This window comes from Escherichia albertii NBRC 107761 = DSM 17582 (assembly GCF_000759775.1).
In the GTDB taxonomy this organism is placed as follows: domain Bacteria; phylum Pseudomonadota; class Gammaproteobacteria; order Enterobacterales; family Enterobacteriaceae; genus Escherichia; species Escherichia albertii.
The window spans coordinates 1-51,862 of sequence record NZ_BBMY01000020.1 but is presented as its reverse complement, the minus strand read 5'-3'; the positions used below and the strand labels follow the sequence as shown (position 1 = coordinate 51,862).

General features: G+C 45.8%; 37 protein-coding genes and 3 pseudogenes. 23 read left to right on the top strand and 17 right to left on the bottom strand.

What is annotated here, in order from left to right; genetic code table 11:
- A partial coding sequence (locus tag EA14781_RS05910; protein ID WP_000858514.1) for a nucleoside permease occupies positions 1-1,109 on the bottom strand: 1,109 nt, incomplete at its 3' end.
- 255 nt (positions 1,110-1,364) lie between these two features.
- Here EA14781_RS05910 and fbaB point away from each other — a divergent pair.
- Positions 1,365-2,417 (top strand): class I fructose-bisphosphate aldolase, encoded by a 1,053-nt coding sequence (gene fbaB, locus EA14781_RS05905; RefSeq protein WP_000129582.1) that lies wholly within the window; start codon positions 1,365-1,367, stop codon positions 2,415-2,417.
- Positions 2,418-2,507: 90 nt separating this feature from the next.
- Here the strand turns inward: fbaB and yegS are convergent, their stop codons facing one another.
- The 13 genes and pseudogenes from yegS to mdtA all read right to left on the bottom strand — a co-directional run bounded on the left by yegS (position 2,508) and on the right by mdtA (position 20,037).
- The gene (gene yegS / locus EA14781_RS05900) at positions 2,508-3,407 is read right to left on the bottom strand and encodes a lipid kinase YegS (RefSeq protein ID WP_000129169.1); all 900 of its coding nucleotides are present in this window, start codon (positions 3,405-3,407) and stop codon (positions 2,508-2,510) included.
- Between the two features lie 338 nt (positions 3,408-3,745).
- Positions 3,746-4,291: an RICIN domain-containing protein gene (locus tag EA14781_RS05895; protein ID WP_000824786.1), complete on the bottom strand. Its 546-nt coding sequence runs from the start codon at positions 4,289-4,291 to the stop codon at positions 3,746-3,748.
- Between the two features lie 14 nt (positions 4,292-4,305).
- Complete coding sequence (gene cdtB / locus EA14781_RS05890) at positions 4,306-5,115, bottom strand: cytolethal distending toxin type III/V nuclease subunit CdtB (protein WP_000759937.1); 810 nt, start codon at positions 5,113-5,115, stop codon at positions 4,306-4,308.
- On the bottom strand, positions 5,112-5,888 hold the full coding sequence (gene cdtA / locus EA14781_RS22760) for a cytolethal distending toxin type II subunit CdtA (RefSeq protein ID WP_000369180.1): 777 nt from the start codon (positions 5,886-5,888) through the stop codon (positions 5,112-5,114). Before cdtA ends, cdtB begins: the two co-directional genes overlap by 4 nt.
- A 620-nt stretch (positions 5,889-6,508) precedes the next feature.
- A pseudogene (locus EA14781_RS05880) lies at positions 6,509-6,737 on the bottom strand (transposase); the annotation flags it as partial.
- 297 nt (positions 6,738-7,034) lie between these two features.
- The gene (gene trhP / locus EA14781_RS05875; RefSeq protein ID WP_000476034.1) at positions 7,035-8,396 is read right to left on the bottom strand and encodes a prephenate-dependent tRNA uridine(34) hydroxylase TrhP; all 1,362 of its coding nucleotides are present in this window, start codon (positions 8,394-8,396) and stop codon (positions 7,035-7,037) included.
- Positions 8,397-8,543: 147 nt separating this feature from the next.
- Positions 8,544-8,876 (bottom strand): YegP family protein, encoded by a 333-nt coding sequence (locus tag EA14781_RS05870; protein ID WP_002461848.1) that lies wholly within the window; start codon positions 8,874-8,876, stop codon positions 8,544-8,546.
- 187 nt (positions 8,877-9,063) lie between these two features.
- Positions 9,064-9,786 (bottom strand): envelope stress response regulator BaeR, encoded by a 723-nt coding sequence (baeR, locus tag EA14781_RS05865; RefSeq protein WP_000137865.1) that lies wholly within the window; start codon positions 9,784-9,786, stop codon positions 9,064-9,066.
- A complete protein-coding gene (gene baeS, locus EA14781_RS05860; protein ID WP_000675182.1) occupies positions 9,783-11,186 on the bottom strand; it encodes an envelope stress sensor histidine kinase BaeS in 1,404 nt (467 codons plus the stop codon). Before baeS ends, baeR begins: the two co-directional genes overlap by 4 nt.
- The gene (locus tag EA14781_RS05855; protein ID WP_000137835.1) at positions 11,183-12,589 is read right to left on the bottom strand and encodes an MFS transporter; all 1,407 of its coding nucleotides are present in this window, start codon (positions 12,587-12,589) and stop codon (positions 11,183-11,185) included. The genes baeS and EA14781_RS05855 overlap by 4 nt, the downstream gene beginning before the upstream one ends.
- Positions 12,590-15,667: a multidrug efflux RND transporter permease subunit MdtC gene (mdtC, locus tag EA14781_RS05850; RefSeq protein WP_000667522.1), complete on the bottom strand. Its 3,078-nt coding sequence runs from the start codon at positions 15,665-15,667 to the stop codon at positions 12,590-12,592.
- Positions 15,668-18,790 (bottom strand): multidrug efflux RND transporter permease subunit MdtB, encoded by a 3,123-nt coding sequence (gene mdtB, locus EA14781_RS05845; protein ID WP_001197820.1) that lies wholly within the window; start codon positions 18,788-18,790, stop codon positions 15,668-15,670.
- Positions 18,790-20,037 carry a multidrug efflux RND transporter subunit MdtA gene (gene mdtA, locus EA14781_RS05840; RefSeq protein ID WP_024164764.1) on the bottom strand — a complete coding sequence of 416 codons (1,248 nt, stop codon included), beginning with the start codon at positions 20,035-20,037 and terminating at the stop codon, positions 18,790-18,792. Before mdtA ends, mdtB begins: the two co-directional genes overlap by 1 nt.
- A gap of 276 nt (positions 20,038-20,313) precedes the next feature.
- Here mdtA and EA14781_RS24675 point away from each other — a divergent pair, with 276 nt between their 5' ends.
- Entirely contained in the window at positions 20,314-20,370 is a 57-nt protein-coding gene (locus tag EA14781_RS24675) for a type I toxin-antitoxin system Ibs family toxin (RefSeq protein WP_103054298.1), read from the top strand.
- Positions 20,371-20,656: 286 nt separating this feature from the next.
- Here EA14781_RS24675 and yegD read toward each other — a convergent pair whose 3' ends face one another.
- Entirely contained in the window at positions 20,657-22,009 is a 1,353-nt protein-coding gene (gene yegD / locus EA14781_RS05835; RefSeq protein WP_000469750.1) for a molecular chaperone, read from the bottom strand.
- A gap of 133 nt (positions 22,010-22,142) precedes the next feature.
- On the opposite strand from yegD, the gene alkA reads away from it, so the two are divergent.
- The gene (gene alkA, locus EA14781_RS05830) at positions 22,143-22,991 is read left to right on the top strand and encodes a DNA-3-methyladenine glycosylase 2 (RefSeq protein WP_024164765.1); all 849 of its coding nucleotides are present in this window, start codon (positions 22,143-22,145) and stop codon (positions 22,989-22,991) included.
- Between the two features lie 109 nt (positions 22,992-23,100).
- Here alkA and EA14781_RS05825 read toward each other — a convergent pair whose 3' ends face one another.
- Positions 23,101-26,418: a diguanylate cyclase gene (locus tag EA14781_RS05825; RefSeq protein ID WP_000043797.1), complete on the bottom strand. Its 3,318-nt coding sequence runs from the start codon at positions 26,416-26,418 to the stop codon at positions 23,101-23,103.
- A 317-nt stretch (positions 26,419-26,735) separates the two neighbouring features.
- Here EA14781_RS05825 and udk point away from each other — a divergent pair, with 317 nt between their 5' ends.
- From udk to asmA, 3 genes are all read left to right on the top strand, one after another.
- Positions 26,736-27,377: a uridine kinase gene (gene udk / locus EA14781_RS05820; RefSeq protein WP_001295424.1), complete on the top strand. Its 642-nt coding sequence runs from the start codon at positions 26,736-26,738 to the stop codon at positions 27,375-27,377.
- A gap of 91 nt (positions 27,378-27,468) precedes the next feature.
- A complete protein-coding gene (gene dcd, locus EA14781_RS05815) occupies positions 27,469-28,050 on the top strand; it encodes a dCTP deaminase (RefSeq protein ID WP_001234780.1) in 582 nt (193 codons plus the stop codon).
- A gap of 21 nt (positions 28,051-28,071) precedes the next feature.
- The gene (gene asmA / locus EA14781_RS05810) at positions 28,072-29,925 is read left to right on the top strand and encodes an outer membrane assembly protein AsmA (RefSeq protein ID WP_001252283.1); all 1,854 of its coding nucleotides are present in this window, start codon (positions 28,072-28,074) and stop codon (positions 29,923-29,925) included.
- A 449-nt stretch (positions 29,926-30,374) separates the two neighbouring features.
- On the opposite strand, the gene EA14781_RS05805 is transcribed toward asmA, so the two are convergent.
- The gene (locus EA14781_RS05805; protein ID WP_000454704.1) at positions 30,375-31,958 is read right to left on the bottom strand and encodes a TerC family protein; all 1,584 of its coding nucleotides are present in this window, start codon (positions 31,956-31,958) and stop codon (positions 30,375-30,377) included.
- 563 nt (positions 31,959-32,521) lie between these two features.
- On the opposite strand from EA14781_RS05805, the pseudogene wcaM reads away from it, so the two are divergent.
- From wcaM to wzzB, 17 genes and pseudogenes are all read left to right on the top strand, one after another.
- Positions 32,522-33,106: pseudogene (wcaM, locus tag EA14781_RS26235) on the top strand (colanic acid biosynthesis protein WcaM); the annotation flags it as partial.
- Positions 33,107-33,271: 165 nt separating this feature from the next.
- A complete protein-coding gene (locus tag EA14781_RS05795) occupies positions 33,272-34,267 on the top strand; it encodes an N-acetyl-alpha-D-glucosaminyl-diphospho-ditrans,octacis-undecaprenol 4-epimerase (protein ID WP_000999481.1) in 996 nt (331 codons plus the stop codon).
- A gap of 191 nt (positions 34,268-34,458) precedes the next feature.
- Positions 34,459-35,352: a UTP--glucose-1-phosphate uridylyltransferase GalF gene (gene galF, locus EA14781_RS05790; RefSeq protein WP_001284967.1), complete on the top strand. Its 894-nt coding sequence runs from the start codon at positions 34,459-34,461 to the stop codon at positions 35,350-35,352.
- Positions 35,353-35,708: 356 nt separating this feature from the next.
- Positions 35,709-36,329, top strand: a complete 621-nt coding sequence (locus tag EA14781_RS05785; RefSeq protein ID WP_000727832.1) for an acetyltransferase — start codon at positions 35,709-35,711, stop codon at positions 36,327-36,329.
- 2 nt (positions 36,330-36,331) lie between these two features.
- The gene (gene neuB, locus EA14781_RS05780; protein ID WP_000049446.1) at positions 36,332-37,372 is read left to right on the top strand and encodes an N-acetylneuraminate synthase; all 1,041 of its coding nucleotides are present in this window, start codon (positions 36,332-36,334) and stop codon (positions 37,370-37,372) included.
- 2 nt (positions 37,373-37,374) lie between these two features.
- Entirely contained in the window at positions 37,375-38,637 is a 1,263-nt protein-coding gene (locus EA14781_RS05775; RefSeq protein ID WP_000248196.1) for a cytidylyltransferase domain-containing protein, read from the top strand.
- Entirely contained in the window at positions 38,634-39,815 is a 1,182-nt protein-coding gene (gene neuC, locus EA14781_RS05770) for a UDP-N-acetylglucosamine 2-epimerase (protein ID WP_000789920.1), read from the top strand. The genes EA14781_RS05775 and neuC overlap by 4 nt, the downstream gene beginning before the upstream one ends.
- Positions 39,812-41,080, top strand: a complete 1,269-nt coding sequence (locus tag EA14781_RS05765; protein WP_002461853.1) for a lipopolysaccharide biosynthesis protein — start codon at positions 39,812-39,814, stop codon at positions 41,078-41,080. Before neuC ends, EA14781_RS05765 begins: the two co-directional genes overlap by 4 nt.
- A 44-nt stretch (positions 41,081-41,124) precedes the next feature.
- Positions 41,125-42,063, top strand: coding sequence for a glycosyltransferase family 52 (locus EA14781_RS05760; RefSeq protein WP_001048134.1), 939 nt, complete (start codon positions 41,125-41,127; stop codon positions 42,061-42,063).
- A gap of 268 nt (positions 42,064-42,331) precedes the next feature.
- A pseudogene (locus EA14781_RS05750) lies at positions 42,332-43,467 on the top strand (ISAs1 family transposase).
- 52 nt (positions 43,468-43,519) lie between these two features.
- A complete protein-coding gene (locus EA14781_RS05745; RefSeq protein WP_001010142.1) occupies positions 43,520-44,623 on the top strand; it encodes an EpsG family protein in 1,104 nt (367 codons plus the stop codon).
- A 28-nt stretch (positions 44,624-44,651) separates the two neighbouring features.
- Entirely contained in the window at positions 44,652-45,701 is a 1,050-nt protein-coding gene (locus tag EA14781_RS05740) for a glycosyltransferase family 2 protein (protein ID WP_105212613.1), read from the top strand.
- Positions 45,698-46,807 (top strand): UDP-galactopyranose mutase, encoded by a 1,110-nt coding sequence (glf, locus tag EA14781_RS05735; RefSeq protein WP_000872944.1) that lies wholly within the window; start codon positions 45,698-45,700, stop codon positions 46,805-46,807. The genes EA14781_RS05740 and glf overlap by 4 nt, the downstream gene beginning before the upstream one ends.
- A complete protein-coding gene (locus EA14781_RS05730) occupies positions 46,800-47,714 on the top strand; it encodes a glycosyltransferase family 2 protein (protein ID WP_001031647.1) in 915 nt (304 codons plus the stop codon). The genes glf and EA14781_RS05730 overlap by 8 nt, the downstream gene beginning before the upstream one ends.
- A gap of 152 nt (positions 47,715-47,866) precedes the next feature.
- Complete coding sequence (gnd, locus tag EA14781_RS05725) at positions 47,867-49,273, top strand: NADP-dependent phosphogluconate dehydrogenase (protein ID WP_000043473.1); 1,407 nt, start codon at positions 47,867-47,869, stop codon at positions 49,271-49,273.
- A gap of 240 nt (positions 49,274-49,513) precedes the next feature.
- Positions 49,514-50,680, top strand: a complete 1,167-nt coding sequence (gene ugd / locus EA14781_RS05720; protein WP_000704902.1) for a UDP-glucose 6-dehydrogenase — start codon at positions 49,514-49,516, stop codon at positions 50,678-50,680.
- 144 nt (positions 50,681-50,824) lie between these two features.
- A complete protein-coding gene (wzzB, locus tag EA14781_RS05715) occupies positions 50,825-51,805 on the top strand; it encodes an LPS O-antigen chain length determinant protein WzzB (RefSeq protein ID WP_002461856.1) in 981 nt (326 codons plus the stop codon).
- The last annotated feature ends 57 nt before the right edge of the window (positions 51,806-51,862 follow it).

The following is a 51,862-nucleotide window of genomic DNA, read 5'->3' as shown; positions in this document are numbered from 1 at the left end:
CACCCCTGATACGCGAACATTTTCTCCATCATTACGCCGCCAAGACGGTAACCGAGCAAACTGCCGAAGCCCTGGCAGCAAAGCGTAATCAGCCCCTGTGCGGCGGTTCGCATATGCACCGGTGCTTTTTTATCGACATAGATGTAGGCGGTAACGTAGTAAAAATCGTAACTTACGCCGTGCAGCAAAATGCCGAGGAACAATAGCGCGTAAGTGAAATATTCATCCGCACTGCCGTAAATAAAGAATCCATAGCGGATCGCGGCGGTGACCAGACCAAGCAATAATACCTTTTTGATACCAAAACGTTTGGTGAAAAACGGCAATGCCAGCATAAAGAAGATTTCAGAGAACTGACCGAGCGTCATCCAGCCGGTGGCGTTTTTCATACCGACTTCGGTCAGATAACCGTTGGCAAAGATGTAGTAGAACGCCAGCGGCATTGCAAACAGGAATGAACAGAAGAAAAAGACGAGGAAGTTTTTATCACGCAGCAGGATCAACGCATCCAGGCCGAGCATAACTTTTATATCCATTTTACCGGTGCTTTTTGGCGGCGTATCTGGCAAGAACAACGCAAAAACGCCCAGCAGTGCCGAACTTGCGGCGGTGATCAGCAGCGGAATATTGGTTGGTGAGATATCGGCATAACCCAGCATTTGCGGCAAGAAGCCACACGCCAGACCAGAAGCAATCCAGCCGATGGTACCCATCACGCGGATGCGCGGAAAATCACGCTCAACATCTGGCACATTGGCAAAGGCGATACTGTTAGTCAGTGCAATGGTCGGCATATAGGTTAGCGAGTAGGCCAGCAGTAACGGGAAGAACCCGGCAAACGTTGTCTGTTGTGCAGCGAAATACATCAGTACGGCACCAGCAAACATCAACACTGCCAGCACTTTCTGCGCCGAGAAAAAGCGGTCGGTGATAGATCCAACCAGAATCGGCGACAGGATCGCCGCAATGGCGGTACAGGCATACGACCAACCAATTTCTCCGGCACTAAAACCGCTTTTACTTAACCACAGCCACAATGGTACGAACCACGCGCCCCAGATAAACCATTCAACAAACATCATGAACGACAGCTTTGCTGTTGTTTTCATCTTTTAATTCCTTCATGACAGGTAATGTAAGGTACGCGATGACAATACCACTTAATAATACCTTTTAAATACCTTTAAGGTGAAAACTTGACCGCTATAACACTTTTCTGATGAATAGTGCCAATAGTAAACGCTGAAAAAACAGCCGAAAGATGGAAAAAATCGCGTATAGCAGCCAGGATTATGATTGTCCGCGGAAAGCGGGCCAGGACAATCCATAGCCGATATCTAATCGGAATTTACGGGAGCATAGTAATGACAGATATTGCGCAGTTGCTTGGCAAAGACGCCGACAACCTTTTACAGCATCGTTGTATGACTATTCCTTCTGACCAGCTTTATCTCCCTGGACATGACTACGTAGACCGCGTGATGATGGATAATAATCGTCCGCCAGCAGTGCTACGTAATATGCAAACTCTGTACAACACCGGGCGTCTGGCAGGAACTGGATATCTTTCTATTCTGCCCGTGGACCAGGGGGTTGAGCATTCTGCGGGGGCTTCATTTGCCGCTAATCCGCTCTATTTCGACCCGAAGAATATTGTTGAACTGGCGATTGAAGCTGGCTGCAACTGTGTGGCGTCGACCTACGGCGTGCTGGCATCAGTATCGCGGCGTTACGCGCACCGTATTCCTTTCCTCGTCAAACTCAATCACAACGAAACGTTAAGCTACCCGAATACCTATGATCAAACGCTGTATGCCAGCGTAGAACAGGCGTTCAATATGGGCGCGGTGGCGGTTGGCGCGACCATTTATTTTGGCTCGGAAGAGTCACGTCGTCAGATTGAAGAAATTTCTGCGGCCTTTGAACGTGCGCATGAGCTGGGCATGGTCACTGTGCTGTGGGCGTATCTGCGTAACTCTGCATTTAAGAAAGATGGCGTTGATTACCATGTATCCGCCGACCTGACCGGGCAGGCGAATCATCTGGCGGCGACCATTGGTGCCGACATCGTTAAACAGAAAATGGCAGAGAATAACGGCGGCTATAAAGCGATTAACTACGGTTACACCGACGATCGCGTGTACAGCAAGCTGACCAGCGAAAATCCGATTGATCTGGTGCGTTATCAGTTAGCTAACTGCTATATGGGCCGCGCAGGATTGATAAACTCCGGTGGAGCCGCAGGTGGCGAAACTGACCTCAGCGATGCGGTGCGTACTGCGGTCATCAACAAACGCGCAGGTGGCATGGGGCTGATTCTTGGACGTAAAGCGTTCAAGAAATCGATGGCCGACGGCGTGAAACTGATTAACGCCGTGCAGGACGTTTATCTCGATAGCAAAATTACTATCGCCTGATGCGAGCACTACCCCGTAGGCCGGATAAGGCGTTCACGCCGCATCCGGCAAAACTGATGCTCCCTTATTCTGGAGAGAATTAACTTTTAATTAACGCAATAATGGGCAATCTGGTGGTAATCGGCAATGCAACGCCGCCGGAAGCATTTCAATACGAAATTTTCGCCCATTCAATGGCTCGCCATCGAGATTAAAGGTGATGTCGTGCGGTGATTCTATTTCGAACCACGCCGAAGCGCCTTCGATAATATTCGGGTTTTCTTCGTCTGACTTTAATGTCGAAACAAGGGCGGGAATAATGTCGTCACCAGTGAAAATGCGTAGTTGCAATAAGCCGTCGTTAATCAGCGCATTTGGGCATAACTGCTGCCCGCCACCCGCCTGACGCCCATTACCAATGCCAATAATCAGCGCATCTCCTTGCCAGTGAAAATGTTCGCCGCGGATTTCACAATGGTCCGGTTGCAGTGTATCCATGCGCATTAATCCGTGAATGATGTAAGAGACGCCACCCAGTGCGGCTTTTAATTTCTCCGGTGTTTCCGTGGTGATGCGCGTACCAAATCCGCCCGTCGCCATATTGATAAAGCAGGTTTGCTGGTTGACCTGCGCCACATCAATCGCAACAGCATTACCGGCAATTGCCAGTTTCAGCGCCTTATCCAGTGCCTCAGGGATCCCCACGCTGGTGGCAAAATCATTCGCTGTTCCCAATGGCAAAATTCCCAGCGCGGGTATGTCATCCCTCTCACACTGAATCAACGCTGTGGAGACTTCATTAATGGTGCCATCGCCGCCACCGGCAATCACTGTCGCGACGCCCAGTTTCCGGGCTTCTTCTACAAATCGTGCAGCATCGCCTTTCTCCCAGGTGACCCGCACATGGATCGTCATTCCTTCTTCACGCAATAGCATGATAGCTTCGCGCAATGCTGCATTATCAGCGCTTTTGCCGTTAAGAATCAGTAAACTGACGGGGAAATCTGTCATGGTTGCTCGCCTTTAATCGTTGGTCTGAAGAAAGTGTAGAGCAGAAAAGAAAAGGCAGAGTCAGAACAGGATGAAAGTCGCGGTACAAAAAAATAAGCCTGCGTAAGGGGGATATAGGGCGCTACCAGTAGGGGCTTTCAACGGTACAATGCGGGTTTGAGCTAATACACATAAATGACCACTACAAATTGATGAGATCGGAACAATTCCCCTGTCTGAGTTCTCTTTAAGTGATCTACTATTCGGCGCAACTATTTAGAGTATAAGGCAAAGTAGAGGTTTAACTTATTACGATAATGCTTTTTATGTGCCCGGCAAAATGCCGGGCAATGATGAGGTTAAACAACGGGTGATTCAGTATTTAATGGGTTCAACATCCACAAATGGTTCTGTGGTACAACTTCAAATGGTTTTTTTATGTCAGCAATACATTTCCCTGTTTCAAAACTTAGTCCGCTATTTTTACTATCTAAGAAACAAAGTCCAGACAGAACGCTTTTGATTTGTACCGCCCCTGTTGTTGACGGTATGAGAGAAAAAAGCGTTTTCTTATCTGTTGGATTACACGTCATTTTTAGCAGGTTCCTTCCATCAGGAGTCCCTAAACATTGGTCTGTGTTTGGCGTTCGAATCATTATCCACCCGCTTTGATCGGTAACAAGAGCTTCTTCAGGTGTTTTCACAGGAACTATTTCCCATCCAATAGTCTCTCGACCATGCAGATCTAATCCATTATGAATCATCAAGCCACTTTGAATATTGCGGAATGTGAATAGAGAATTATTTTCTTTTCCTAATTCATCTATCTGATTATTGGCGGCTTCCTGTGATGAGGAACATCCTGCTATTAGTAGCATAGTAAAAATAATCGCTAATCTTTTCATTATGATAACCTCTCTTACCGTCTGGATACGCCAACAGGGTAATGATCTGAAGATATTTGAGTCCTTCTGGCTCCATACACAATTCCCGCTTGTAGTGGAAATGGTCTAAAGGCCACTGCGTTTCCTGCCACAGCATAATCTAACGTTCGTCGACTGGTTTGTGTTGCTGCCGCAGGGAAAATAATTTCAGATGCATTTCTTACAGGAACGGTTAGGTTCATCTCTAAATCTGCAGGTTCACGGTTAAAATCGCCAAGAATCATCCAGTTAAGCGCCTGGTGTACTGGGTCTCTGCTGTCGCGGAAGAAGCTATATACTTCTTCAACAAGTTCAGGCGCGTCATTGTTTCGCGCAGCTATAGCATGTGCAGTGAAAAATGCATCATTACCAATTCGTATGCCAAGCAATGGTCGTCCTCCTTGCCTTACCGGGCTAAGAACAAACACCTCATCGGCCTGCCGATTGCTAACCAGAGCAAGATTGACTCTTCCACCAAGGGCATCAACAGCAGAAAAATATATATATACTTGTTGTGGCCTACTATTTGTCGACAAATTCCAGATAAGTTCTCGGACAGGAATTCCTGGGGAAGGAATAACTCTACCTGTATCTACAGCCGTTGATGGTGGGGAACCTGCCTCTTGTACAGCTAAAATGTCTACAGCATTTTCACCAGAAACTAATTGCCGGACATTTATATTCCATTTACTTTCAGTCGTAGCGGATGCTCCTTGAAGGTTCCAGGTCGCAACGCGAAAATCAGTTAAATCTGCTTGAGCGTAAAATGATAAAAACACTATCAGAGATATAATATATTTTTTCATTGTTCTCCTCCAGTTGAATGCTCATCCGGTTCTATTGGCATCGGTGGAAATGGGCGTATTTCTGGCTTAGCAATCGTGGCCAGAGCCGGCCTTAATGGTTCGCTTATGGACCACATGAATTCAAAGTTTCTCTCTCCACTTGATGGGCAACGCTCCATTGTTAATGTTGTTGCGTACGGAGATGATGGTGTTCTTCCTAAAAAATTCGCTCTGATGCATAAACCTGTAGATAACGATTTTAACTGGTAATTACCATTGCGTGTTGCCATTGGCTGGAAATCGAAGCGTTGTGGTCCAAACTGGCAAGGTGCAGTAGAAAGTAGTACACCTCCTTTAAATCCCGGGAAGCTTGTCATACAGGTACCAACGTCTACATTGCGAAACTGTATCGTATTTGGCCTTGTTCCGGGCATAATCTGCCAATTACGTAGTTCCCCAAATGAATTGGAGTCGCTGATATAATACGCCCATAATGATGAACCAGCTCCGCGGCTCCACATTGTGAGAACTGAGCCATCCATATTCATTAAAGATACTGCGGGTGCAGTACCTGGTACAGGGATAGGGATTGGCGCATTTGTGGGCAGTGCCGGTCCTGGCCCGGGCAATGGAAGTCCGGGCTCATCGGGGGAAGGAATGGTTGGTCCTCCTTCCACTTGAGGAGGAAAAACTTTGGGGTCAAGATAAGCTTTATTTTTTCCTGATGAGCAGCCATTTAATAAAATGGGTATCAAGACTCCAGCTATAAAAATAGATGTGCGTTTATTATCCATTATTATGGTCCTGTTTATGATAAAGATAGTAGAAGTTAATGGAGGTATAAGAATTTACATTGGTGAATCTCCTTTGGATTGGGGCCTTAGCTGTTTAGATTTCCTTAGTTGTTTTATGGTGAATACTTAAAAATTGTGTATTAACAGATAGGACTAAATAAAAGTATATAGTTTCAGTGGCAATTGTTCTTTGAAATGAAACTTGATGTTATTGTGCTGTTTTTTATTTGATGTTTTTAATTTTTATTTAATTGTTTTTTGTAACTTATAAAGTCATTTTGAGCTCCAGACTCAATTGACATAAATCATGAATTTACAAATGATGAACTACAGGTCAATTGTTAATTTTTATTTATGTGATCTTGGTTGTGTTTTTGTTAATTATGTTGTTCTTTTGTGTAATATACGTGTTAATTGTTAAGTTTTTATCGCTGCTCTATTGTTGTGACAGTCTGGTGATATGGAGTCGCATGCGCCAGAAAATGCTTTTATTGTTAGTTATCACTAGTGCTGACGCGTTCCTGAAGTGCTCATGCAACGGCATTAAAACAACTCTGCGAAGCGGGTGGGCGAAGTGGGGATTTATTAATAAACATTACATTATGCTATCGGCTTACGAACTCCAGACTCAGGTCGGCAAACATCTGTTTGAGATGGAGGTTCTTGCCCTCAAGCTCCTTGAGCTTTTCTATATCAGAAGCTTCCATACCGTCGTACCTTGACTTCCAGTTGTAGTAGGTGGTTTCAGAGATACCAGGCTACCTGGCAGATATCTTTAACGGTTTATCCGGTTTCAACCGACTTAATCACAGCGATGACCTGATGTTCAGTAAAACGGATTTTACATATAGCGAGCTCCTTCGTTGGCAGATTGATTATGCCGGAGGATCTCTAAACGTGAATGACATGATTATGCGGGATACTTACAGTGGACGCGATCAGAAATAAACCCTATTATTTCATTAAATTACGCGTAAAAAATAAGCCTGCGTAAGGGAGATTACACAGGCTAAGGAGGTGGTTCCTGGTACAGCTAGCATTTTATGGGTTATGTTTTTCAGCGAAACGGATGATAACCATAATAAATGCAGCTGTATGTGATCGGTTTCTAAGAATTTTCCATCCGGGAAAAATAATCGAAATTAATTACTTACCGTGCGGATTACGCGTGGTTTCCCCGGAAAAATTACGCATCAACAGCGCGTAATTCAGCTCAAGATCCTGCGGTACTGGGATCCACACAGTATAACCATCGCCAGGTGCGACCGGCATTGCTTCACCTTTGGCGTTTTCCATGTGCTCAAGGGTAAAGTTAATGTTGCCTTGTGGCGTCATCAGCTCAAGGCTGTCGCCAACGGAGAATTTATTTTTCACCGCTACAGCAGCAAAGTTGCCTTTGCGTTCACCGGTAAACTCACCAACAAACTGTTGGCGATCAGAAACCGAATAACCGTATTCGTAGTTCTGATAATCGTCGTGAGTATGGCGACGCAGGAATCCTTCGGTATAACCACGATGAGCCAGACCTTCCAGCGTTTCCAGCAGGCTGGTATCGAACGGTTTGCCCGCCGCCGCATCATCAATCGCTTTACGATAAACCTGCGCGGTACGAGCACAATAGTAGAAAGATTTGGTACGACCTTCGATTTTCAGCGAATGTACGCCCATTTTAGTCAGGCGCTCAACGTGGGCGATGGCGCGCAGGTCTTTCGAGTTCATGATGTAAGTGCCGTGTTCATCTTCGAACGCGGTCATATATTCGCCCGGACGCTGGGCTTCTTCGATCATAAACACTTTGTCAGTTGGCGCGCCGATCCCCAGCGTCGGCTCAACATTTTGTACCGGAATCGGTTCGTACTTGTGTACGATGTTGCCGACTTCATCTTCTTTGCCTTCCTGTACGTTGTACTCCCAGCGGCAGGCGTTAGTGCAGGTGCCCTGGTTCGGGTCGCGTTTGTTGATATAGCCAGAGAGCAGGCAGCGACCGGAGTAGGCCATGCACAGTGCGCCGTGAACGAAGATCTCAAGCTCCATATCCGGCACCTGATTACGGATCTCTTCAATCTCTTCCAGCGACAGCTCGCGAGAGAGGATCACGCGGGTCAGGCCCATTTGCTGCCAGAATTTCACCGTTGCCCAGTTCACGGCGTTAGCCTGTACTGAGAGGTGGATCGGCATTTCAGGAAAGTGCTCACGCACCAGCATAATCAGCCCCGGATCGGACATAATCAGCGCATCCGGCCCCATTTCCACCACCGGTTTCAGGTCACGGATAAAAGTTTTCAGCTTGGCGTTGTGCGGTGCAATATTGACCACGACATAAAACTTTTTCCCCAGAGCGTGTGCTTCATTGATGCCGAGCTGGAGATTTTCATGGTTGAATTCATTATTGCGCACGCGCAGGGAGTAACGCGGCTGGCCCGCATAAACAGCATCTGCGCCATAAGCGAAAGCGTAACGCATATTTTTCAGCGTTCCCGCCGGGGAAAGGAGTTCCGGTTTAAACATAATTCTCTCGTTCTGATGACAGGTCAGATCCGCTTCACCTGATGAAGCGGTTAGGGGAGTGCCCCCACTTTAAGGGCGGGCATTGTAGCGCTGTAGGGGGGATCTGGTAAAGCGCCGGACGTCAACAACCCACGCCCGGCATAACAATTAGGTATTGTCTTTCACTGTCTGGCTGGCGCCATTGACTTTAACAGAGGCAATTCCGGTTTCACGAGATTGCGCGGTGGCGTACATCTGGCTGGTGCCGATAATCTGATGATTGGCGGCTTTCAGATTGAAATAAAACTTGCCGTTGCTCGCCGTTTTTTTCTCATAGCGTTCGTCCTGTGAGCTATTGCTGCGTACTGAAGCGATCCCCTTTTCCGCAGAGGCTTTTGAGGTATACAGCTCACTGGTGAGAATAATCTCGCCATTGCCTGCTTTTAGTACAAACCGAAACTGATTATCACTGCTTTTACCGAGTTCAAACCAACCAGCCATAATGACTCCTTGATTGAAATTGCGTATCGAAAATAGCATCTAAAGGTACTGTTTACCGATTAAAGTATGAGTGATTTTCAGGCGGTTGCCAGTAAGGAGAAAATGTCAGGTTGTTGGCAATGTGCGAATACTGATGCCGGAGGCGGCGTGAACACCTTCTCCGGCTTACAGGCTAATGACGCAAAAACTAAACGATGCGGCAGGCGTCGGCTTCCCAACGGTAGCCGACGCCATAAACGGCGCGAATAAATGACTGTTCGACGTCGAGGGATTCCAGCTTGCGGCGCAGGTTTTTAATGTGGCTGTCGATGGTACGGTCGGTTACCACGCGGTAGTCGTCATAAAGATGGTTCAGCAATTGCTCGCGGGAGAATACTTTACCCGGTTCATGGGAGAGCGTTTTCAGCAGACGAAATTCTGCAGGCGTCAGGTCAAGCATTTTACCGCGCCATGAAGCCTGAAACCGACCTTCGTCGATAATCAACGGGCTTTCGGCATCTTGTTGCTGCAACTCGCGCTGCGGTTTGCAGCGACGCAAAATGGTTTTAACGCGCGCCACCACTTCCCGCGGACTGTACGGTTTACAGATGTAATCATCAGCACCAATTTCCAGCCCCAACAAACGGTCTATTTCTTCGATTTTTGCCGTTACCATTATGATTGGGACATCGGAAAAACGACGAATTTCCCGGCATAGTGTCAGTCCATCGGTGCCTGGCAGCATCAGATCCAACAGGATCAGATCTGGCGGCGTCTGGCGTATGTACGGCAATACCTGATCGCCGTGACTGATAAGTGTTGGCGCATAGCTCGCGGCGCGCAGATAATCGATGAGCAACTGCCCCAGCTTGGGTTCATCTTCCACGATTAAAATGCGTGGCGTGTTTTCGTCGATGGGTAACTCGGTCATGCTTCTCCCTGTAAATCTCGTTCCAGCGGTAACTCTACTGTAATGCTTACCCCGCCAAAAGGCGAATGGGCGGCAATAATGCGGCCATTATGTGCTTCAACAATGTTCAGGCAAATCGCCAGCCCCAGCCCGGAACCTCCGCTGGCACGGTTGCGGGAACCTTCGGTGCGATAAAAACGTTCAAACAATTTTTGCAGTTGATCGTCACTGACGCCCGGCGCGCTGTCGGCAAAGGTCAGGCGCACCGTTTTATCGTGCTGTTCGGCAGAGATTTGCAGGCTGCCGCCGCTGTCGGTGTAGCGCAGGCTGTTTTCCAGTAAATTATTGAATAACTGCATTAAACGGTCGCGATCGCCAAATACGGTAATGCTGTCTGGCAGCGAAAATTGCAGTTTCAGGCCACGACTGGCGAAGCGTTCGCGAAACGCACCGCCCACGACTTCCAGCAGAGGGATCAAATCTACCGGTGCTTTTTGATAGGCGAGAGCGCCTTCATCAGACATCGACAACTGATGGAGATCGTCAACCAGTTTGGTCAGTGTACCGACCTCCGCCTGTAAAGAAGCCACCGTCTCCGGCGTGAATTTACGCACGCCATCCTGGATAGCTTCCAGTTCGCCGCGCAGTACCGCTAAAGGTGTGCGCAGTTCGTGAGAAATATCGGCCATAAAATCGCGGCGCATTTGCTGGTTTTTCTCCAGTGTGCTGGCGAGCTGGTTGAAGTCCTGCGCCAGCCTGCCCAGTTCATCTTCGCTGGTGGGTGTTACGCGAGTAGTAAAATCGCCTGCCGCCAGTTTGTGCGTACCATCCACCAGTCGTTTCACCGGGGCCAGCAAACCGCGCGCCAGTGGGAATGTCGCCAGCGCCGCCAGTAAGGTAGATAAAGCCACAATCAGCCAACTGGTTTGCCGCTGTTGTCTATCGAAATTGATATCGGTATTGCGGGTAAGTCGTTCAACAGGGGAGGCGATCACCGCGCCAACTTCTACACCATTGACCATAATCGGTCGCCGCGTGCCGTCCGGTGGAACAGGCGCTCGCGGACCAACCAGCACTTTATTGTTTTGATCAACCACCCAGAACTGCGTGCGCCAACCGTGCGGCGGCATGCCGGGGCCGGGTTTATCTTCGTTGTTATCGTGCTCCAGCGAACGTAGGATCTGAAACACAAAGCGATCATTATTACGCAGGAAACGCCAGTTACCATGCTGAGCGTACTGCTCCCCCAGCGCGTCGCCGAGCATTTGCAGCCGTTGTTCGTTACCATACTTGATGTAATCAATAAAACCACGCTCAAAACTGATGCGCACCGCCCAATGCATCGTGATTAGCAAGACAATGCAGGTGGCGAAGATTGCCAGAAACAGTTTGCCGGTAATACCGGGCCGCCAGAACTTCATTGCGCGCTCCTTTTTCGCCGTGAAATAGCCACATTTTGATGCGTATCATTCGGAACCCTGGCAAAGACGAGTGCCGGAAGAGCGATGATAAACGCCATGCTAAGCCAGGTGTACATAAAGACGGTTTGTGTGGCGCCGCTGATATGCTGCGAACCAAAAAATCCCAGTAAAAGCCCGGCAATGGTGACGCCGATACTCATCGATAATTGCATAATCATCGACAGCAGGCTGTTGCCGCTGCTCGCCAGCCTGTCCGGCAGATCCTTCAGCGCCAGGGTATTCATGGATGAGAAACGGGTCGAGTTGACCATCCCTTGTAAAAACAGGACGAACGGCAAAATGTAGTACCAGCCGAGCAGAGCGGTAGTCATAAACAGTAGGGTGACCAGCGACAGGCCCAGCGTGGTTGCCACCAGCACTCGACGGTAACCAAACCGATTCACTACCTGTACTACAATTCGCTTCATCCCCATGCTGCCGAGCACCATCGGGATCATCATCAATCCGGCGTGAAACGGCGAAAAGCCGAGGCCAATCTGTAGGAAAACGGGGGTCATAAAAGGTAGCATGCCGCTGCCGACACGTCCGGCGAAGCTCCCCGCCAGGCCCAGCGAAAAGGTACGAGTGTGGAACAGTTTCAGACTGAACAGCGCGCGGTGATTGTTTCTGGCATGTAGCAGATAAAGCACAATGGCTAGCACGCCCACAGCCACCAGCACGGTGATGGCTAGCAGCGACAGCCCGGTGCCTTTACTGCCATCCAGCGCCAGCGTTAGTACCGCCATGCCGACCGCCAGCAACAGAAAGCCGGAGAGATCGAAGCGCCGTGTCTGCATGGTGTAGTTCGGCATCAACATCAGTGTAGCGATCGCGCCGATAATCCCTACCGGAATGTTGATCAAAAAGATCCAGTGCCACGATGCGTATTCTACCAGCAGGCCGCCGAGTGCCGGGCCGAGCAGCGGACCAATCTGACCGGGCAGCGTGACAAAAGTCATCGCCGCCATATATTGTTCGCGCGGAACAATTTTCATCACCGTTAACCTGCCGACCGGCACCATCATCGCGCCGCCGACGCCCTGTAACGCGCGCGCCAGCAACAGTTCGTTCAGCGTGCCGGAAAGTGCGCAAAACAGTGAACCGAGAGTAAACAGCACGATGGCGGTAAAGAAAATATTGCGTACGCCGACTTTGTCTGCCAGCCAGCCGCTGGCAGGCAGCATCACCGCCACGGTCAGCACATAAGAGACAATGACCATGTGCATATGCAGTGGACTTTCCCCCAGGCTTTGCGCCATTGAAGGAAGCGCGGTGTTAACGATAGTGGTATCCAGCGACTGCATAAAGAAGCCGAAAGCCACAATCCACAGTTGCCAGCGGGTGCTGTCGGGAAGTTCTGTCATTTACTCGGTTACCGTTTCTTTAGGCGTACGCGAAAAACGCAGTCGCAGACGGTCGAAAAAGAGATACACCACCGGCGTGGTATACAGCGTCAGGAGCTGGCTCATCACCAGACCGCCGACAATGGTGATCCCCAACGGTTGGCGCAGCTCTGAGCCGTCGCCACCTGACAAGACCAGCGGCAATGCGCCAAACAGTGCTGCCAGCGTGGTCATCATGATCGGGCGAAAACGCAACAGACAGGCCTGGAAAATAGCTTCCTGCGGCGTCAGATTCCCGTGTCGTTGAGCTTCAAGCGCAAAATCGACCATCATAATGGCATTTTTCTTCACGATGCCGATTAATAGCATGATCCCTATCAGGGCGATTAGGCTGAACGGGGCATTGAACAGTTCCAGCGCCAGTAACGCCCCGACGCCCGCCGAGGGTAGGGTGGAGAGAATGGTCAGTGGATGCACGTAACTCTCGTAAAGTATACCCAGTACGATATATACCGTGGCGATGGCGGCGATAATCAGGATCACCTGTGAGTTCATCGTCTCCTGAAACACCTGCGCCGTTCCGGCAAAACTGCCGCGCACGCTGGAAGGTACGCCAAGTTGCGTCATTGCACGGTCGATTGCCGTGCTGGCCTCAGAAAGCGATTTCCCGGTTGGCAAGTTGAACGAGATGGTTGAGGCTGCCGACAATCCCTGATGATTCACCGACAGTGGGGCGTTCGCCGGCTGCCATTTAGCGAAATACGACAAGGGGATCGCTTTGCCTTCTTTATTGATAACGAACATCTTTTCCAGAGCACTGATGTCCTGGGTATAGCGTGGATCGACTTCCATCACCACCTGATATTGGTTCATCGGCTGGTAAATGGTCGAGATTTGTCGCTGACCGAAGGCGTTATTTAACAGGCTGTTGGCGGCCTGCACGTCAATTCCTAGCCGCGCCATGGTGTCGCGATCGTAAATAAGGTTCATCTCCGCGCCATTATCTTCCTGATCGGAGTTAACATCAGCCAGTTCTGGCAATGTTGCCAGTTTTTTGCGGATTTTCGGCTCCCATTCACGTAGCGCCGCCAGATCGTCGGACAATAATGTGTACTGGTAGCTGGCGTTAGCCTGACGTCCGCCAACGCGAATATCTTGTACTGCCATCAGGAACAGATTCGCTCCTGGTTCTTTCGCCAGTTTTTTACGCAAGCGGTCGATAATCTGTTGGGCCGTTTCGCTCCGCTCGCCGCGTGGTTTAAGAGTGATAAACATCATCCCGCTGTTCACCCGCGAACCGCCGGTAAAGCCAGTGACATTATCCACCGCCGGATCGTCACGGATAATTTTCATGAAGTCCTGCAACTTGCCGCGCATCGCCTGAAACGAAATACTCTGATCCGCCTGTATCCCGCCCATCAGCACCCCTGTGTCTTGTTCCGGGAAAAAGGTTTTCGGGATCGAGATATACAGCCAGATATTCAGCGCAATGGTGCCAAGCAGCACCACGCCCACCAGACGGGTATGATTGAGCACCCATTTCAGCGACTTACCGTAGCCTTGTTGCAGGGCAACCAGCATCCGACCAAAACCACGCAGTCGCGTTTGTTCGCGCGGTTTACTGGCTTTCAGCATCCAGCCGCACATCATCGGCGTCAGCGTCAGGGAAACCAGCAACGAAATACCAATGGCGACAGAAAGTGTCACGGCAAACTCGCGTAACAGGCGCCCCGGCAATCCGCCCATTAACAGTAACGGCAGGAACACGGCAACCAGCGACAGGCTCATTGACAGCACTGTAAAGCCGACTTCACGAGAGCCCTGTAGCGCGGCTTGTAGCGGTTTCATCCCCGCTTCCAGATGACGGGCAATATTTTCCAGCACCACGATGGCGTCATCCACCACGAAACCAGTAGCAATGGTCAGCGCCATTAACGAAAGGTTATTGAGACTAAATCCGCACAGGTACATCGCGGCAAACGTACCAATCAGCGAAACCGGCACCGCAACGGCGGGAATAATAGTGGCGCGACCCGAACGCAGGAACAAAAATACCACCAGAATCACCAGCGCCACCGAGATAATCAGCGTTTGCTCGACTTCTTCCAGCGAGGCGCGAATGGTGGGGGAGCGATCCTGAGCAATTTGCAGATCAATCGCCGCCGGAATGGTCTCCTGCAACTCCGGTAATTTTGCCCGGATGCTGTCAACCGTCTGGATAATATTGGCTTCCGGCAGCTTGCGGATCATCAGCAAAATAGCCGGTTTGGCGTTGGTCATCCCGGCGTTGCGCACATCCTGCACTGAGTCGGTCACCGTCGCCACATCGCCCAGACGAACCGCGCCGCCGTTGTTGTAGTGAATAATCAGCGGCTGATATTCGGCGGCGGTTTTCAGTTCGTCATTGGTCTGGATTTGCCAGCGGTGAGTGCCATCTTCCAGCGCCCCCTGCGGCTTACGCACGTTGGCATTACTGATGGCAGTGCGTACGTCGTCCAGCGACACGCCCTGATTAAACAGCGCCTGCGGGTTCAGCCCGACGCGCACCGCAGGAAGTGAGCTACCGCCGACATCGACATCACCGACACCGTCGATTTGCGAAATCGTCGGGGCCAGTTGTGTTGAGGCGAAATCGTACAGCTCCCCCTGTGAATAAGTATCGGACGTCAGCGTCAGGATCATAATCGGCGCATCCGACGGGTTTGCTTTGCGATAGGTCGGACGGCTGGGCATCCCGCTGGGCAACAGACTTTGTGCGGCGTTGATTGCCGCCTGCACATCACGCGCCGCACCGTTGATATCCCGGTCAAAATCAAACTGCAAAATAATACGCGTGCTGCCAAGTGAACTGCTGGAGGTCATTTCACTGACCCCGGCAATGCGCCCCAGCGAGCGTTCCAGCGGTGTGGCTACGGAAGATGCCATTGTCTCCGGCGATGCACCGGGCAGCGAGGCGCTGACCATAATCACCGGAAAATCGACCTGCGGCAGCGGAGCCACCGGCAGCATACGGAAACCCAGTATGCCGCACAGGGTAATGGCGACCGACAATAAAATCGTGGCCACCGGGCGGTAAATGAAGAGGGCAAAAAACTTCACTTACGCCTCCTCTTCATGACGGGCAAAGCGGCTTTTGGTCCACAATGCCAGACGGTCGAACAGTAGATAAATCACCGGCGTGGTAAACAGCGTCAACACCTGGCTGACAACCAGACCACCGACCATGCCAATGCCTAACGGACGACGCAGTTCTGCGCCGACCCCGGTACTTAACATCAGCGGCAACGCGCCAAGCAGTGCCGCCAGAGTGGTCATCAGGATTGGACGAAAACGGAGCAGACAAGCCTGGTAGATAGCATCACGCGGCGACATGCCTTGCTCACGCTCGGCAGCCAGCGCGAAGTCGATCATCATGATGGCGTTTTTCTTCACAATACCGATCAGCAAAATAATGCCGATAATGGCGATCACATCCAGTTCGCTACCGGCAATCAGTAACGCCAGCAGTGCGCCAACACCTGCCGTGGGCAGCGTTGAGAGAATGGTGATCGGGTGAATAAAGCTCTCGTACAGAATGCCGAGCACGATATACATCGCCACCACCGCCGCGACAATCAGCCAGACCGTGCTGCCCAGCGCCGACTGGAAGGCGAGGGTGCTGCCCTGGAACTGCGTGGTGATATCTACCGGTAGATTCAGCGTTTTCTCAGTGTCAATAATTGCCTGTACAGCATCGCCCAGTGAATAGTCATCCGGCACGTTAAAGGAGATGGTCGTTACCGGAAACTGATCCAGATGGTTGATGGAGAGCGGCGCAAAACGCTGCTCAATTTTGGCTATTGAGCTTAGCGGCACCACGCCGCCGTCGCTGCTGGTCAGGCGAATGGTATCCAGCGCCGCCAGCCCTGGCGTATTTTCCGTGTTGTGCTCCAGCACCACGCGATACTGGTTGGCCTGAGTATAAATCGTGGAAATCAGTCGCTGACCAAACGCGTTGTACAGAGCGTTATCGACGTCCGCCATGCTGATCCCCAGACGGCTGGCGCTGTCCCTGTCGACATTGACATACGCCACCAGACCTTTGTCCTGCCAGTCGCTGGAAACATCAGAGAGCTGCGGCAGTTGCTGGAGTTTTTCCATGAGCTGCGGCACCCAGGTGCTGAGCGCATCCAGTGATGTAGCCTGCAAGGTAAACTGGTACTGCGTGCGGCTGACCTGAGTATCAATAGTCAGATCCTGCGTTGGTTGCAGGAAGAGATCGACGCCCGGTACTTTATCAACCGCTGTTTGTAGTCGGGCAATCACTTTTTGTACCCGATCATCACGTTCATCCAGTGGTTTGAGGTTGATCTGCAAACGTGCACTGTTCAGCGATGGGTTAGTACCATCAACACCCACAAATGAGGTCAGGCTTTGTACCGCTGGATCCTGCAATATTATGTCCGCGACCTGACGTTGGCGCTGGGCCATATTGGCAAAGGAACTGGATTGCGGCGCCTGCAACGTACCCTGAATAATGCCGTTGTCCTGTACCGGGAAGAAGCCTTTCGGAATGAACAGCCATAACAGTACGCTAAGCAGCAGCGTGCTGAGCGCCACGCTTAAGGTCAGCCACGGATGATTCAGCACCTTTGCCAGTCCGCGACCATAGGCGGCGATAATCCTGTCGAACATTTTTTCCGAGGCGCGGGAGAAGCGGTTTTGTTTACGCAATGACTCTTGGCTGAGCATCCGTGCGCACATCATCGGTGTCAGGGTGAGTGACACTACGGCTGAGATCAAAATCGCTACCGCCAGAGTAATGGCAAATTCGCGGAACAGTCGCCCGACGATATCGCCCATAAACAGCAGCGGGATCAGTACCGCAATCAGCGAGAAGGTCAGCGAGATAATGGTAAAGCCGATTTCACCTGCCCCCTTGAGTGCTGCCGCCAGCGGTTTTTCGCCTTTTTCGATATAGCGGGAAATATTCTCGATCACCACGATGGCGTCATCGACCACAAATCCGGTGGCGATGGTTAGCGCCATCAGCGTCAGGTTATTGATTGAAAAATCGAGAAACACCATGACCGCGAAGGTGCCGATTAACGACAAAGGCACTGCAACGCCAGGAATGATGGTGGCCGGAATATTGCGTAAAAACAGGTAGATAATCATTACCACCAGCGCGATAGCCAGCATCAGTTCAAACTGGGTATCGTCAACTGAAGCGCGGATATTGGTGGTTCGGTCAGAAAGTACCGTCACCTTCACCGATTTCGGCAGACTCTCGGTAAGCTGTGGCAGCATCTGGCGAATACTGTCGGCGGTGGAGATAATGTTAGCACCTGGCTGGCGCTGAACATTCATCACGATGGCCTGTTCTTTGTTAGCCCATGCGCCGAGCCAGCTATTTTCTGCTCCTTGCTCTACAGTGGCGACATCGCCCAGACGAATCGGCGCGCCGTTCTGGTAGGCGATGATTAGCTGGCGGTACTCTTCTGCCGATTGCATCTGGTCGTTAGCGGAAAGCGTGACCGCGCGGGAAGGGCCGTCAAGACTCCCTTTCGCTGAGTTAACGTTCGCACCGGTAATGGCGGTGCGCACGGTTTCGCTGGTCAGTCCGAGGGCGGCAATCGCCTGAGCATTAAGTTTGACGCGTACCGCCGGACGCTGCCCGCCGGAAAGTGTGACCAGCCCGACGCCGGAAATCTGCGAGATTTTCTGCGCGACGCGGGTTTCCACCATATCTTCTACTTGCGTCATCGGCATGGAGGTAGAGGTGACAGCGAGCGTCATGATCGGTGGATCTGCCGGGTTCACTTTGCTGTAAACCGGCGGGTTAGGCAGATCGCTCGGCAACAGGTTAGTGGCGGCGTTAATCGCGGCCTGCACTTCTTGCTCGGCGACATCCAGCGGTAATGTTAGCTGGAACTGCAAAGTGATAACCGATGCGCCACCGGAACTTTGCGACGACATCTGTTTCAGGCCGGACATCTGCCCGAACTGGCGCTCAAGGGGGGCGGTAACGGCAGAGGTCATGACATCCGGGCTGGCGCCAGGGTAGAGCGTGACCACCTGAATGGTCGGGTAGTCCACTTCCGGCAGTGCTGAAACGGGCAGGACGCGGTAGCCGATGAGACCTGCGAGTAAGATCGCCACCATCAGCAGCGTGGTGGCGACAGGACGCATAATAAACAGGCGCGACGGACCACCTGTGCGGCTCGGAGGTAACACCTGCATCAGGAGCGCGCTCCTTTTTTCGTGTCTTCGCGGCTGGCGGCTTTTTCTTCCGGCGTGGTCGCTTTCTGGCCTTCGACTACTTCCACTTTGGCGCCTTCGGTCAGACGATCAATGCCGTCTGTCACCACGCGATCGCCCGCAGAAATACCTGCGCGGATCACCACATTCTGGCTGTCCTGAATCCCCGGTGTTACCAGATGCTTGCTGACTTTGTTTTCGCTATTCAGTACCCAGACAAAGTGACCTTCGTTGCCCATTTGCAGGGCGGCGGTGGGGATCACCACGGCGTTTTGTTCGGTGTCGACTAACATACGCGCGTTAACAAACTGATTGGGAAACAGCGCATCATCCTGATTATTAAAGCGAGCTTTCACTTTAATCGTACCTGTCGTGGCATCGATTTGGTTATCGAGACTTAACAGTGTGCCTTCACTTAATTTTTTCGAGTTGGTGCGATCCCAGGCTTCAACCACCAACGGTTTACCGGCTTTTTGTGCCTGCACGACGGTGGCGATATCGCTTTCCGGCAGAGTAAAGACCAGATCGATAGGATGTGTCTGGGTTATCACCACAATCCCGGTGGTATCGCCACTGGAAATTTGGTTACCAACATCCACCTGCTTGAGACCAACACGACCATCGACTGGCGCAGTAATCCGGCTCCAGTCGAGTTGCAGTTGTGCGCTGGCAACGCTGGCTTCATCGGCCTTAATGGTGCCTTCGGTTTCACTGGCCAGCGCCTGTTGCGCATCCAGCTCTTGTCGGGAGACGAGATTGGTTTTTGCCAGTTGCTGATAACGCGCCAGATCACGGCGGGCGTTAGCAAGCGTGGCTTTATCTTTTGCCAGTTGTCCCTGGGCTTGAGCTAATGCAACTTTGAACTGGCTGGGGTCAATTTCTGCCAGTAAATCACCTGCTTTGACCTGCTGACCTTCCTGGAAATGCAACGCCATCAGTTGACCGTCCACGCGGCTGCGCACCGTAACAGTATTAGCGGCGGTAATAGTGCCAAGCCCGGTGAGATAACGCGGCACTGCCTGTTCAACGGCAGTTGCAGCCTGAACCGGGGCTAATGGGCCGGAACGCATCCCACGACGACCACCTGCGGGTGGCTGCTGTGCTTGTTTTGCCGCACCTGGCGCTGCACTCTGGGGTTCATTGCGGCCTTGCCAGAACCAGAATGCGGCGATGGCGGCGATAACCACCACGATTACGATTACCCAACGGGATTTATAACTGCCTTTCATCGTTAAGAGTTTCTCTTCCTGAACGTTTCGCGCAATGTTACTAGTGTAGCCAGCTAATAAGGGAGAAAAATGGAGGAATTATGAAACACTGTCGGGAATCGTCTGAATGGCGGCACACTTTGCGAGCACGTATCCAGAAATGACACAGGAAATTATTTTATCCGCAAGTCAGCGGTAGACTGCATACATGGCGACAGGAGGTAAGCCGACGATTTCAGCGGGACGCTGAAACGGGAAAGCCCCTACCGGAGCAGGGGCCAGAAGAAGGAAAGGGTCATGATGAAGCTACTCATCATCGTGGTGCTCTTAGTGATTAGCTTACCGGCTTACTAAGACTACCAGGGCGGGGGAAACCCCGCTCAACCCTCACTCCTGAAATTATGTCACTCTCCCCTTACTGTCAATCTGCAATTCCTCGTTCTTGCGAGGCGAATAGAAAAATTATCTATGCTGCGGGGGATAATTCTGAAAGTTTCTTCGTTTGCCACCAGAGATTTTGCCAGTAACCCGGAGCCTCGTTGCCTTTGTATTGATATGGTTGATGGCGCTGTTACGACAGTCGGTCGAGAAAACGGCCCAGGTGCAGTCAGATTTAAGCTGCTGTTGAGCCACGTCTCCTTTAGCGAAAGACCACATCCGCCCAACGCGCCAGACCGGCAGTAACGGAGCCAAAATCGTCGCCGCCTTCAACCGGAATGCCCGGCAGTTGTTCTGCCAGTGCTTTTTTTATCAGCGGCGAACGGGCGCTACCGCCGGTCAGATAGATAACATCCGGTTTTTCCTGGGCGTTATCCAGCGCTAGTTGCACCTGTTCCAGAATGCGCGCCAGCGGTTGGTTGAGCGCGTTGTCCAGATCTTGTTGGCTAATATGTGTTGTCAGTTCGTCGCTGATAAATGGCAGTGATGCACAGGTTTTTGTTTCGCTGGAAAGGGCGATTTTGCACTCTTCCGCGCTGCGCACCAGTCGATAACTTAACCGCTGGCGCCAGACTTTTTGCAACAGAGCGACTTTTTCCGGCTCGCGGGCGTCGCGCACCAGATCGTTAAGCAGGCGACCATTAGCACTACTGTAGAAATCACTCTGGGCGGGCACATCGTTAATCGCCACCGCGTTCCACCACGGCAGAATCGGCAGGGCGATGCCTTTCTCGGTTTCGCCACCCATACCCAGCAGCGGCATCAGGTTTTTAAACGCCAGCGCGATATCCAGATCGTTACCGCCGATACGGCAACCACTGTGCCCAAGCAGACTGGCTTCACGATCGAGACGCGAACGCCACTGCGGCCCCATCAGCAGCAATGAACAGTCGGTGGTACCACCGCCGATATCCACCACCAGCACGCGTTTTTCTTCCTGCAACGTTGCTTCGTAATCCAGTCCAGCCGCCACCGGTTCATACTGGAAAACAACGTCGCGGAATCCGGCGCGTTTCGCTGCACGCTCCAGAATTCCCTGCGCCTGGGCGTTTGCTTCATCGCCGCCCAGTCCCTGGAAGTTGATCGGACGACCAATTACTGCCTGGGTAATCGCTTCCGGTAGTTGCGACTGCGCCTGCTGGCGAATATGCAACATCATTGCGCAGACTAAATCTTCAAATAGCGCCACTTGCTGTGGTTTTAATCCGCTGGCTCCGAGGAATGATTTCGGTGATTTTACAAACCATACTTCTTCTGGATCATCAATATATTGCGCCAGTGAAGCGAGACCAAACTGCACGCTTTTCGCCGTGATATCGATATCTTCTTCGCGATTATAACGAATCGCCCGACGCAAGAGCGCCTGCGTTTCATCGTCGTTTGCCGGAACCTCATGATGGCGGTACAACCACTCGCTGACCGCTTCACGTGTTGGCGCACAAAGCATTGAAGGCAGCAGCGTGCTGTCGTTTTCCATTTTCAGCAACTGTGGTTTGCCATCGCGCATTACCGCCACTGAACAGTTTGCTGTACCGTAATCAAAACCAATAAACACGAAATAATCCCCATGCCGGTGAAGAAGGGGCGTGACTTTAGCGAAATGTTGCTGTCGCGACAACCGGAATATGAAAGCAAAGCGTAGCGTCTGGATAACGTTTATGCTGAAAGCGGATGAACAAGGAGATGCGATGTATACCCTGAACTGGCAACCGCCTTATGACTGGTCGTGGATGTTGGGATTTCTCGCTGCTCGTGCAGTGAGTGGTGTGGAAACGGTTGCTGACAATTATTATGCCCGCAGCCTGGCGGTGGGAGAACATCGAGGCGTGGTGACGGTTGTGCCAGATATCGACAACCATTCACTACAGTTGAACTTGAGTACGGGATTAGAACCGGTTGCAACCGAGTGTCTGGTGAGAATCAGTCGTTTGTTTGACTTGCAATGTAATCCGCAGATGGTTAACGGCGCGTTGGACGCGTTAGGTGCGGCGCGACCTGGTTTGCGTTTACCCGGAAGCGTTGATGCTTTTGAACAGGGCGTGCGCGCCATTTTAGGCCAACTGGTGAGTGTGGCGATGGCGGCAAAACTGACCGCCAAAGTGGCGCAGTTATATGGTGAACGGCTGGATGATTTTCCTGATTATGTCTGCTTTCCGACACCACAACGGCTGGCGGCAGCCGATCCGCTGGCGCTGAAAGCGCTAGGGATGCCGTTGAAACGGGCAGAAGCTCTGATTCATTTAGCCAGTGCGGTGCTGGAGGGCTCCTTACCGATAACGACGCCTGACGATATTGAGCAAGCGATGAAAAGGTTACAAACTTTTCCAGGTATCGGACGCTGGACGGCAAATTATTTCGCCTTACGCGGCTGGCAGGCGAAAGACGTTTTTTTGCCAGATGATTATTTGATTAAACAGCGATTTCCGGGAATGACGTCTGCACAAATCCGCCGTTATGCCGAACGCTGGAGACCCTGGCGTTCTTATGCGCTATTGCATATCTGGTATACGGAGGGCTGGCAACCAGACGAAGCATGACGCTGGTCGCCGGATGCGGCTCGAGCGCCTTATCCGTTCTGGGGAATGAGCAATTTGTAGGCCTGATAAGACGCGCAGCGTCGCATCCGGCAATGAGTATTGGCAATATTCAGTTAATTGCAAAATAACGGCTATCCACCAGTAAATCCAACGGTTGAATGTTGGCAATCACATCGCCGTAAATCAGATCGACACCAATAGCGGAAAGGGTATCCATCACCAGCGGCAACGCCACAGGCCCAGCGATGGTTTTTACGCCCAACCGCTGGGCGTGGCCCTGAATAATCGAAATCAACATTTCATCCATTAAATTCCCCTGTACGCTGGCGGACAACTCGCTGTCGAGTAACAGATAATCCGCCATGTTTGCTTTCAGCGTATTGAAAATTTGTAGATCACGTCCCACCTGACTGAGCACAATACGGCAGTCCGCCAGTCGCAGTTTTTGAATGGCCTGTGCGTGATCGATGATGGCTTCAGCAGGAATAATCAAATGCAACAACCGCGGCGGTAGCGGGCTTTTTTCCAGTTGCTCAAGCAATTCGTCTACCAATGTAACGCTGCTTAAGCCGGCAACGGAAAAGGGGAGGGCGATGCTTAATCCTTTATCGGCAGCCGATTTTGCCGTTTGCTGGAAAAATTCATGCAATATCCTGCGGTCAAGGGCGTGACTGAGCGCCGGATCGCTGAAGCCGTGACGAAAAACGTGTTCATCAATAACATTGCCTTCGTCGTTCTGGAGCTGAAGTGAAATCAGCCACAAATTACATGTTTCCGGGATCCGTGGCGAAGCAACGCCGTGAGCGAACATCATGAGCTGATTTTCTTTAATCATCAGCCATTGTTCATCAGGCGGCATGACTGTCCGCTCGCTATGTGCCGTGGCTTGCTGTGGCTCGTAAACGGTTACCCGACCCCGGCCGCCATTTTTTGAGGCGTAACAGGCGATATCTGCCTGCGACATCACTTCTGCGGCCTGATGATTACAGCCATCAATCAGCGTAATTCCGGCACTGGCGCCGACCCGGTGTACATGCCCTTCCCATATAAAGTGGTAGTCATTTACCGCACCAATAATGCGTGTGGCGATAAAACGGGCGCTTTCGATGTTGCTGTCTGGCAACAGTAAGCCAAATTCATCGCCGCCGAGTCGTGCCAGTAAGTCACTGGAGCGCAGCATGCTTAACATTAGCGATGCCAGTTCGCGCAGCAGGGCATCGCCTGCCGCGTGCCCGGCGCTGTCATTCACCGCTTTAAAGTGATCAAGGTCGATAAACACCAGTGCGTGCCGCTGATGAGTACTGTTTACCGTTTGCAGCAACGTTCGCAGTTGTTTCTCGAAACTGGTGCGGTTAGCCAGGTGAGTCAGAGCATCATGGGAGGCGCTATAACTCAGCTGGCGCAGCATTTTGCGTGATTCGGTCACATCCTGAATCACCAGTACCGAACCAATATTACTGCCATCAAGAGTGCTTAACGGCGTAATGCTGTAATGTACGTCATAGCTGCCGCCATTACGGCAGTGAAGCACGACATCTTGTTCAATTGCTGAACGCGAGGTATCTGCACTGTAGATATTCTCCATCAGTGGACCATTGTCGCCAAAGGTAATATGTAACACTGTCAGCAACGGAACCCCCAGCGCCTCTTCTTGCGCCCACCCACTCATCTTCTCGGCGATCGGATTCATAAAGGTGATCTTCATTGCCAGATCAATACAGACAACTGCTTCACCGATGGAATCCAGCGTAATGTGTAGGCGCTCTTTTTCCTGGAACAGTGCTTCATTCAGTTGTTTAACTTCGGTCATATCCATATTAATGCCGAGCAGACGTTCAACTTCGCCTTCTTTATTCAGTACCCGATTAGCGAGGGAGCGGATATGACGAATACCGTCTTTCACGGCGATGCGAAATTCCAGCTTAAAGGGCAAGCGCGCCTGCAATGAATCGCGAATCACTTTTTCGGCGTGTTCGCGATCTTCCGGCAACACGCAGTCGTACCACACCTGCCAGTTTGGTTTGATATGTGGCGGAATTTCATACAGTTCGAACATCCGTTTATCCCAACTAAATATATTGGGCTTGAGTTCCCACTCCCAAATCCCAATTCCGCCCGCCTCGTTAGCCAGCGTGATGCGCTCCATGAGTTGTTTATTGACCTGCTCGGTGCGTTTGAGATCGTTAATATCTTCAATCTGGGCGATAAAGTAGAGTGGCGTGCCATCGGCGTGGCGCACTAATGAGACCGCAAGCAGCGCCCAGACAACGTCGCCATTTCGGGTGTAATAGCGTTTCTCCATCGAGTAGGTGTTAATTTCACCATTAACCAACTTTTCAACGTGTTGTAGATCTTTATTCAGATCTTCCGACCAGGTCAGTTGCTGAAAAGTGAGGGCGCGTAGCTCTTCCTGGCTGTAACCGAGAAACTGGCATAACGCTTTATTAGCTTGCAGCCATTGACCCTCGGTGCCGACTAACGCCATGCCAATGGCGGAATATTCCATGGCGTTGCGAAAACGTGTTTCGCTTTCTGAAATATGTTTGCGTTCAGCGCGAAAGGCGTACATCACCATAGTCATGATGTTGGCGGGTAAGAGGATCAGCAAAAATGGCAACCACGGCATATTGTTCATTACGTCGTTTCGCGGCGTGGTGAGCAGTAAAGGGTCTGCAGCCAGCATCAGCGATACCATCATCACCGTGGTGAGGAATATCAAAAAAGCCTCCATCCGCGGCAAACGTACAGCGCTCCACATCAGCAAGACAATGATGAAAGTAAAAGGCCACGGCAGGTACAGCATCGAAAGCCAGCTTAATGTCAGCGTGATGGCTAGCGTCAATAGCGTTTCAAACAACAGCCGGGGATTGCGATGGCGTAACAGGTAATGTGGTTTAAACAGCAGGCCCAGCGGCACTAACGCCAGTGCGCCGATGGATTCTGAAAGTACCCAGATTAAAAACGCTTTAAGCGGAGCATCGCCAGGCGTCAGTAAAACGACCAGCACACCGCCTAATACAGGCGGCACAACGGCGCTACCCAATGCGAGACGCAGCCAGTCAGCCAGATTTTGCAATGGGTTATGCCACGGTAACAATTTCCGCAGCAGCATCGCGCCAACCACGGCTTCAACAATGTTGATTACCGTCCAGGTCATGTTCAGTGAGCTGGTGGAAAAAAGCAGTACGGAGGCGGCGATGTTCCCCAGCGAGCAGCTCAGCGCGATCCCCGGCCACATGCGTCCGGCATGACGATAAAACGCCACCATCATAATGGACGTGGGAAACCACAATGGCGCAAGTTGCGTACCAAACTGCGACAGTTCGAGCGAGAAGAGAGTAAAAATAAACGAGACTAAACCTAAACTGACGAGGTGAAGCAGAGGATGGGGCAGGGCAATTAATACATGCTGTGATTGTTTGCTCATTACTGCTCTATCCGCATGGCCAGGTCATCAGTATTGTTCTCTGAGTTTATGCTAGTACAAAAGCTTTACATTTAATATGTTAATTGTTCATAAAGTGAGTGTGTAACGGATAATTTGCGCAATACTGCATAACATTTTTTACTTTGCGTTAAAGGCAAACAATTAAATTTGCGTCAGGGAATGGATTGCCAGCAATTGGGGGAAAATGGCGTCAGCGCTATTCGACTGGTATCACGCGGATGAAATCCCTATAATTGTCGCGTTTGGCGCTTAGGCGCCCCCTTCCTAACATCCAGGTTAATCAGGTCGCTAAATATATGACTGATCAGTCTCATCAGTGCGTCATTATCGGTATCGCTGGCGCATCGGCTTCCGGCAAGAGTCTTATTGCCAGTACCCTTTATCGTGAATTACGTGAACAAGTGGGCGATGAACACATCGGCGTAATTCCCGAAGACTGTTATTACAAAGATCAAAGCCATCTGTCGATGGAAGAACGTGTTAAGACTAACTACGACCATCCCAGCGCGATGGATCACAGCCTGCTGCTTGAGCATTTGCAGGCGCTGAAACGCGGCTCGGCTATTGACCTGCCGGTATACAGCTATGTTGAACATACGCGTATGAAAGAAACGGTGACGGTTGAACCGAAGAAAGTCATTATTCTCGAAGGCATTTTGTTGCTGACGGATGCGCGTTTGCGTGACGAACTGAACTTCTCAATTTTTGTTGATACGCCGCTGGATATCTGCCTGATGCGTCGTATTAAACGTGATGTTAACGAGCGCGGTCGTTCGATGGATTCCGTAATGGCGCAATATCAAAAAACCGTGCGTCCGATGTTCCTGCAATTCATTGAACCTTCCAAACAATATGCGGACATTATCGTACCGCGCGGTGGTAAAAACCGTATCGCCATCGATATATTGAAAGCGAAAATTAGTCAGTTCTTTGAATAAGTTTTGTGAATTATGTACCGTTCAGTGATAACCTGGTACGCCCTTGACGTAACTGGCGTTGAGGGCGTGATGCGCGAAAGGAGAAAATGCCATGCGTCTGTGTGACCGAGATATTGAAGCCTGGCTTGATGAAGGCCGTTTGTCGATCAACCCACGTCCACCTGTGGAGCGTATTAATGGCGCAACGGTGGATGTCCGGTTGGGCAATAAATTTCGTACCTTCCGTGGCCATACGGCGGCATTTATTGATCTGAGCGGTCCAAAGGACGAAGTGAGCGCTGCGCTTGATCGCGTGATGAGCGATGAAATCGTGCTCAATGAGGATGAGGCATTTTTCCTGCATCCAGGTGAACTGGCATTGGCGGTTACGCTGGAGTCGGTAACATTGCCAGCCGATCTGGTTGGCTGGCTGGACGGGCGTTCTTCACTGGCGCGTCTGGGACTAATGGTTCACGTGACAGCGCACCGTATCGATCCCGGCTGGTCTGGCTGCATTGTGCTGGAGTTTTATAACTCCGGTAAATTGCCGCTGGCGCTACGCCCTGGCATGTTAATTGGCGCGCTGAGCTTTGAGCCGCTTTCCGGCCCGGCTGCGCGTCCTTACAACCGTCGTGAAGATGCGAAATATCGCAACCAGCAGGGCGCGGTCGCCAGTCGAATCGATAAAGACTAATTCAGGTCCACTGAGGATGCCATGAGACGATTTCTGACGACGCTGATGATACTCCTGGTCGTACTGGTTGCCGGGTTATCTGCGCTGGTGTTGCTGGTGAATCCGAATGATTTCCGCGACTATATGGTGAAGCAGGTCGCTGCACGTAGCGGTTATCAATTGCAGTTGGACGGGCCGCTGCGTTGGCACGTCTGGCCGCAACTGAGTATCCTCTCTGGGCGAATGTCCCTCACTGCCCCTGGCGCCAGCCAGCCGCTGGTTCGTGCTGATAATATGCGCCTTGATGTGGCGCTTATGCCGCTGCTGAGTCATCAACTGAACGTTCAGCAGGTCATGCTGAAAGGGGCGGTGATCCAACTGACGCCGCAGACGAAAGAGGTGCGCGATGAAAACGCGCCCATTGCGCCGCGGGACAATACTTTGCCGGATCTGTCTGAAGATCGCGGTTGGTCATTTGATATTTCCAGCCTGAAGGTTGCCGACAGCGTGCTGGTATTCCAGCATGAGGATGACGAACAGGTTACGATTCGTAATATCCATCTGCAAATGGAGCAGGATCCACAACATCGTGGTTCGTTTGAGTTCTCCGGGCGCGTTAATCGCGATCAGCGCGATCTTAGCCTGTCGCTTAAAGGTACGGTGGATGCTTCTGATTATCCGCATGATTTAACGGCGGTAGTGGAGCAAATCACCTGGCAAGTGCAGGGTGCGGACTTACCGAAACAGGGCATTCAGGGGCAGGGAAGTTTCCAGGCGCAATGGCTGGAAGCCTCTAAGCGCCTGTCGTTTAATCAGATTAATTTGACCGCCAACGACAGTACGTTTGGTGGGCAAGCACAGGTGACTCTGACAGAGCAACCGGAATGGCAGCTAAAACTGCAATTTCCGCAGTTGAATCTTGATAACCTCATTGCGCTTAATGAAACTGCGAACAATAACAATGGCGCTGTTCAGCAAGGGCAAAATCAGTCAATGTTGCCGCGTCCGGTCATTTCTTCGCGCATTCATGAACCGCCTTATCAGGGGTTAAAAGGGTTTAGCGCAGATATTTTGTTGCAGGCCGATAACGTGCGTTGGCGTGGGATGAATTTTGCCAATGTCGCCACGCAAATGACCAACAAATCGGGCTTGCTGGAAATTACCCAACTGCAAGGCAAACTCAACGGTGGATTCGTTTCGTTGCCGGGAACACTGGATGCGACGTCTGCCAATCCGCAAATAACCTTTCAGCCGCGACTGGAAAACGTTGAGATTGGCACTATCCTGAAGGCGTTCAACTATCCTATTCCGCTGACCGGAAAAATGTCGCTGGCGGGTGATTTCTCTGGCGCAGACATTGATGCCGAAGCGTTCCGCCATAAGTGGCAAGGGCAGGCGCGTATTGAAATGGCCGATACACGCATGGAAGGGATGAACTTCCAGCAAATGATCCAGCAGGCGGTAGAACGCAACGGCGGTGATGTGAAAGCGGCTGAAAACTTCGATAACGTGACACGCCTTGAGCGTTTTACTACCGATCTGACGCTTAATAACGGCATTGTGACGTTAAACGACATGCAGGGCCAATCGCCAATGCTGGCGCTGACAGGGGCGGGAACGTTGAATCTGACAGAGCAGACTTGCGATACCCAGTTTGATATTCGCGTCATTGGCGGCTGGAATGGCGAAAGTAAGCTGATTGATTTCCTGAAAGCCACGCCGGTTCCACTGCGGGTATACGGCAAATGGCAGCAACTTAACTACAGTCTGCAAGTGGATCAGCTGTTGCGCAAACACTTACAGGATGAGGCCAAACGCCGCCTGAATGATTGGGCTGAACGGAATAAAGATTCGCGCAATGGCAAAGATGTGAAGAAGTTGCTGGAAAAGCTGTAAGTTTCCAGGTGGCCTGTCCTGTAGGCCTGATAAGACGCGAAAAGCGTTGCATCAGGCGTTCGTGGCGGCACCATTATATTTTGAATATGTAAGATCGAAGGCTGTTCCGTTCACTTTATGTTCCTCGCCACTATGAAACGCTCAAGCCGGTGAACGTGCCAGGGGGGCTCAATCGCCACCACCCTGGCAACCCGGGCTCCCGGCGGTAAATCGCCGCTGGCGCGGTCCCCTCATCTTATTCCTTTCGGCTATTGGGTACGGGCGCGAGGTAACGTCCCTGTAAAACGCGCCCTCAGCCACATCCATGTGGGCTGCCCCGACCTACAGGAAACGATTCGGCGATTTACAGCCGGACCAACACCCCGCTGTGATGTCCGTTTACCACAGACAGTGCTTCATTGCTGAAGTTATAAGGCGTTACGCAGCATCGGGTAATATGACCGATACCATCACACCTCGTACTCCATCTCGCCATCCTTGCGCAGCGGAATAATCTGCACCTTCTGCACGCGATGACTTTCAACCTGCAATGTTTTGAGCAAATAATCCCCCACCTGAACTTCTTCTCCCGGTTGCGGAATACGCTGTAAATACTCCATCAATAGCCCGGCAATGGTGTGATATTCCCGTTTTTCATCCAACGGCAGCGGTACATATTGCACCAGATCTTCCAGCGGCATATGACCATTCACGGTCCAGGAACCGTCCGCGTTTTTCTGTATATCATGCCGCGCGTCAATTTCTTCTGCTTCGTTTGGTAAGTTCCCGGCGATGGTTTCGGTGACGTCACTGAGTGTCACAATCCCCTCCACCGAACCAAACTCATCCACCACAAAAGCAAAGTGGGTACGGGCATTACGGAACTGCTCCAGGGCAGGTAACAACGGCAATGTTTCCGGGAACACCAGCGGTTGGCGAATCAGTACCCGCAGATTGAGCGGTTCGCCGCGCAGCGACTGTTGCAGCAGGTCGATAACGTGAACAACACCCAGCAAATCTTCCGCATCGTCACCGTCTGTAACTACCAGACGGGTGTGCTGGTTTCGCTCCAGCAACTCGCGGATCTCTTTTTCCGGCGCATTGAGATCAATATGCTCAATATCGTGGCGCGACGTCATAATGCTGCTGACGGTACGCTGGTTCAGATTGAGCACGCGCTCGATCATCCGCCGTTCCTGTGGATTAAAAATTTGTTGGTTGTCATGATCTACCAGCATTGAGGCGGTCTCTGCATCCAGTTCCGCATCCTCTTTTTGCCCGCTTAACAGACGCATCACCGCTTCAGTGGTTCGCTGGCGCAGGGTCTGGTTAGCAGAGAGAAAACGGCGTCGGTTAAAGATAGCTAACTGGTTGAGTGCTTCGATCATCACCGAGAAACCAATTGCGGCATACAGATAACCTTTTGGAATGACGAAACCGAAACCTTCCGCTACCAGGCTAAAGCCGATCATCAACAGGAAGCTCAGGCAGAGAATAACGATGGTCGGATGGCTGTTAACAAATTGTGTTAACGGTTTGCTTGCCATCAGCATCAGGCTGATGGCGATAACAACGGCAGCCATCATTACTAATAAATGATCGACCATCCCGACAGCGGTAATCACCGAGTCGAGTGAGAAAATGGCGTCCAGCACCACTATCTGCGTTACCACCCCCCAGAATTTCGCACCGCGTCGCTGAGTGGGGTTATTGCTGTCTTTTCCCTCCAGCCGTTCGTTTAGTTCCATAGTGGCTTTGAACAGCAGGAAGAAACCACCGAACAGCATAATCAAGTCGCGGGCGCTAAAGGTAAACGAGCGGAAACTAAACAGCGGCTGGGTCAGGGTGACCAGCCAGGAAATTGACGCCAGCAATAACAGGCGCATTAACATCGCCAGCAGTAACCCGGTTACTCGTGCGCGGTCGCGCTGTTTCGGCGGGAGTTTTTCGGCGAGGATGGCAATAAAAACCAGGTTATCAATGCCGAGGACCAGTTCGAGCACAATCAGCGTGATTAACCCAGCCCAGATAGACGGATCGGCAATCCATTCCATAGTAATTACAATACCTATTCGTTGGTTACTCTAAATAATTCGAGTGGCAGGAAGGCGGTAAGAGAGTGAATTCCCTGGTGCTTATTGAAGTCAGTGACCGGGGAAAACGAACACAACCGCAGCACCTGCAACTTGAATTATGATGAGTAATGATAAATGTCACCCTTCGATCATGGATAAATCAGGGCCAAAATGCAATGTTACAGCACCATTTATCCGACATTATCCTGGAGCTTATCGGCACAATATCCATCATTTGTTGTACGTGAGAGAATTATAATTCTGGTTAACAAATATTGTACAAGGGGATGTTGTATTAAAAGTCACCAGCCTAAAGAATGTACTAAAAAGCGTCGTGAAATACGCTTCATATAATTCCTGAAAATTGCTAATGGTTTTACCTGATAATCCATTAGTTGTAACACTGCCTCCTGCATTACTGGAGAGTCAATATTCAAATACCTTAATCACCACCCAGCGTTTCTTGCGGAATGGATAACGGGATACATTCTGGCAGGATAAAACGTTGTTGTGACGAATATCACAAATCTGGCTGCTGACCGCTACGCCATGTTGAGGATGACTGGCATTCCACCATTTGCAATATCACGCCAGATTCCAGTAGGAAAATGGGGATTGATAATACAACAGCTTGTATTTGCAATAGTGATAATTTCGTGGTTGATAATATTGATGTAATGAAAAGTGTGGAGATGTTAATCGGCTACGGTGCGATTAAAGGCAAATATCTCTCCATACTGCAAAACTTCGGACCAGATAATATTCATCTTGATAATGCTAACCGTGCTTGGAAATTACGCAGAATCTAAATCTTCGCAGGAAATCCCTCTTTGATCGTGCTGACCCGCATTGAAATGAAGTGTGCTTTGTTGGAACAATACGACAGGTTTTGACTTATTTTTTATTAAATATCAATAATATATTTGTATTCGTCGCTCGTCAGTATTGACCATGAGATTAGCCCTGCGCGAAGACGTCTGTGACTGGTTTATGGCAAAGGCCGAAACACGCTCGTTGCTGGAAAATGTTCATGCTGTGAATGAAAAGAACAAAGCTCCGTCGATATCGACAGAGGTAATCACCGTATTATTAATGTGGAAAAGATTAACTTTCGACAGCCAGAAGAGGGGAGGAGATTTGCGACCATTCATAAACTTACTGGATATAATGTTCTAAAAGATTATAATCCCCATACTAACTGTTAAAGCTGGGACTGGGCAGCATTGACTACTCAGGGAAGGTACTCATCTTTATCTTGTGTTTCTTACGTAACAACCAGACTAAAGTGATTTATGAACGATAACGTTTTGCTCATAGGGGGTTCCGGATTCGTAGGAACCCGACTAATTGAAACGGCAATTGCTGACTTTAATATCAAGAATCTGGACAAACAGCAAAGCCACTTTTACCCTGAAATTACGCAGATTGGCGATGTTCGCGATCAACAGGTCCTTGACCAGGCTCTGGCTGGATTTGATACCGTTGTGCTGCTGGCAGCGGAACACCGCGATGATGTTAGTCCTACTTCTCTCTATTATGATGTGAACGTTCAGGGAACCCGCAATGTGCTCGCGGCTATGGAAAAAAATGGTGTCAAAAACATCATTTTCACCAGTTCTGTTGCCGTTTATGGCCTGAACAAGCACAATCCTGACGAAAACCATCCACACGATCCTTTCAACCACTACGGCAAGAGCAAGTGGCAGGCAGAGGAAGTTCTGCGCGAATGGTACAACAAATCGCCAACAGAGCGTTCTTTAACCATCATCCGTCCTACTGTTATCTTCGGTGAGCGTAACCGTGGTAACGTCTATAACCTGCTGAAACAGATTACTGGCGGCAAGTTTATGATGGTTGGCGCGGGAACCAATTATAAATCTATGGCTTATATTGGAAACATTATCGAGTTTATCAAGTACAAGCTGAAGAATGTTGCCGCAGGATCTGAGGTTTATAACTACGTTGATAAACCAGATCTGAATATGAATCAACTGGTTGCTGAAGTCGAGCAAAGTCTGAACAAAAAAATCCCATCCGTGCACTTGCCATACCCGTTAGGGATGTTGGGCGGATATTGTTTTGATATCCTGAGCAAAATTACAGGCAAAAAATACGCAATCAGCTCTGTACGAGTCAAAAAATTCTGCGCAACAACACAGTTTGATGCAACGAAAGTACACTCTTCAGGTTTTGTAGCACCATATACACTGTCGCAAGGTTTGGATCGTACTCTACAGTATGAATTCGTTCATGCCAAAAAAGACGATATAACGTTTGTTTCTGAGTAATGTAGGCGAGTCAGAGAAAAAAGAACCTGGTTGGGCTACGATTATTCGGAAAGAGGTACTGATTAAATTATCAGTAGATGGATTTCCGAGTAATCTAAATAACCCAGATGCTGATGGTGTGTAGTGTTGTTGTCCGGTCTAACCTATGCCTATAAATTATGCACTATCAGCCACTTAGAGGTAGGAAAATAATGGCGAATTTAAAAGCAGTTATACCGGTAGCGGGACTTGGAATGCATATGTTGCCTGCCACTAAGGCGATTCCCAAAGAGATGCTACCGATCGTCGACAAACCCATGATTCAGTATATTGTTGACGAAATTGTGGCTGCTGGGATCAAAGAAATCCTCCTGGTGACTCATGCGTCCAAGAACGCAGTCGAAAACCACTTCGATACTTCTTATGAATTAGAATCGCTCCTTGAGCAGCGTGTTAAACGTCAGTTGTTGGCAGAAGTACAGTCTATCTGCCCGCCGGGCGTAACCATTATGAACGTGCGTCAGGGTGAACCTTTAGGTTTGGGTCACTCCATTCTGTGCGCCAGACCCGCCATTGGCGACAACCCGTTTGTCGTGGTGCTGCCTGATGTTGTTATTGATGACGCCAGCGCAGATCCGCTGCGTTACAACCTTGCCGCCATGATTGCGCGATTCAACGAAACGGGTCGCAGTCAGGTCTTGGCAAAACGTATGCCGGGTGACATTTCTGAATACTCCGTCATCCAGACTAAAGAGCCGCTGGATCGTGAAGGCAAAGTCAGTCGCATTGTTGAATTTATCGAAAAACCCGATCAGCCGCAGACTTTGGATTCAGACATCATGGCGGTTGGTCGTTATGTGCTTTCTGCAGACATTTGGCCTGAACTGGAACGGACTCAACCCGGTGCGTGGGGGCGTATTCAGCTAACTGACGCAATTGCTGAACTGGCGAAAAAACAGTCCGTTGACGCAATGTTAATGACGGGTGACAGCTACGACTGCGGTAAAAAAATGGGCTACATGCAGGCATTTGTGAAGTACGGACTACGCAACCTGAAAGAAGGAGCGAAGTTCCGCAAAGGGATTGAGAAGCTGTTAAGCGAATAAAGAACTGACCGAATGTAACGGTTGATAAGAAAATTATAACGACAGTGAAGATTCGCGGTGAGAATGAATCGCAACGAAGACTCTTGTCGTTGTTGTTTTATAAAACACCATAATAATAATGAGTTATTAATAGGCTTTTAGTTAAATTTTCCAGGATTTTCCTTGTTTCCAGAACGAATTGGTAAGACAATTAGAATAGTATCTTTTCATTATATCAAGTAATTGAGAAGGTTTTTTGATTCTAAAATATATTCCTGCAGTACGCTGGTAGCTGTTAAGCCAGGGGCGGTAGCGTGTCTTATGGATCCTTCTGTGGAAGATAAATTCAAATACTGAACCACACTTATGGTGCGTAAATGAAGAAAAAATTAATCATTATCGGAGCTGGTGGGTTTGCTAAAGCGGTAATAGATAGTTTGGATCATGATGAGTACGTTCTTGAAGGATTTATTGACTCTCTTAAATCAGGAATGCATCAAGGATATCCGATAGTTGGTCATTCATTAAGTGATATTCGTTTGCCAACTGATTATTATTATTTTATTGCCATTGGTGATCCTGACGATAGAGCATTGTGGTTAAGACAAATACGAGATCTAAAGCTTGACACCATAAATGTCATTGATAAAACGGCAATTGTTTCAATGAGATCATCTATCGGAACATGTATTTACATTGGTAAAATGGCTATAGTAAATTGCGATTCACAATTAGAAGATGGCGTTATTATTAATACTAGGGCTTTGATAGAGCATGGGAATTATATTTCATATTGTACAAATGTTTCAACTAATGTAGTCCTCAATGGTGATGTATATATCGGGGAGAAAAGTTTTATAGGTAGTTGTAGTGTAGTGAATGGTCAAATAAAAATAGGCAGGTCAACTATTGTAGGCTCAGGGTCAGTAGTTATTCGTGATATTCCTGATAATGTGGTTGTTGCAGGCACACCAACAAGATTAATAAGAGAAAGGTGAAAATGAGTAAAGTATATATTGTGGCGGAGATTGGTTGTAATCATAATGGTGATTATTTTCTTGCCAAGAAAATGATTAAAGAGGCAAAAGCCGCAGGTGTTGATGCAGTTAAATTCCAGACATTCAAAGCGGATCAATTAATTTCGAAGTATGCGCCTAAAGCTGAATATCAGAAAAAAGTTACAGGGAATGAGGAATCCCAGTTAGAAATGACAAGAAGGCTTGAATTACCTTATGAAGAGTTTATAAAGCTTGAAGAGTATGCAAAAGAGTTAGGTCTTGATGTCTTTTCAACTCCATTTGATCTTGAGTCGATTGATTTTTTGGCATCGCGGAATCAAAAAATGTGGAAAATTCCTTCAGGAGAAATCCTTAATTTACCGTATCTAGAAAAGATTTGTCGATTACCAATAAAGGATAAAAAAATTGTTCTTTCGACAGGAATGGCGACGCTTGATGAAATAAGAGAGTGTTTAAATGTTTTTAATAAAAATGGAATGTCTCCAGAAAATATAACGATATTACATTGCAATACTGAATATCCTACACCATTTGAGGATGTGAATCTAAACTCAATTCATGGGTTAAAGAAAGAGTTTAAAGAATATAATATAGGATTCTCAGATCATTCTCCTGGATTTTTCGCTGGAATAGCGGCAGTGCCCTATGGGATTACTTTTATTGAAAAACATTTTACTCTGGATAAAAATTTCGAAGGGCCAGATCATAAAGCATCTGTAACTCCTGAAGAATTACGTCTCCTGTGTCAGGGGATTCGTGAAGTTGAGAAATCTCTTGGTAGTTATATTAAATTAGTTACTAAATCTGAGCGGAAGAATAAAATTGTAGCGAGAAAATCTATCGTAGCCAAGCGTAATATAAAAAAAGGAGAAGTTTTTACAATTGATAATATTACGATAAAGCGACCTGGGAATGGAATAAGTCCTATGTATTGGTATGAGCTATTGGGTAAAAAAGCAGAGAGGGATTTCGATGAAGATCAACTGATCATTCAGTCTGGTTTTGTTGCTCAAGAGGTATAATAATGGTAAATAGATTGGCTATTATACCAGCACGTTCTGGTTCGAAAGGGTTAGCTAATAAAAATATACTGATGTTGATCGGGAAACCATTGATTGTTTATACAATAGATGCTGCCATAAGTTCTAAATGTTTCTCTAAGGTAATTGTTTCAACAGATTCTATAGAATATAAATATATTGCCGAGAAGTATGGCGCTGAAGTTGTGATGCGTGATGAGAGACTTGCAAGTGATACTGCAACATCTTTTATGGTAATAGAAGATATTTTAAAAAAATATAGAGGTTTTGATTATTTCGTTTTGTTGCAACCTACGTCACCATTTCGAAATGCCAAACATATACAAGAGTCTATTGATTTATTTGAGTCCAAGAAAGGAATAAATTTTTTAGTATCGGTAACAGAGAGTAATAAGAATTCAGAATTAATTAAGCCATTAGATGAGTCACATAGATTAACAAATTTTGGAGGTGATTTCAGTAACTATCGACGACAAAATGTTAAAGAATATTCACCTAATGGAGCGATCTTTATTGGTCGCAATGATAGTTATTTAAAGAAAAAACATTTTTTTGGTTCTGACAGTGTTGCTTATATAATGAATAAGGAAGATTCTGTTGATATTGATGATCGAGTTGATTTTGAAATAGCGATTTCGTTAGCAACCAAAAAAATGAAGCAGAAATTGCTAATAAAACAAATTAAACATCGCATTGCTGAAAAGTTTAATGAGATAAATCCTAGTGCACCTATTACATTAATCGGTCATTCTCTATTTGATTATTGGGGAATTGATACTTTAGCAGGGAAAAAAGTTAATAATTATGGTATCGCTGGAATAAATAGCGAGCAATATTATCAGTTTGTTTTAAAAAAAAGGCTTATCTCAAATCTCGGAGATATTGTTTTTTTATACTCAGGTACAAATGATATCGTGCTTGAGAATTGGACTGCAAAGTACACTATTTATTGGACAACCAAAATAATTGAGGAGTTAAAGAAGATAAATTCGAATGTTAAGATTTATCTCTTAGCTGTGCCTCCCGTAAATGGAAGGGTTGATCGCAACAATTATATTATTAATGAGTTGAATCATTTGTTATTTCATCATGTTAAATGCTTAAATAACGTATATTGGGTTCCGCTTTCAGAGTCATTTTATGATGAATTTGGTAACCTTAAACATTCATTTACTAGTGATGGATTGCATTTTACAAAAAAAGCTTATGAGCAACTTGAGCGAGATTTGGAAGAGGTAATGAAATGAAGAATATATTATATGTTACAGGCTCACGTGCTGAATACGGTATAATGAAGAGATTATTACTACAATTAGATAAAGAAGATGATATTAAACTAACAATTATTGCTACGGGAATGCATTGTGATGAAAAATATGGATTGACGTATAAATTTATTGAAAATGATGGTTTAAAGATAGAAAAGTTAATTAATATTGATATAGATAATAGTTCTAATGCTGGTATTCTTAAAACAATGGCAAAATGTCAAACAGAATTTGGTGATTACTTTGAAAGTAATAAGTTTGATGCTATAATTATATTAGGTGATCGATATGAGATATTATCAGTAGCTATTGCCGCCGCAATTCATAATTTACCAATTATACATTTGCATGGAGGTGAGCAAACATTAGGAAATTACGATGAATTTATACGCCATGCTATAACAAAAATGAGTAATCTTCATCTGGTATCAACCGATGAATACCGTGATAGGGTTATCCAAATGGGAGAACATCCTGACTTGGTCCATAATATAGGAGCCCTTGGAGCTGAAAACGTTATTAAGATGACATTGCCAACTATAATGGAGCTCGAAAATAAATTCGGTTCTCTTGCTCGTCCCTATTTTATGGTGGTTTTTCATCCTGAAACATTAAATGAAGTATCACCAATTACACAAATAGAGGAACTACTTGGAGCATTGGATTTATTAAAAGCTTGCTTTGATTTCATTTTTATTGGTTCAAACTCTGATACAAAAGCCGACGAGATTGCTATTAGGTTAAAAAAGTATTGCCAACAGAATAAGAATCGGTTTATTCCATCAACTGAACCTGAAGAATATATTGCATTATGTAAATATTCTCAAGGTTTAATTGGAAATTCGTCATCTGGACTAATAGAGATACCATCTTTGAAAATCCCGACTATAAATATAGGCAATAGACAAAAAGGGCGAGTCCGTGGAAATTCTGTAATTGATACTGATTGTAAGACATATGATATCTATCATTCCATACTTTTAAGCCAAACGCATGATTTTAAGAATAAAACTTCTTTGTCTGGAAATCCTTATTATCGTGATAACGCTTTAAGTCATGCCTTAAATATAATTAAGAGTTTTATAATAAATAATAAGAAAGATGTAAAAAAATTCTATGATATAAAGATAAATGCGGATAATGAGTCAAACGTATGAGTATATATAAAAACTCAAGTATTTACTTGATATCAAATATATTCAATGCATTAATTCCATTTATGTTGCTTCCTGTGCTGACAAGAAATCTAACACCTTATGAATATGGGCAAATAGCCATGTTCCAAATATTAGTAAGTGGATTGTCTTCTCTAACAGGTTTAAATACAGTTGGTGCTGCAAATCGGCGCTACTATGATGTAAATTCAAAAAATGAACTGGCTGCTTACAATACAAACTGTTTTTATATATTAATTTTAAGTTGTACGATATTACTTCTTTTATCTCTATTGTTATCTGACCTATTGAGTTCATTGTTGACAATTCCAAAAAACTGGATATATCTATCAGTTGCGGTTTCTGGGGCGACATTTATAATTCAATTTCGTTTGGGACAATGGCAGATCCGTGAGAGAGCTTTTTGGTTTGGTGTATTACAGATCAGCCAAGGGGTCGTTGTATCCGTGTTAACTATTATTTTTTTAATTTACATGTGTCAGGGAGCATCTAGCAGAGTAAATTCATTATTTATAGTAAGTATAGTATATGCACTGATTAGTCTCTATAGTTTACATAAGAGTAAATTAATCATATTTACGGGAATTAATTTTTCGAATATTAGAGATGCTCTATATTTTGGAGTTCCTTTGATACCACATGTCTTAGGAATTTTTTGTCTAAGCGCATTAGATAGAGTTTTAATTAATGGTGTATTAGGTGTCAGTGAGGCCGGAATATATATGTTGGCGGCTCAGTTAAGTTTGGGAATGACGGTTTTTTTTGATGCGTTAAATAAAGCATTAGTGCCTTGGTTGTTTAATGTTCTGTCGTTAAATGACGTAAATAAAATAAATTCACTGATTAGGTTTACATATCTATTTTTTATTGTTGTTGCTTTTTTGGGGGGGCTTTCTTTTTGGGTTGGGCCTTTCGTTGTTGAGTTAGTTGCCGGAAAGGCGTATCTGAAAGCAAAAGATATTATTGGCTGGCTTTGCTTAGGACAGGCTTTTAATGGTATGTACCTTATGGTTACAAATTATTTATTTTATGCAAAGTGTACGGGGAAATTATCAATTGTAACCATTAGCAGTGGGGGCGCAAATATAGTTCTGTTATTGATATTGATGAAGTTTTCAGGAATAACTGGAGTAGCTATCGCATTCTCAATATCTATGTTTATTAGATTTTTAGCTACGTGGTGGTTAGCCACGAAAGTGTGTGGGTTTTCATGGCGGATGCCAATTAGGAGAATTATTTGGGGATGAGGTTTTTTGCATAAGTAAATATATAATAAGGATAAGGGGGGGACATGAATTTATTTATATGCCGAACCATATTTCAGGCGTATTATGCAAGAGTGTTGATTAAAGCCAAAAGTATTAAAGATGTTATGTTTGTTTATTTATCTGAAGAGTTGTCTGATAGAGAAAAAAATGTACTATCGTGTTCTGGTATTGACTATATAGTTATTGGAGGTTCGCATTCGTATAAACGACTCTTAAAACAGATTTGGTTGTTGAATTATTTGTATAGAGTGACCAAAAAACAATCTGTAGACTTTTATTTTTCAAGTATTGATGATCCATTTATTCAAACAATTATTTCAAGGAATAAGTTTAGTAACATATATACGTTTGATGATGGAACGGCTAATTACGTACCAAATTCCTTTTTCTACATCGAAAAGAAAAAAAAGCTATCTGTAAGGATTAAATATTATCTTATGGGAAATAGAATAAGGAATTTACATGGGGTTAAAAAACTAATTAAAACACACTATTCAACTAATTATCTTAAAAATATCATCGATGATGTGGAGTATATTCCTTTACATAGTAAAAAAAACTTTTCTGATTTTCCTGTCGAGTCAAAAAAACATGAAGTGGTTAATATATATCTATGTCCTAATTTTGATGAGGTCTACATCGATGCTGAAAATGTAATAAAGAAATTTATATCTACACTGACTAAACATGATATTATAATACCTCATCCAAGAGATAAACTCATATGGGGTGCTGGTGAGAATTATAAAATAAGAAATGATACGATGGCGGAAATAGTAATAGATGAATATCTGTCTAAGGGATGTTTGATAAATTTATTTGGAATTGCCAATTCAACGCAATATCATTATCTCCAAAATAATAAAATTATAAATCATGTGATTGACATTGGAAAAATAAAGCCGGAATTCGAAGAGGCGATTCTAAAGCAAATTGAGTGTTTTAAAAATCTGACAAATTAAAATGATTGGGTCGTGTATTCAAGATATTGATTACTGTTATTGTGGATAATACTCCCGCTCAATAAATGGACCAACACTTTGTGCATTTCGAATACCCTAGAGTCTTTCGAACTAGGTGTTTCGCCAAGAAAAGAGCACGTAACGCTGCTTTTTTGTACTAAATAATTCGCACTAAATGTTCAATGATTGAGATATTTCTTATTACCTAGAGCTGTTTTTCATTGCTTATACATGATCAAATACTCCTTACATAATTAAGGAGGACAAAATGGAACTTAAAAAATTGATGGAACATATTTCTGTTATTCCAGATTACAGACAAGTCTGGAAAGTGGAACATAAACTGTCAGATATTCTACTGTTGACTATTTGAGCCGTTATTTCTGGTGCCGAAGGTTGGGAAGATATAGAGGATCTCGGGGAAACACATCCCGATTTTTTGAAGCAATATGGTGATTTTGAAAATGATATTCCTGTTCACGATGCTATTGCCAGAGTTGTATCCTGTATCAGTCCTGCAAAATTTCATGAGTGCTTTATTAACTGGATGCGTGATTGTCATTCTTCAGATGATAAAGACGTTATTGCAATTAATGGAAAAACGCTCCGGCACTCTTATGACAAGAGTCGCCGCAGGGGAACGATTCATATCATTAGTGTGTTCTCAACAATGCTCAGTCTGGTTATCGGACAGATTAAGACGGATGAGAAATCTAATGAGATTACAACTATCCATAAACTTCTTAACATGCTGGATATTAAAGGGAAAATTATCATAACTGATGCGATGGGTTGCCTGAAAGATATTGCTGAGAAGATACAAAAACAGGGAGGTGATTATTTATTCGCTGTAAAAGGAAATCAGGGGCGGCTTAATAAAGCCTTTGAGGAAAAATTTCCACTGAAAGAATTAAATAATCCAGAGCATGACAGTTACGCAATTAGTGAAAAAAGCCACGGTAGAGACGAAATCCGTCTTCATATTATTTGTGATGTCCCTGATGAAATTATCGATTTCACGTTTGAATGGAAAGGACCGAAGAAATTATGCGTGGCAGTCTCCTTTCGGTCTATAATAGCAGACAAAAGAAAGAACCCGAATAATGGTCAGATGTTATATCAGTTCTGCTGATTTAACTGTAGAGAAGTTCGCCACAGCGATCCGAAATCACTGGCACGTGGAGAATAAGCTGCACTGGCGTCTGGATGTGGTAATGAATGAAGACGACTGCAAAATAAGAAGAGGAAACGCAGCAGAATTATTTTCAGGGATACGGCACACCGCTATTAATATTTTGACGAATAATAATGTATTCAAGACAGGGTTAAGACGTAAGATGCGAAAAACTGTCCATGGACAGAAACTATCTGGCATCAGTCCTTACGAGAAGCGGGCTTTCGTAATCTTGCCCTGTTGAGATAGGCTCTTGATGAATAAAGGTTTGATGGTAATTAAATGAACTTTCTTTTGTTTTTTTCAATATGTTATTTTTTGTACGTAACCTCAATAGGGATGTTATTTAATAACTATAAAGTCCTTTTGATTTTTTCGCTAATCCCTCCGACAATAGTGTCAGTTATAAGATATAACGTCGGCATTGATTTTATGTCATATGTTGATTATTTCAATCAGCTTAAATATACAGATGAGATATATTTAGACGATACATTTAAGTATATAAGTTATTTTTCTTATTATATAGGTGGAAATGAACAGATTGTATTTTTAATATATGCTATTTTTTACTCTGCAGCACTTTATTTTTTAATAAAATTGGTGTTAGAGAATTATATAACAAGAATAAATAATTTTTATGTGGTTGGGTTGCTATTGTCATTTTATTCGTTTTATTTCTTATTGTCATTTAATCAAATTAGATCTTCATTATCGGCCCTATTGCTATGTTATGGGTTGCTAAAAAGAAAAAAGGATTTTTCTTTTGTAATGGCGATTTTGTTAAGTGTTCTTTTTCATTCTGCAGCCATGTTTATATTGCCTTTTTATGTTGCTCTAAGAAAAATAAAGGTTGGATACCTATTGGTTATATTCCCTTTTCTTCTTGTTGCTTCATTTTATAACATTTTTTCAGATGTTTTGAAGTTTATTCTTACATTTCTAAATAGTCGTTTTTTGACATATTTTTATTCTGAATATTTTGTTCCAAAGACGGGAATGGAAAAGATGTATAGTGTCATCTCAATGACTATTGTCTTGGGAATGGTTGTTTGTTTGTTTAAATTGTTACCCGAAAAATTTGATTTAATGATAAAGTTTGTTATACTTTTCGTCCTACTTCGAGCGATGTCAATTGATATATTGATTTTTGCCAGAATCAGTGATTTTCTTAAACCAATAACTATAATTCTGGTATTTACCGCTATATACTTTGCTTCAAATAAAGTAACACCTAGAATTATCCTTCCTATTTATTTAATTATGATATTGCTCCTCTGTCTTTTTAATATAAAGATTGGATCGAATATAACTAAGGATGACCATTATACTTATGGCTATAATATTTGCCTTTTTGGTAATAAATGTGTAGAGGAGTTTTATTAACAATTATTATTTTATGCTTCTGGTATCTATGGAAAAAGAAATGAGAAACTTTTCTTGTAAAGACCCCCTTTCACTTGTTGAAAATCAAATTGTATTGTCAATTATTCTTCCTGTATATAACGTATCAGAATATTTAATTGAGTGCCTAAATAGTTTGCTGTTAGACGTCCATGAGTGTTATCTTAATAGATGTGAAGTTATTGTTGTTGATGATGGTTCAACGGATAATTCCTTTGAATTAATGAGAGAGTATTCATTACAATACCCTGAAATCGTTAAGATTTACTCGAAATCTAATGGTGGGCTCTCAGACGCACGTAACTATGGGTTATTGAAATCCTCCGGTAAATACATTTCCTTTGTTGATTCAGACGATGTTGTTAATAGGGATTTTATAAAAAAAATAATCAATATCATTGATATGTATGATTTTGACATATTGTCATTTGATTTTATAAGGTTTTTTAATAAACGAGCCCCCCCTGTTGTTTCCGAAATAGGCTATATAACCCAAATGGTTGAAAGAGTAGATCCCGATTTCTATAAATCTAAGCCCGTTTTTGCTTGGAATAAAGTTTATCGACGTTACCTGTTTGACAATGAAATATTTCCTAAGGGGTGGTATTATGAAGATGTTGCATTAATCCCGTTATTATTAGATAGAGCAAAACGTTTATACCATATTAACAGCGTTTGTTATTTTTATCGACAGAGACAAGGAGCAATAACTTTTTTTAATGATAATAAATATCTTGATATTTTAAAAGGAGTATCTTTTTTATATGGCAGGTCACAATCCACATTTATTAAAACTGTGATTATAAATCAGTTCTTTACGTTAACTTTGTTATCTTTAAGACTACCAACTAGTAATTATTTTATGAATATGAGGTATATTGTTGATACCTATTGTGAAAAATTTGAATTGGACTCTTTTGAACCTGAGCTGATATTAAAACATATTCCTTTTTTATTATTAAAAAAATTGAAGTCACTATGTGTTTATCCGTTGTATTTATTTAAACCAGCGGTTTATTTTCATAAACAACTTAAACATTTTAGAGGGAGATTAAAGTGAAGTATGATTATATAATTGTTGGTAGCGGTCTTTTTGGAAGTGTTTTTGCACATGAATTAGGAAAAATAAACAAAAAGATCAAGGTTATTGAGCGTCGTGAACATGTTGGTGGTAATGTATATTGTGAGAATATTGAAGGGATCAATGTTCATAAATATGGCGCTCATATATTCCACACTAACGATAAAGAAATATGGGATTATGTAAATCAATTTGTAGAGTTTAACCAATACATAAATTCACCATTAGCTTTTTCTAAAGGTAAAATTTTTAATTTACCTTTTAACATGAATACCTTTAATCAACTCTGGGAGACAATAACTCCTCAACAGGCCAAAGAGATTATAAAAAAACAAAGCAGTGAAATAAGTGGAAACAAACCAAGAAATCTCGAAGAACAAGCAATTTCTTTAGTGGGAAAAGATATTTATAATTGTTTGATTAAGGAATACACTGAGAAACAATGGGGGCGACCTTGCACTGAATTGCCACCATTTATTATAAAGCGGCTCCCTGTTAGGTTTACATACGACAATAATTATTTTAATGACCGGTATCAAGGAATACCAGTCGGCGGTTATAATAAATTAATCGATGCCTTATTAAATGGAATTGAAGTCGAAACATGCACTGACTATTTTGAGAAAAAGAAATATTGGGATTCTGTTGCAAAAAAAATTATTTATACAGGGCCTATTGATAAGTTTTTTGACTACAAATTTGGGGCTTTGGATTATCGTTCATTAAGATTTGAGCATGAATTACTGGATGTTGATAATTTTCAAGGGAATGCTGTCGTAAATTATATCGATAAAAAATACTTATTCACTCGCATTATAGAACATAAATTTTTTGAATTTGGTGACCAGTGTAATACAGTCATTACTCGAGAGTACCCAAAAGAATTCGAAGAAGGAGATGAATACTATTATCCTATAAATGATGAAAAAAACATGCAAACCTATAAAATGTATTATAATCTTTCTAAACAGAAAAAAAATGTGATTTTTGGTGGACGTCTTGCGGAATATAAATATTATGACATGCATCAAGTTATCAAATCAGCTTTAAATGCATTCCGAAAAGAGGTAGGTTCAGGTGAATAAAGAGGTAATCGCAATAATTGTAACCTATAATAGAAAAGAATTATTGCTGAAAGTTATAGATGCTGTTTTGAACCAAAGTTATCCACTAAAAAAAATATTGATAATAGATAATAATAGTACAGATGGTACGGAGATGTTTATTTCGAGCAGACTCTCTGAATTGGTGGTGTATGAAAATACAGGGGATAATTTAGGTGGGGCTGGAGGATTTTATCGAGGGTTCATAGAGGCGGAAAAATATGGTTATGATTATCTTTGGTTAATGGATGATGATTTGATGCCTACAGTGAATTGTCTTGAAATATTAATATCAAATAATATAGATGGTATTGTCCAACCTGTTAGATATAACTTAGATGAATCTTGTGCAGAACTTTCGCCGTTAACTTATGATTTATCCAATCCATTTAAGTTAAATCCTAAAGGAACACCATTGAAAAATTACTTAGATACAATTGGTAATAAGTCAGGGAAAGTAGACATTGAAGCTATTCCATTTGAAGGTCCATTGATTTCGAGGAAGGTTGTTGAAAAAATAGGCTATCCAGAGCCTAAGTTCTTTATTTTTTGTGATGATATTGAATACGCGATTAAAGCTAAAAGGAATGGAATTCAGATCCAGTGCGATCTTCAAGCCAAAGCATACCGCCTTTTGGTTAACAATCAAGCCAATGATCTTCTTTCCTGGAAAGGATATTATATGCTTAGAAATGTTTTCTATCTCCATAAAACATATGGAACCAATTTCTTTGTTAGGCAAAAACCGATTGTTTTGGGATTAGGATATGCATTGTTGTGTGTATTAAAATGCAATTTCTCTCAACTCCCCGTTATATGGCGTGCTTTTTGGGATTCATCTTCATTAAGAAATACTGAAAAATTCAGGCCAAAAATGAGAAAGAAATAATTTGTTTCTGTGCTCTTTGGGTTTTTAATGTCAATTTCTAAATCACTAAATCACTAAATCACTAAATCACTAAATCACTAAATCACTAAATCACTAAATCACTAAATCACTAAATCACTTAACACGATATTTATCCCTGACAGGAGTAAACAATGTCAAAGCAACAGATCGGCGTCGTCGGTATGGCAGTGATGGGGCGCAATCTTGCGCTCAACATCGAAAGCCGTGGTTATACCGTCTCTATTTTCAACCGTTCTCGTGAAAAGACGGAAGAAGTAATTGCCGAAAACCCAGGCAAGAAACTGGTTCCTTACTATACGGTAAAAGAGTTTGTTGAATCTCTTGAAACGCCTCGTCGTATCCTGTTAATGGTGAAAGCAGGTGCAGGCACGGATGCTGCTATTGATTCCCTCAAGCCATACCTCGATAAAGGTGATATCATCATTGATGGTGGTAACACCTTCTTCCAGGATACCATTCGTCGTAACCGTGAGCTTTCTGCTGAAGGTTTTAACTTCATTGGGACGGGGGTTTCCGGTGGTGAAGAAGGCGCGCTGAAAGGTCCTTCCATCATGCCTGGCGGTCAGAAAGAAGCCTATGAACTGGTTGCGCCAATCCTGACCAAAATCGCCGCCGTAGCTGAAGATGGCGAACCGTGCGTTACCTATATTGGCGCAGACGGCGCAGGTCACTATGTGAAGATGGTTCACAACGGTATTGAATACGGTGATATGCAGTTGATTGCCGAAGCTTATTCACTGCTGAAAGGTGGCCTGAATCTCTCCAACGAAGAGTTGGCACAGACATTTACCGAGTGGAATAACGGTGAGCTGAGCAGCTACCTGATTGATATCACCAAAGATATCTTCACCAAAAAAGATGAAGACGGTAACTACCTGGTTGATGTGATCCTCGATGAAGCGGCCAACAAAGGCACTGGTAAATGGACCAGCCAGAGCGCGCTGGATCTCGGTGAGCCACTGTCGTTGATTACCGAGTCTGTGTTTGCTCGTTATATCTCTTCTCTGAAAGAGCAGCGTGTTGCCGCGTCTAAAGTTCTCTCTGGTCCGCAATCGCAGCCAGCAGGCGACAAAGTGGAGTTTATCGAGAAAGTTCGCCGTGCGCTGTATCTTGGCAAAATCGTTTCTTATGCTCAGGGCTTCTCTCAACTGCGTGCCGCGTCTGAAGAGTACAATTGGGATCTGAACTACGGTGAAATCGCGAAGATTTTCCGTGCTGGTTGCATTATTCGTGCGCAGTTCTTGCAGAAAATCACCGATGCGTATGCCGAAAATCCAAAAATCGCTAACCTGCTGTTAGCTCCGTATTTCAAGAAAATCGCCGATGACTACCAGCAGGCACTGCGTGATGTCGTCGCTTATGCAGTGCAAAACGGTATCCCAGTTCCAACCTTCTCTGCGGCGGTTGCTTATTACGACAGCTATCGTGCCGCTGTCCTGCCTGCGAACCTGATCCAGGCACAGCGTGACTATTTTGGTGCGCATACTTATAAGCGTATTGATAAAGAAGGTGTGTTCCATACCGAATGGCTGGATTAATCTAATTTAATCAGCAATAAATTGAGGCCCGGCATATATTGCCGGGTTTTTTTGCTAATAATCCTATAGATTAAATTTCATTGCTTAATATTAACTTAATAAATATCAGCTACTCTTATAAGTAAAGTCTGATTTTGTTGCTACGCTGATGCTGGGATCAGCGTAGCGCTAAAAATTTTAACTTTTATCAGGATGCTAAAACATCATGATTCACAGTTAAGTTAATTCTGAGAGCATGAAATGAAAATCACCATTTCCGGTACCGGTTATGTAGGCTTGTCAAACGGGCTTCTAATCGCACAAAATCATGAGGTTGTGGCATTAGATATTTTACCGTCACGCGTTGCTATGCTGAATGATCGGATATCTCCTGTCGTTGACAAAGAGATTCAAAATTTTTTGCAGTCAGATGAAATTCGATTTAACGCCACGTTAGATAAAAATGAAGCCTACCGGGATGCAGATTATGTAATTATCGCAACACCTACAGATTACGATCCAAAAACAAACTATTTTAATACGTTTAGCGTGGAATCTGTCATTCAGGATGTCATTGAAATAAATCCACTTGCAGTTATGGTTATCAAGTCCACTGTCCCAGTTGGTTTTACCGCGGCAATGCAGACGAAATATCATACTGAGAACATTATTTTTTCCCCAGAATTCCTCCGCGAAGGCAAAGCCCTTTACGATAACCTTCATCCATCCCGCATTGTTATTGGTGAGCGTTCTGAACGTGCAGAGCGTTTTGCTGCGTTATTACAGGAAGGGGCCATTAAGCAAAATATCCCGACTTTGTTCACCGACTCAACCGAAGCAGAAGCGATTAAACTGTTTGCCAATACCTATCTGGCAATGCGTGTGGCGTACTTTAACGAACTGGATAGTTATGCAGAAAGTTTAGGTCTCAATACGCGTCAGATTATCGAAGGTGTTTGCCTTGACCCGCGTATTGGCAACCATTACAACAATCCGTCATTTGGTTACGGTGGCTACTGCTTGCCGAAAGATACTAAGCAACTACTGGCGAATTATCAGTCTGTGCCGAATAACTTGATCTCGGCAATTGTCGATGCTAACCGTACGCGTAAAGACTTTATTGCAGATGCTATTTTGTCACGTAAGCCGCAAGTGGTTGGCATTTATCGTTTGATTATGAAGAGTGGTTCAGATAACTTCCGGGCGTCTTCTATTCAGGGAATTATGAAGCGTATCAAGGCGAAAGGCGTAGAAGTAATCATCTATGAACCAGTAATGAAGGAAGAGTCATTTTTCAACTCGCGTCTGGAGCGTGATCTCGTCACCTTCAAACAACAAGCCGATATCATTATCTCCAACCGTATGGCAGAAGAGCTTAAAGATATCGCTGATAAGGTCTACACTCGCGATCTCTTTGGTAGCGATTAACCTACTGTAATCAGGGCGATTATCGCCCTGATGGTGGTTCGCCGATTGTATGATTATTCATTAATTTTATTATTTATCCTATAGCATTCATGAGGATTATCGCTAAACTATAGCGACCTGAAATTTTCGCCTGTTAGGGTAATGATGAGAGTAGAAAATAATAATGTATCCGGGCAAAACTATGATCCGGAACAGATTGATTTAATTGACTTATTAATGAAATTGTGGCGTGGCAAGATGACAATTATCATCTCTGTCGTTGTGGCGATAACCCTCGCAATAGGCTATCTGGCTGTTGTCAAAGAAAAATGGACTTCCACTGCTATCATCACCCAACCCGATGTGGGGCAAATCGCTGGCTATACCGATGTCATGAATGCTATCTACGGTCAGGCTGCAACACGAGTGCAGGATCTTCAGGCTTCGCTTATTAGCCGTTACAGCACTACGTTTTCTGCTTTAGCCGAAGCGCTGGATAATCAGGAAGAACCTGAAAAGCTGACTATCGAGCCTTCTGCTAAAAATCAGCCATTGCCGTTAGTTGTCTCTTATGTCGGGCCGACTGCGGAAGATGCTCAGAAGCAACTTGCCGCTTATATTCAGCAAGTTGACGATAAAGTGAACGTGGAACTGCACAAGGATTTACAGGACAACATTGCATTGCGTATGAAATCCTTACAGGATTCTCTGAAAACGCAGGAAGTGGTGGCGCAGGAGCAGAAAGATTTGCGTATCCGCCAGATTCAGGAAGCGTTGCAGTACGCGAATCAGGCGCAGGTTATCAAGCCGCAGATTCAGCAGACTGGGGATGATATTACTCAGGACACGTTGTTCCTGTTAGGTAGCGAAGCGCTGGAGTCAATGATTAAGCATGAAGCGACCCGTCCGCTGGTGTTTTCTCCAAACTACTATCAGACTCGTCAAAATCTGCTGGATATCGAAAATCTGAACGTTGATGATCTCGATGTTCACGCTTACCGTTACGTGATGAAACCGACGTTGCCCATTCGTCGCGATAGCCCGAAAAAGGCAATTACTTTGATTCTGGCTGTGCTGCTGGGCGGTATGGTTGGCGCGGGGATTGTGCTGGGGCGTAACGCGCTGCGCAATTACAACGCGAAATAATATTATTGTGCATTAAGGGAAACGGGCAGGGTGGTGACACCTTGCCCGTTTTTTTGT

Excerpts from the sequence above, each read along its gene's own strand:
- fbaB (WP_000129582.1), top strand. The coding sequence starts at position 1,365 with ATGACAGATATTGCGCAGTTGCTTGGCAAAGACGCCGACAACCTTTTA.
- yegS (WP_000129169.1), bottom strand. The coding sequence starts at position 3,407 with ATGACAGATTTCCCCGTCAGTTTACTGATTCTTAACGGCAAAAGCGCT.
- EA14781_RS05895 (WP_000824786.1), bottom strand. The coding sequence starts at position 4,291 with ATGAAAAGATTAGCGATTATTTTTACTATGCTACTAATAGCAGGATGT.
- cdtB (WP_000759937.1), bottom strand. The coding sequence starts at position 5,115 with ATGAAAAAATATATTATATCTCTGATAGTGTTTTTATCATTTTACGCT.
- cdtA (WP_000369180.1), bottom strand. The coding sequence starts at position 5,888 with ATGGATAATAAACGCACATCTATTTTTATAGCTGGAGTCTTGATACCC.
- trhP (WP_000476034.1), bottom strand. The coding sequence starts at position 8,396 with ATGTTTAAACCGGAACTCCTTTCCCCGGCGGGAACGCTGAAAAATATG.
- EA14781_RS05870 (WP_002461848.1), bottom strand. The coding sequence starts at position 8,876 with ATGGCTGGTTGGTTTGAACTCGGTAAAAGCAGTGATAATCAGTTTCGG.
- baeR (WP_000137865.1), bottom strand. The coding sequence starts at position 9,786 with ATGACCGAGTTACCCATCGACGAAAACACGCCACGCATTTTAATCGTG.
- baeS (WP_000675182.1), bottom strand. The coding sequence starts at position 11,186 with ATGAAGTTCTGGCGGCCCGGTATTACCGGCAAACTGTTTCTGGCAATC.
- EA14781_RS05855 (WP_000137835.1), bottom strand. The coding sequence starts at position 12,589 with ATGACAGAACTTCCCGACAGCACCCGCTGGCAACTGTGGATTGTGGCT.
- mdtB (WP_001197820.1), bottom strand. The coding sequence starts at position 18,790 with ATGCAGGTGTTACCTCCGAGCCGCACAGGTGGTCCGTCGCGCCTGTTT.
- mdtA (WP_024164764.1), bottom strand. The coding sequence starts at position 20,037 with ATGAAAGGCAGTTATAAATCCCGTTGGGTAATCGTAATCGTGGTGGTT.
- alkA (WP_024164765.1), top strand. The coding sequence starts at position 22,143 with ATGTATACCCTGAACTGGCAACCGCCTTATGACTGGTCGTGGATGTTG.
- EA14781_RS05825 (WP_000043797.1), bottom strand. The coding sequence starts at position 26,418 with ATGAGCAAACAATCACAGCATGTATTAATTGCCCTGCCCCATCCTCTG.
- udk (WP_001295424.1), top strand. The coding sequence starts at position 26,736 with ATGACTGATCAGTCTCATCAGTGCGTCATTATCGGTATCGCTGGCGCA.
- dcd (WP_001234780.1), top strand. The coding sequence starts at position 27,469 with ATGCGTCTGTGTGACCGAGATATTGAAGCCTGGCTTGATGAAGGCCGT.
- asmA (WP_001252283.1), top strand. The coding sequence starts at position 28,072 with ATGAGACGATTTCTGACGACGCTGATGATACTCCTGGTCGTACTGGTT.
- EA14781_RS05805 (WP_000454704.1), bottom strand. The coding sequence starts at position 31,958 with ATGGAATGGATTGCCGATCCGTCTATCTGGGCTGGGTTAATCACGCTG.
- EA14781_RS05795 (WP_000999481.1), top strand. The coding sequence starts at position 33,272 with ATGAACGATAACGTTTTGCTCATAGGGGGTTCCGGATTCGTAGGAACC.
- galF (WP_001284967.1), top strand. The coding sequence starts at position 34,459 with ATGGCGAATTTAAAAGCAGTTATACCGGTAGCGGGACTTGGAATGCAT.
- EA14781_RS05785 (WP_000727832.1), top strand. The coding sequence starts at position 35,709 with ATGAAGAAAAAATTAATCATTATCGGAGCTGGTGGGTTTGCTAAAGCG.
- neuB (WP_000049446.1), top strand. The coding sequence starts at position 36,332 with ATGAGTAAAGTATATATTGTGGCGGAGATTGGTTGTAATCATAATGGT.
- EA14781_RS05775 (WP_000248196.1), top strand. The coding sequence starts at position 37,375 with ATGGTAAATAGATTGGCTATTATACCAGCACGTTCTGGTTCGAAAGGG.
- neuC (WP_000789920.1), top strand. The coding sequence starts at position 38,634 with ATGAAGAATATATTATATGTTACAGGCTCACGTGCTGAATACGGTATA.
- EA14781_RS05765 (WP_002461853.1), top strand. The coding sequence starts at position 39,812 with ATGAGTATATATAAAAACTCAAGTATTTACTTGATATCAAATATATTC.
- EA14781_RS05760 (WP_001048134.1), top strand. The coding sequence starts at position 41,125 with ATGAATTTATTTATATGCCGAACCATATTTCAGGCGTATTATGCAAGA.
- EA14781_RS05745 (WP_001010142.1), top strand. The coding sequence starts at position 43,520 with ATGAACTTTCTTTTGTTTTTTTCAATATGTTATTTTTTGTACGTAACC.
- EA14781_RS05740 (WP_105212613.1), top strand. The coding sequence starts at position 44,652 with ATGGAAAAAGAAATGAGAAACTTTTCTTGTAAAGACCCCCTTTCACTT.
- gnd (WP_000043473.1), top strand. The coding sequence starts at position 47,867 with ATGTCAAAGCAACAGATCGGCGTCGTCGGTATGGCAGTGATGGGGCGC.
- ugd (WP_000704902.1), top strand. The coding sequence starts at position 49,514 with ATGAAAATCACCATTTCCGGTACCGGTTATGTAGGCTTGTCAAACGGG.
- wzzB (WP_002461856.1), top strand. The coding sequence starts at position 50,825 with ATGAGAGTAGAAAATAATAATGTATCCGGGCAAAACTATGATCCGGAA.